Source organism: Flavobacterium sp. ZT3R18, from assembly GCF_007097385.1.
Lineage (GTDB): Bacteria > Bacteroidota > Bacteroidia > Flavobacteriales > Flavobacteriaceae > Flavobacterium.
On sequence record NZ_VJZS01000007.1, the window covers coordinates 1 to 57,671 of the forward strand.

The window sequence follows — 57,671 nt, forward strand, 5'->3', positions numbered from 1 at the left end:
TCCCGAACAGAGTAGTTAAGCCCGCCTGCGCAGATGGTACTGCAGTTATGTGGGAGAGTATGTCGTCGCCTTTCTTTAAAGAATCCTCATCATTTAGTGATGGGGATTTTTTTTGCTTTTATTTTATTAAGTTGTAATGTAAATCGCATATTAATTTCCTCTAAAATGTGTGGAAATAACAAAATGTGTCGTGATTTTCTTTATTTTTGTTGATTATCATCAATCTTAATAATTATGGAATTTATTATTCTTGAAAAACTTTGGCAGCGAACATTAAATCCAAATAGTAACAAGGCACATGACGAAAATTGTAGCTGGAATAAGGAAATAGAAATCTTATATCGAATGGGTATTGGAATGGAAGATACGCTTCGTTATCTTTATTTTGAAAAACCAAGTTTGGTCTTGTTTAAAGAATGGATTTTAGAAAATAAAAAAACTATTTCTATAAATGAACCAGATCTAGACGAGAATGTACTTTCGGAAGAAGATTTAATGTTTTGGAAAGAAAATGGATATGTTGTAGTGAAAAATGCTATTTCTAGATCGGAATGCGAAGCTACTCAAGAAGCAATTTGGGAATTTTTAGGGATAAATCCTGACAAAGAAGAGTCATGGTATCAAAGTAATGCAGAGCAGAGAGGTTTAATGCTTACTTTTTCTGATCATCCAACGCTTAATAAGAACAGGCAATCTAAACGTATTCAAAAAGCATATGAGCAACTTTATGGCACTACGCAAATTTACAAAACCATTGATAAAGTTAGTTTTAACCCTCCCGAAAACGATAATTTTCAATTTTTAGGAAGTACTTTGCATTGGGATGTAAGTCTACATTTACCCATACCATTTGCTTTTCAAGGACTCCTTTATTTAACAGATTGCGGTATTGATGATGGTGCATTTCATTGTGTTGCTGGATTTCATCACAAAATAGAAGACTGGATTCATGATTTATCTCCTAATGAAAATGCAAGAGAAGTCGCTTTGAAAACACTAAAATCTATTCCTGTAGTTGGAAATGCTGGGGATTTTATTATTTGGCATCAGGCACTACCTCATTGTGCCACACCAAATCGTAATAAAACGCCCAGAATGGTGCAATACCTTACTTATTTACCGGATAATTATAAAGTATCTAGTGTTTGGATTTAAAATACTAGGCACGCATAGTATATTTTGTTATATTTGTATCTCCTTAAATTTTATATGATGATAAAACCAACATTAATTTCCCTTTTAAAAATCAAACGCCCATTAATTATGGCACCCATGTTTTTGGTTTCGAATACTAAAATGGTTATTGAAGGTATGAAATCAGGGGTAGCGGGTTGTATTCCAGCATTAAATTACCGAACATTAGAGGAGTTACGTGCTTCAATTATTGAACTAAGAGAAGCCAAAGTTGAAGGTGGGAGTTTTGGGTATAATTTGATTGTCAATAAATCAAATATCAAATATAAAGATCAATTGGCGGTATTGTGTGAAGAAAAAGTGGATTTTATAATCACTTCTTTGGGTTCGCCAGAGGAAACTATAAATGCAGCCCACAAGGTTGGAATTAAAGTATTTTGCGATGTTACAGACTTGGCTTTTGCTAAAAAAGTGGAGAGTTTGGGAGCAGATGCATTAATTGCTGTAAATAATCAAGCAGGAGGTCATAGAGGTTTGCTAACTGCCAAGAAATTGATTGAAGAATTAAATTTAAATACATCATTGCCTGTTATTTCAGCAGGAGGTGTTGGTACGAAACAGGAACTGGAAGAAATGTTAGGTTATGGAGCTATTGGTGTTTCTGTCGGAAGCCCGTTTATAGCTTCTTATGAATCAGGAGTTTCACAGGAATACAAACAAGCCTGTGTTGATTATGGAGCAAAAGACATTGTATTGACCGAAAAAATATCGGGAACACCTTGTACGGTTATCAATACGCCTTATGTTAAGAAAGTGGGGACCCAACAAACTTGGCTGGAAAACACTTTAAATAAAAACAAAACTTTAAAAAAGTGGGTAAAAATGATTCGGTACATGATGGGATCAAATGCTGTTACTAAAGCCGCGACCCAAGTTACTTATAAAACCGTTTGGGTTGCAGGGCCAACGATTGAGAACACTACAGAAATAAGCCCTATTTCTAAAATAGTTGATAAATTGTGTTTGTAGTTTTTTACCAACCTAATTTATAGAATTAGCAACTATTATCGTTCTATTTATAAAACACCTCCAAATTGTATTCAACTTTTTGAAGGTGTTTTTGCTATTTAAAAAGAATTGACAATTTTAATCCATAATTCCTGGTTTCAGAAAATTTTCAAGAAAATATCTCAATTAACAATCATTTTAAAGGTTTTACTATTAGAATCTATGGCTACTTTTACAAAATAGATTCCTTTTGCTAATCCGTTAGTAGAAACTGTGATTTGATTTGAATTAAAACTTTCTTTGAGTACTATTTGTCCCAAACTGTTTAAAATTTCAATTCCTACTTTTGAAGAATTTAAATCCGAAATTGTAATGTGAAATTCATCATTTGTTGGATTTGGATACACAACCAAATCTTTGATTATTAAATTATCAACTACCGATAATGTTAGATTACAAGAACTAGAAATTGTATTTGAATTTTCGATAATACTTCCTGATGTTAATGTATGTCCAGAAAACCCACTATAATTATTGGGGTAGAAAAGACATCTAAAAGACAAATTTTGAGAAGGAGTCGAATTTTGACTAATAATACCAGAAGTATTGGCTGGATTTACATATTTCCAAAGTGTTGTTCCAGCTGAATTTACTTCGGTAAATATGCCACTTGGACCATTGCATAATAATACATTGCCATTGGAGAGTTGTTGTGAACCTGATATATTTTGCGCATAAAAACTATTTGGATTGCCACTATTGTACATCCAAGAAGTTGTGGTTGGCAAGTAAGGTAAAGTTGCTGTATAGTTATATCCACTTATTGGTGGATCAATAATATCTACTGTCGAATAATTTCCTCCAGTTCTACCATTTCCATTGTTAAAAATCATAATCTGATTTTGGTATGGAAGTCCGTTTTCGATCCATTGAGCATTGTGTTGTCCAAATAATTTCTGATCGCTAGTGCTACCATTATTGTACGCTTGAGGATTTCCCCAACGGTATATAACATCTCCTCCTTTTCCTGAGTTTCCTCCCGCATGACTTGCTGCTTGGGCAGTTGTAGTGCTGTGATCTATTATCCAAACTTCATCAAAAGAGTGAGAACTTAATAATATCTGATTTAAATTGGAATTGTAATCGATAGCATTTAAATGAATCCAATCTACCCCTAAAGTTGCATTTGCACTAGCTGCATAATTTAGATTCAGCAATTGTGGATTAGATGCTATTGTACCATAATTTGGTTTGGTATTATCATAATCTTGAATTAGGTGATCCCATAAATACCATTCCCAAACTATAGTTCCTCCAGTAGTCCCAACAGGTTGAATTTCAATGATTTTTTCGCTCCATACTGTTGTAGTTGTCAATGACGGATTCCTGCCTTGTGCAATGGCTTCTGTACTGGTTTTAGATTCCCAAACAATTGCTAAAACATTTCCATTTGGCAACACTTTGATATCGTGATGTTGACATTCTGATGTATTTGAAATGGTATAACTCCATATTACATTTCCATTCCAGTCCATTTTTTCGATTATACCACCTTTGCCACCTGCATTAAAAGTAGTGTTGTTTGTATTTCCCGGTCGCAATAAATTTCCGTCCTCTAAAAGGTAAACTGATTGACCAGGTTTGTAGGTGCTTGGCCAGGTTTTAACTTGTTTGCCGCATTTGTCAATAAGATAGGTAGTGGTGCTATTTATGGGAGCAAATAGTACATAGCCATTATCAAGTGTGCCGGAATCATGTTGTATCAAACCAACTGTTTGAGAATAGGATTGAAAGATTCCAAGGGCAAATAGAATATAGAAGTAATAATTTTTCATTTATTAATTGAATTTAAGTATTAATTAGGAAATGCTTTAGTGTTCATTTTTTAAAACTGCTACATCTTTTATAAGCTGTTCAATCTCTAATTGAAGCGTTGCGTTATAAATCCCTCTTATTTTTTTGTTTTTGTCTACCAAAAGAAGGTGTTCTGTATGCATAAATTGAGAAGTGTCTTTTGCAAATCCTATATTTTCTTCCGCAAAATAACTTTGTCGGGCTAATTTATAAATAGCTGACTTTTCTCCAGTGAGCAAATGCCAATTGGGAGCTGTAATTTTATATTTTTTTGAAAAGTTTTTTAAAACTGCTACGCTATCTTGCCAAGGGGTAACGCTATAGGAAAGTAGCACAATGTCTTTATCGTCCTTGAATTTATTTTGAAATGCAATTAAATTATTTGTCATTTTAGGGCAAATGGAACCACAGCTTGCAAAAAAGAAATTGGCAACATGAATTTTCCTTTCAATATCTTTTTGAGTGATGGTTTTATTATGCTGATCAGTCATGCTGAAATCAGCTATGGTATGATTTATTTGTTTTTCTGCGTCAAGTTTATTCAAAAAAATGGGATAAAAATCAGCAGTGTTATAATACGGTAAGTTAATAGTTTTACTAGTGTTCGTACAGCTTATCTGAAACAAAATAAAACTAATGAGTAGCATTTTCTTTGACATTTTTACAATTTTTAGTTCCTAATAATCCATACCTTCTTCCAGAGATAATTACATAATTGGATCGAATAGAACCGTTGTCATAATATAATTTCTGACTGCCATCTTCTTGTCCTTTTTTGTAATGAAAAAACTTTATCAATTGACCATCCCTGTTCCATTCTTTGAATTCCCCAGTATATTCATCGTTTGATATTTGGTACTCCATTTGCTTTTTTCCGTTTTCCCACCAGTAGTGATGTGTTCCTACTTTTTTGCCCAAATGATAAAAACGTTTTTCGGCTAATTGTCTATTGGAATACCAACTTTTATGAACGCCTTCATCAATTCCATTCGAATAGGATTTTGTAAAAGCTGTATCCTTTGGATTGTACATTTCATAAACGCAGCCATCAAATTTTTTTCCATTTAGAAAAATGATGTCCTGTGTTTTTTTCAAACCTAGAGTATTGACCTCAATGTAAATATTAGGAATTTCTTTAACTATTAAGCTATCTTTCTTTTTAACATTATTACAGGAAAAAAGAAAGAAAATTAAAAAATATATACCTAAAATACCTTTCATAATTATTGCGTTACAGTACCTGGAGTCCCATAAAATCCACTTCCATTTATATAAGGATCGGTGTTGTTTATATGATAATGATAAATTCCATTTGGATAATCTGGGGTTACTGACGTATGTCCATGATACCCATCAAGCATAGCATTGGTTACTTCAATTCCATTTTCTTCAGGTCCATAAACAGGAAATCCATCCAGTAAAAATCCAAGTAAAGAGGATTTGGTAACTTTAACAGTAGTCAAGTACAAAGGCTCTACGTGGTAATGGTAACTTCCTGTACCTGATGGATGTCCTCTATATTGATCGAATGAAATAACTTCACTTGTAAGTGGAGTATTTGGTGCTGCATATTGATTGTATAGCGGAATTCCATTAACAGCTACTCCGATAGCTCCAAGTGGTGTTGCTGCGTGAGTTGAGCTTACTTTTGGGTCTAATGGAATCTTAAAAGTATATGTTTTTGCAACAATAGAATTTGGATTTTTCTTGAAGGTATTCCCTCCAAATGTTGAGCCACTAAAAGCTTCGTATAATGGATTTGTAGTTTCATAATAAACGCTTTTATGATCTGGAAGACCAGTTGATTTTATAGTTATATAGGTGCCGTCAGTAGTAATGCTAGTGGCGCCATATATTTTTTTGTAAACCGCAGGCAGGTCTGTGTTATTTAGAGGAGGAGTAGTGCTGTCTGCTGACTCATCTTTACTACAGGATGTAATTGTTAAAACACCAAATAGAAATAGTACTATTTTTTTACAGGAATTCAGCTTCATAATTGTTTAATTAAAGGTTGATGATTTTTTTTGGCTTTAGGTTAAGACCTGCTTTTTTTTAAAAGGTTTAATTGAATTTCATTTTTTTCTATCCGTATTTTATTATTATATTTGACCTTTGTAAATTAATCTAGATTATTCCATCAAACTTTTATTTCAAGAAGGAGTTCAGTAAATCTGAATTTTAGAAGTGGAAATTCTTTGTTTTTTTTCTCACAAAAAAAAACAAAAACAGTGTAAAATTTAATAATTATTCTGATATTCAGTGGATTATATTTAAAACGAATGACTGGATTAATGACTAATTTAAAGAACAGGATATGAAATTGCTAAGATTCTAAATCATAAATAGGAATTAAGAATATCATATTCCTAATAAAAAACAAGAATAACTAAATTATGAAATTACTAGAAGGAAAAGTTGCCATTATTACTGGCGCAAGTCGTGGAATTGGAAAAGGAATTGCAGAAATTTTTGCTAAAAATGGTGCAAATGTTGCCTTTACTTATAGCTCATCTGTAGAATCTGCACAGGCTTTAGAAAATGAATTGAATGCTTTAGGAATAAAAGCCAAAGGATACCAATCTAATGCAGCCGATTTTAATGAAGCTCAAAAATTTGTAGATGCAGTTTTAGCTGATTTTGGTACAGTTGATATCTTGATAAACAACGCCGGAATTACCAAAGATAATTTAATGATGCGTATGTCTGAAGCTGATTTTGATCAAGTTATCGATGTAAACTTAAAATCGGTTTTTAATATGACCAAAGCGATTCAAAAAACATTCTTGAAACAACGTTCGGGTTCTATTATCAATATGAGTTCTGTGGTTGGGGTAAAAGGGAATGCTGGTCAAACGAATTATGCGGCTTCAAAAGCGGGTGTGATTGGTTTTTCAAAATCAGTAGCACTAGAATTAGGTTCTCGTAACATTCGTTGTAATGTTATTGCACCAGGTTTTATTGAAACTGAAATGACAGCAAAATTAAGTGAAGATGTTGTAAAAGGTTGGAGAGAAGGAATTCCTTTGAAACGCGGAGGTTCTACCGAAGACGTTGCCAATGCTTGTTTGTTCTTTGCATCCGATATGAGTGCTTATGTTACAGGTCAAGTGTTGAATGTTTGTGGAGGAATGCTTACTTAAAAAAGAGTATTCAGTGTTCAGTCGCAGTAGGCAGTTTTAGAAATGAGTTTGGGAAACGAATCACTTCTTATTTACAGCAGTCCACTGAAAACTGAAAACTGAAAACTGAAAACTAATATAAATGACAACAAACACGATTCTATTACTACTACTTTCTTTATTAATAGCGGGTGGTTTGTCGTTTTTTCAATATTTATACAAAGTCAAAAACAAATCGAATGTGTATTTGTTTTTGACTTTTTTGCGTTCTCTTACCATTTTTTCCATACTGTTGCTTCTGATAAATCCTATTATCACGACCAATAAACTGGAAATTATAAAAACGTCTTTGCCTATTGTGGTTGATAATTCAAGCTCGATTTCTTTTTTGAATGCCAAAGAAAAAGCGGTTGATTTAGCCCAAAAAATAGCTTCGAATAAAGCGATTCAAGAAAAATTTGAAGTGCAATCCTATCTTTTTGATACTGATTTTCAACAATCGGATAGTTTAACTTTTAAGGGAACTCAAACCAATTTAGATTTAGTTGCCAAGAACTTAAAGAGTATCTACAAAAATGCTTTTTATCCAACGGTACTTATAACCGATGGAAATCAAACTACGGGGAATGATTATGTCTATAGTTTTGATGAAAACAATAAAGTCTATCCTTTGGTTTTGGGAGATACCACCAAAGTGTTGGATTTGAAAATCAACCAGTTGAATGTTAATAAGTATGCATTTCTAAAGAACAAATTTCCTGTTGAAGTGTTTTTACAATATGCTGGGGATAAAAGTGTTATGGCTGATTTTAGTATCACGCAAGGAAATGATGTGTTGCACAAACAAAGTGTTTCTTTTTCTCCATCGAAGAAAACGGCAGTTGTAAATGTACTTTTGCCTGCCAATAAAGTAGGTGTACAGATTTATAAAGCAAAAATAGATTCTAAAGAAAGTGAAAAAAACACCTTCAATAATATCAAGAATTTTGCCGTTGAAGTCATTGACCAAAAAACAACAGTTGCTATTGTTTCGACTCTAAATCATCCTGATATTGGTGTTTTAAAAAGAGCCATTGAGTCTAATTTGCAACATAAAGTTATAGTATTGAAGCCGAATGAGGTAAAATCGCTGCAAGATTATAATGTACTGGTTTTGTATCAGCCGACTACGGCATTCAAATCGGTTTTTGATTATAATAAAAAAGCCAATTTGAATACGTTTATCATAACGGGAACGAGTACTGATTTTTCATTTTTGAACCAACAGCAAAACAATTTTGTTTTTAAAATGAGTGGTCAGGAAGAGGATTATTTGGCAGGTTTTGATTCACAGTTCAATCTTTTTGCGGTAGATAATTTAGGGTTCGAAAATTTACCGCCTTTGCAAAATAATTTTGGGACAATTACTACTAATGGAGAAGTGAATGTGTTACTTTCTGCCAAAATAAGAAACATAGATACCAAAGCGCCTTTATTGTCTTTTACGGAAAATCAAGGTAAAAGAGCGGCCTATTTATTTGGGGAAAACAGTTGGAAATGGAGTTTACAAAGCCACATTGACAATCAATCCTTTGAGAAATATGATGTTTTCATCAATAAGATTATACAATATTTGGCTTCCAATAATGCGAAAAAATCATTGGTTGTCAATCACGAAAGTTTTTACAACTCTGGCGAAGCTATCGAAATTGCCGCCCAATATTTCAACAAGAATTATGATTTTGATGAAAAAGCAAGTTTGACGATTGCTGTAACCAACATCAAAACAAAACAAACCAAAAATTTCGACCTTTTAAAAGGAAATAATACCTACAAAGTAAATCTTGACGGTCTTTTGGCAGGAAGCTATAATTTCTCTGTAAAAGAATTAAATTCAAAAACATCGTATTCAGGTCATTTTGAGATTCTGGATTTTGATATTGAAAAGCAATTTGTAAATCCAGATGTTCAAAAACTGAAACAATTGGCAGCGCAAACCAAAGGGGCAGCTTTTTATCCAAATCAAATTGATGCGCTGATAAAAACACTTTTGGAAAATGAGGAATACAAAGCCGTTCAAAAAGATGTTGTGACCAAATCGCCTTTGATTGATTGGAAATGGCTGTTGGTTTTGATTGCTATTTTTCTTTCTACAGAATGGTTTGTTCGAAAGTATAATGGGATGTTGTAGGTTTTAGAGTGATTAGTGAATAGTCTTTAGTGATTAGTAAGTAGATAGCTTTCAGAAAAATAAACTATCTTAGCTTAATGAAAATGAAAGAGTCAATACAAATGAAATTAACTGAATTTTTGACATTATGCAAAAGCCATAATGTTAAAAATATTTATGCTTTTGGTTCAGCTGTGACTGAGGATTTCAATGATGAATCTAGTGATATTGATTTACTAATTGAAATTGATAACGAAGATCCAATCGAACGTGGAGAAAACTTGATGGATATTTGGGATAAGCTCGAAGAATTTTTTCAAAGAAAAGTTGATTTATTGACTAATTCATCCATTAAAAATCCAATTCTTAGAAAAAATATAGACTCTACAAAAGTTTTACTTTATGACGGAAAAGAGCAAAAAGTATCTTTCTGATGTGGTAATGGCGATAAACTTAATTCGCGAATTTACTATTGACATTACAGATTTTAATATTTATGATAAAGATAGAAAAACTCAAAGTGTTGTCGAAAGGCAATTGGTAATTATTGGGGAGGCTTTAAATAAATTAAGACAGGTTGAATCTGAATCTGAAATTGTAATTGAAAATGACAAGCAAATTATTGGCTTCCGTAATCGTTTAGTTCACGCTTACGACAGTATTGATAATTCCATAGTTTGGGCAATTATAAATCGTCATTTAGAAAATTTAAAAACTGAAATTAAAAAATTAGAAAACTTATAATACTGCCTACGACCAATGGCAGTTACAACTGATTTTTTTTGAAATTGGCTTAATTTAATAAAGGTTTATTTATACGAGCTAAATAATCAAAAAGACCAATATGGATTTTAGACTAAAAGTGTTTTTCACTGTCGCTACACGATTGAGCTTTACCAAAGCCGCTGCTGAATTATTCATTACACAGCCCGCTATTTCCAAGCATATTCAGGAATTGGAAGAAGAATACAAAATCAAACTTTTTGAAAGAAACGGTTCGAAAATTGCTCTGACCAATGCAGGGGAAGTGTTGTTGAAACATACCAAAAATATCTTTGAGATTTACAGGGAAATCGACTTTGATATGAGTACGTTTATCAATGAGCGCAAAGGTGTGCTGCGATTGGGAGCCAGTACCACGATTTCCCAATATATCATTCCACCACTATTGGCTCGCTTTCATCAAAAACTGGAAGCTGTAAAAGTGAGCTTGCTTAACGGAAATACAGAGCAAATTGAAAACGCTTTGTTAAACAAAGAAATTGAAATAGGAATTGTAGAAGGACAATCCAAAAATCAATCCATAAAATACACCCAATTCATTAAAGATGAGTTGGTTTTGGTTTGCAATCCCAATAATCCATTAGTTCGAAAAAAAGAAATTACTCCTTCCGATTTTAAATCTTTGAGATTTGTAATGCGGGAACAAGGCTCTGGAACACTTGAGGTTATTGAATATGCCTTAAAACCTTTCAATATCAAAATAGATCAATTACAGGTTGAAATGCAATTGGGTAGCACCGAAAGTATCAAATCGTATTTGATGAATTCGAATTGTGTTGCTTTTATTTCGATACATGCTATTGATAAGGAGTTGAAAAATAAAGAATTACAAATTATTGATGTAGATGATTTGATAATTGAGCGTTATTTTTACATTATTACTTTACAAGGAAAATCGGATTCTCTTTCGGAATTATTTATAAAAAACATTTCGAGCTATTATAACCTAAAGTTATAGTGGATTATTTTTAACGATTGGTGGCGATAGGGTTTTATAGCGATCTTTGTGGTGTTAAAAAGAACAAAACAAATGAAAACCAATAGTGTTAATACCTTAATTTTTCCTAAAATCAATACTACAGTACAACAAATTATTTTTGTTTTGCTGTTGCTTCTTTGTTTATTCCCTGTCATTTCGTCTCCTATAGCCTTGTTATTGGGTTTGATTGTAGCCAATCTTTCTGGACATCCTTTTTTGCATTTGAACCATAAAGCGACTAACATATTACTACAAGTTTCGGTGGTAGGATTGGGGTTTGGAATGAATGTGCATAGTGCGGTAGCGGCGGGTAAGGAAGGTTTTCTTTTTACAATTGGTTCCATTATAGCAACTATAGCTTTGGGAACTTTATTGGGAAAATGGTTTAACATTCAGAAAAAAACATCTCATCTTATTTCTTGCGGAACGGCTATTTGTGGTGGAAGCGCTATTGCCGCTATTGCTCCCGTAATCCAATCTAATGAGAAGCAAACTTCGGTAGCTTTGGGTGTAATTTTTATACTGAATTCGATTGCATTGTTTGTGTTTCCTGCCGTTGGGCATTGGTTGAATATGTCTCAAAATGATTTTGGTTTGTGGTGTGCCATTGCCATTCACGATACGAGTTCTGTAGTTGGAGCGGCCAATAAGTATGGAGCGGAAGCTTTGCAGGTAGCGACAACGGTAAAATTGGCAAGAGCTTTGTGGATTATCCCTGTGGCTTTGATTACTGCAGTTGCTTTTAAAAATAAAACCAGCAAACTGAAGATTCCATATTTTATTGGATTGTTCATTTTGGCAATGGTTTGCAATACTTATTTTTCTCCTGTTGCGAGTGTAGCTCCGCATTTGGTTTCCATTGCGAAAACAGGGTTAACTGTTACTTTATTTTTGATAGGAGCAGGGTTGAATCGCTCTGTTTTGAAATCGGTGGGATTGTTGCCTTTATTGCAAGGTGTGTTGCTTTGGGGGTTTATTGCAGTAGGAACTTTAATCTCAATTCTTTATTTCAATTAAAATTAATTTTTTTTCGTTTAATCGTAATGAAATTCAATAGAATGTAATCATAATAAAGTGCGATAAAGAGAAAAACAGCTGCAATAAATAGCGTTTTAAGCGCTAGAAAACCGTAGATAAATCCGCCCATAAAACAACCCAGAAAGAAGAATGAAATAATGGATAATCTTAAATAAATACTGGTTTTTAAGGATTTTCGTTCCTCTGGTTTTTTATAGAAAAATAATTGTGATAATTCAATTCCCAAATCGGTAAAGAGTCCTGTTAAGTGTGTAGTTCTGACTGTAGACTGAGAGATTTTGGTTACCAATGAATTTTGAATACCCATGGCAAAAAGAAGGCCAAAGGCTATCCATTTTTTGTCAAATAAATAAAAATCAGTTTGCATGCCAAAAAGACCCAAAGAGACTAAAATAACTATTTCGATTGTTATTGGTGCTACATGGAAAAGGTCTTGATTTTTTTTTGAAACTACTTCAGCCAAAAAATTAGAGGTAAAAGACCCCGCCAAAAAGAACAAAGTATATATTAGAAATACAATGGCAGCTTGATAATTGTGTTTGGTTACTTCTTCGGCAAAAAAGGCAAAATGTCCTGTAACATTTGTAGTCAATGTTTTTACAGACAAAACTCCCGTTATATTTACAATTCCAGCTACAAATGACAATAATGCTGCAAGACGTAAATTGTGTTTTGAAGTCCTATTTTTGCCTTGATGTCTAAACATTTTAATTTAATTTCGTTGAATTAACATAAATTTAAACCTGATTTGCTTGAATTATCTTTAAAAAAAATACTTTTGTAGTTCAATTAAATAAATATAATGAAAAATTTTAAATTAAAACAGTCAGTTCTTACTTTTTCTGTCATTGGTATTGCTTTTATTAGTTTGTCTTGGGGTGTTTTTGGCCACGAACATATTAATAATGCGGCAGTTATGGCATTGCCGAAGCCTTTACAAACTTTTTTTTATAATCATCTTGATTTTATAACCCAAGAATCAACGGTTCCTGATTTGCGTAAATACACCTTGCGTGATAAAGCGGAAAATCCCCGTCATTTTATGGACATGGAGAATTTTGGTGCTGCAGATTCTATTCCGCTTCCATTTGAGGAGGTTAAGAAAAAGTACGATGAGAAATTTTTATCCAATAACGGAATTCTACCTTGGTACATACAGGAAACAATGACCAAGTTGACGAAAGCTTTCAAGGATAAAAGGAAAACTGAAATTTTGTTTCTAGCGGCTGATTTGGCGCATTACATTGGCGATGCGCATATGCCTTTGCATACTTCGGCTAATCACGATGGACAATTGACTAATCAAAAAGGAATTCATTCTTTGTGGGAATCACGTTTACCTGAAATGTTTGGTAAAAATTATAATTTCTATACTGGGGAAGCCAAGTATGTAGATAATGTGGAAAAAGCGACTTGGGATATGATAAAAGATACCCACAGTCTTGTTGAGCCTCTTTTGTTGGTTGATAGAAATCTTCGAGGAACTTTTACTGCAGAGACCATGTATGACAAAGATGAGAAAGGAAATATCGCTAAAAATAAGTTTAATGATTTGATCTATTCCAAAGAATATGCATCGAAATTTCACGAAGCTTTGAATGGCATGGTAGAGAATCAGATGCGTAAAGCAATTGTTGTGACAACCAATTTTTGGTACACGGCTTGGGTAAATGCAGGGAAACCAAATTTGGATGATTTAGACTCAAAAGAATTGACCAATCGCAATAAAAAGAATTTGAAAAATGATTTGAAACTTTGGAAGCAAGGAAAGCTTTTTGGTTTGGAAAGTGAGAATGATTTTAATTAAGGAAATATAATATTGACTCAGATTTCACAAATTATCACAGATTAATTAGAATAAGTTAAGTTCGTTAATTAGCTATTGTTAAGGTTTTGAATCTGGCTAAACATATTTCTAATTGTGAATTTTTAAGATAAAAAAGGCCTGTAAATTTAGTTTTACAGGCCTTTTCCGTTGTTGTAATTTTATAAAGTTTTACTTCAATCGTTGGTATTTCTTCTTCTTCAATATATCCGAAGCTGTTTGGTAATACGATATTGTTTCGTTGACAAGATCAGTTCTTTCTTTACTCAACGGAACTTGGTCGTAATAGATTTGGAATTCAGGTGCTACTTTTTGATCTGGTTTTAAAGTCAATTGAAACTGTTTTACGGCTTGTTTTGGAGAAATAATCGTTAGAACATTATCTTTTATTAATCCCAAATCCTGATAAGTTGCGATTAATGCCCTTGGTTTATAATCGGATTTCAAAACATCTTGTCCGTAAAATTTACTTTGGTAATTGAAATGCAACAAACCAAAGAGCGTTGGCATAATGTCTATTTGCGACATTACATTCGGATATTTTTGAGGCTGAATAAAGCCCGGACTATAAATCATGGCTGGAATTCTATATTTATCTACGGGAAGTTCTGTTTTACCAGCACTCGAAGCACAATGGTCGGCAAGAATTACAAATACGGTATTTTTGTACCAAGGTTGTTTGCTAGCCATTTCAAAGAATTTCTTCAAAGCATAATCAGTATATTTTACACCACCGTCACGAGATTTGGCATCGCCAGGAATATCAATTTTGTTGTTCGGATACGTAAAAGGGCGATGGTTACTCACAGTCATCCAATGATTAAAGAAGGGTTTGCCTGTCTTGGCTTCGGTATTCATAACCTTTATCGCTTTATTGGCCATGTCTTCGTCACAAACGCCCCAAATATTGGCAAACGTAACTTCTTCTGGAGCAAATGATTTTTTATCGACAATACCATAGCCATTCCCTATGAAAAAGTCTTCCATATTATCAAAAAAGGCATCTCCACCATAAAGAAACTTCACATTGTACCCTTTTTGTTTAAAAATTGATCCTGTAGAAAATTTGTCTTTATTGTCTTTTCGTTTTACTACACTTTCTCCAGCAGTAGGAGGAAAACAAAGGGTTACAGCTTCGAGACCACGAACGGTTCTATTGCCAACAGCATACAAATTGGTAAACAACAAACTTTTTTGAGCAAGATCGTCAAGGAAAGGAGTGATGTTTTGATCGTTGCCATACGCTTTCATAAAATCGGCACTGTAACTTTCAATGGTAATTAAAACCACATTTTTAGGAGTTTCAGCAGTGTCACTTTTGATTTGTCTTAAAGTTGATACGCCAGAAATAGAAGGGATTTGTTTCCCTAATAATGCAAAAGCTTCTTTTTCGGGTAGCGTTTTATAAAATTTGAAATAATCTAATTCACTGTTCATAAAGGCCAGATAGAAACGATATATTCCGTTGGCTTGCAATTCATTGGCAAAAACATTTTGTGAGTTTTCTTTTTTGGCTAAAAAAGGAATTGCCAATACCGAAATACCAAATAAAGTCAAATAAATACCCGATAGTTTTAATTTATTGGTAAAGGTTGGAATCGCATCAATATAGTTTCTGGTTCTTTTGACAATAAAATAAGTGACAATCCCAGCGATTAGAAACAATCCCGAAAACAAAGGAATTACGGGGTAGGATTCCATAATATTTCCGATTACTTCATTGGTGTAAACCAAATAATTCACCGCTATGAAATTGTATTTAACGCCAAATTCATTCCAGAAGAAATATTCGCTAATTCCGTTTTGAAGGATCAATACAACATATAGAAACATCACAAAAGTGAACAACCAAAATCTGATTTGGCTTCTGTATTTTGGCAAAAATAACAATAAACCAAAAAGCAAAGTTTTGATACCAACGAAAATCATTCCTATTTTTGGTAAGGCTCCACCGTATTCATTTAGAATGGTTTTGCCAGATGCTATATAAAGTAATAGTGCCACTAACAGCCCAAAAATGATGTAGCCATAGGGTTTGTAGTATTTTGAGTTGGATATAAAAATAAGGTACAGCCATAAGAATCCAGTGGCTATCACAAATACAAATGCGTCCGAAACTAATCCCATTAGAAAAATTTTCATTGTATCAATAAAAACAAAAGAAGTCTGTGTTATGGGATGAAATACCAAAACTATTCGCAAAACGAAACTTACAATGATGTAGAACAGAGCTAGGTTATAAAAAGGAGAAAACTTTTTTAGAAGATTCATAAAGTGTTGTTTTTTTGCAAAAATACATAAAATGAATCTAGAATGGTGTTTAAGTAACAACGATTTGATTCTTAAATTTGACTTAAGAAGTTTTTGTTATCGTACTATGAGCTATTATTTTGATTTAAGTTTGTAAAGTATTTATGCTGACATTTGAAATTTGTAAAGGAATACAATCATTACGTTTAGGAGTAAAGGCTTAGAATCTGATTTAATATTTTTTAGTTTTAATTTACATTCCAATAAGTTGGGTTTCTAGTTTAAATAGTATCTATTGTTACTATTCAGCCTACACCAAATTAACGTAGGATTAAAAAAAAAACAGACACGAATTACACAAATTTGCACAAATTGCATTGTGTTTTTTTTTGTGAAATTAGATTCAATTTTGATCCTGAATTCTTGTTAATTCGTGAATCCCGATAACCATCGGGACGTGTAAATTTTTTGTTAGGCCGAATAGTTACCATCTATTTAATGTTCAAATAATTATCTAATATTATGTTGCAAAAAAGTATAAAAAAAACAAAAACTATATTTTTCTTTTTAATAATTCCACTTATACTATTTGGTCATGAAAACAATATAAATGATAGTATAAAAAAAAGTAATAGTAATTTAAAATATAGTCCAAAACAATTAATAATTCCTGCTGCATTAATTACGTATAGTATTATTGCGATTGAAAGTGATTATCTGAAATATATAAACTCCGAAATTAAAGACGAAATAAATGAAAGCATTGATGAAAAGTTTACAGTAGATGATTTTTCACAATATGCACCAGCATTGGCAGTTTATGGGTTAAATAATATTGGGATAAAAGGTAAAAATGATTTAAAAGATAGAACTATAATTCTAGGAACTTCATTTCTAATAATGTCTGGTTTAGTACTTAGTTTAAAATCAATAACCAAAATAGAGAGACCTGACGGAAGCTCAAATAACTCTTTTCCATCAGGACATACAGCAACTGCATTTGCAGGAGCAGAATTTTTGTGGCAAGAATATAAGGATGTTAGTATTTGGTATGGAATTTCGGGTTATGTAGTAGCAACTGGAACAGGTTTTTTTAGAATTTATAATGATCGACATTGGTTTACTGATGTGGTTATGGGAGCTGGAATTGGGATTTTAAGTACTAAAATAGCCTATTGGATTTTTCCTTCTGTTGAGAGTAAAATTTTTAAATCAAAGAAAAATTCGACTATGGTAACCCCTTTTTATAATGGAAAACAAATGGGATTAGGTTTAATTTTAAACCTAAAATAAGTATACTAAATGAAAAAATCACCCGAAATAAATGTTTTTTATTGGGCTTTAATTATAAGTGCAAATACAATGGGGGAAACGGCTGGCGACCTAATTTCCCAAACATTTAATTTAGGCTACGGAGGTGGAACTATTGCTTTAATTTCAATATTCATGCTAGCTTTAATTTTTGCACTATTTTCAAAAAATCAACCTGTTTTTTTGTACTGGATAGTTATAACTTTGGCAAGTACAACGGGAACAACAATTTCGGACTATATTACAAGAACTTTAAGTTTAGGATATATACATGGAACAATCGTTCTTGTTTTTTTACTCGCATTAACTTTTGTAATTTGGCGTTTATTTTCTAAATCAAGTTTAATACAGAATGGTTTCAGTAAAGCAACCGAATTTCTATATTGGATTGCATTTCTAACTTCAAGTATATTAGGAACTGCATTTGGGGATTTATTAGCTCATGAAACTTCGCTTGGTTTTGGTGGAGGAACAGTATTATTATTTATTTTATTATTAATTACAGTACTGATAGCGTTTTTCACTAAAATATCAAGAGAAATTTGTTATTGGTCAGCCATTATTTTAACACATCCAATTGGTGCGACAATTGGAGATTATTTAACAAAACATGAAGGATTAAATTTAGGAAATAGTAATGCAAGTTTAGTTTTGGTTCTTGTTTTTTTAATTGTGATAATAACAGGTAAATTAATGATAATTAAAAAAAAGCACTTACTAACAAGTAAAAGACTATCATCATTTTTAACACAATAAATCAAAATGAAAATTCTAATTGTTGAAGACGAAATAGGAATTACCAATTTTCTAAAACAAGGCTTAGAAGAGGAAGGGCATGAAGTAGTGGTTGCCTATGACGGAAAATCGGGACTTGAAATAGCATTAAAACAACAAGTGGATATTATCCTTTTGGATTGGATTATGCCTCAAATGCTAGGGATTGATGTTTGTAAAGAAATCAGAAAAGTAGATTCGAAAACGCCTATTTTATTTTTGACGGCCAAAGACACTATTCAGGAAACTATTGAAGGTTTGAAGGCTGGTGCCAATGATTACATCAAGAAACCCTTCAGTTTTGATGAATTGGTAGAGCGTATTAAAATCCATTTTCGCAACGAAAACAGAGATGATATTCTAACTCTCGGGAATATTAAAATTATTCCGTCCAAACATCAAGTTTTATCCATGAATCAAGAAGTTTCGCTTACACAAAGAGAGTATGAGCTGCTTCTTTATTTGATGAAAAATAAAGGAAAAGTGTGTACTCGCAACCAGATTATCAATGATGTTTGGGATATTCATTTTGAATATGACACAGGTGTAATTGATGTTTTTATGAATGCCATTCGGAAGAAACTTAACCTTAACAAGGAGGAGGATCTCATAAAAACCATTCGAGGTGTTGGATATATTGCAAATGATATAAATTAATTATATGTTTTTATTTTCCTATAAAAATAGAATTGCTTTCAACTATATTCTCAGTACAGCACTATTGATATCAGCAGTGTTTTGTGCTATTTATAAAATTACTTCATATAGCATCAATAACCATATCAATGAGGATATTTTAGAAGAGTCAAGAGAATATCAAGAGGAGATTGAAATTGACAGTAATAATACTTATTTGATTCAAGTCAATGAATGGAGTAAAAGAGATAATAATAGCGTAAATGTAAATCCTGTTTTTGTTCAGTTTTTAGATAATAACAATAAATTAATTGATAAGTCTCCCAATCTTAAAGGATTTCAACTTCAATTGTTCAAAGAGAATAAAGACAATCAATTTGTAGATACCTTTTTCAATAAAAAACCTATTAGACAAATTCAAATTCCGCTTTTTGATAAAGATAATAAAGTAGGCTATCTTCTTATAGCAATGTCACTAGATGAGGCTACTCTAATATTGACAAATCTTAGAAATACACTTTTAGTTGCTTTTCCATTAATACTCATACTCTTGTTTTTTATTGCCAGACTCATAGCAGGACGTAGTATAAAACCAGTAACACTAATTACGGAGACTTCAAGTAGAATAACTAAAGATAATCTTAAAGACAGAATAATTTTACCTCAAAATAAAGACGAATTATTTGTGCTTTCAAAAACAATTAATGATTTGTTGGATCGGATCGAAAATGCAGTTGAGAGAGAAAAACAATTTACCTCCGATGCCTCCCATGAATTAAGAACTCCTTTGACAGTATTGAAAGGAACTCTTGAGGTTTTAATTAGGAAACCAAGAAATCAAGCCGAATACGAAGAGAAAATTAATTTCAGTATTTCCGAAGTAAATCGTTTGAATAATTTAGTCGATCAGTTGCTGTTATTAGCACGATTTGAAAATCAGAAACAAAGTTTACGAATAGAAAAGGTCTATTTAAATGCCATAATTCTGGATGTCTTGACATTATATTCGAATAAAATTAACGATAAAAAAATAGAGATTTCATATGATTTTTCTAAAGATTATTTTATTAAATCGGATAATTATTTGGTTTCTATAATTATTAGTAATGTGATTTCAAATGCTATAAAATATTCCAATCAAAACGGGAAAATTTCAATTAATCTTTCTAAAAAAGATTCAAAAACCATTTGTTCGATATCGGATAATGGTATTGGCATTGCCAAAGAAAATTTAGATAAGGTTCTCAATCCTTTTTACAGATCAAATCCAACACTTCATCCAGAAATTAAAGGATCAGGCTTAGGGCTTTCTATTGTAGAGCGAATCACACAATTACTCAATATTGAATTTAAAATTGAAAGCGAAGTAAATAAAGGAACACAAATCTTTTTTAAATTTTAAAAGTCTATTTTTAATTTGTCACCATCTCTCAGGCTGTTATGAAATTAAGCAGTCTCTAATAATTAAGCCGATATTATTGATTTATAATCGTTAATATCAATCAATTGTAATACATTTAGAATACGTAAAAATCATTAATCATTAAATCAAATTAAGTTATGAACGACGCACATTTACACATGGTAGTAAACCATTTTCCAATTATTGGAACCATTTTTGGATTTGGTATTTTAATCGTTGGACTGGTTTTAAAAAACAAAACGCTGCTGAACACCTCTTATGTACTCTTTATAGTTGCGGCTATTTTTGGAGCAATTAGCATGGGGACGGGAGAAGGAGCAGAGGAACTGGTTGAAGATATGCCAAATATAGGGAAACAAATTATCCATGAACATGAAGAATTAGCCGAAAAATTAGCTGTATTGCTTTATGTTTTGGGCGGTTTATCTCTTGCAGGATTGTATTTTAACTTTAAAAATAATTCAAAAGCTAAACTATTTTCCTTTTTGATACTTGGTATTACAACCGCTGGATTATTTTTAGTGCAAAAAGTAGGAACCTCTGGCGGAGAAATTCGTCATACCGAGATTAGAGCCAATGCCAATACATTGATTAGTGGGTCTGAAAAACAATCGGAAGAACATGAAGATTAGGTTTCGGTTTTAGTCATTCTAGGTAACTTAATGTGATAAAATATTGCTTTATCAGCATTTTGCCATAGCCCACGGTTTTAACCGTGGGTAACGTATCGCTGAACATATTTTAGAGATTGTATATTCTCCAAGATATTGTCTCCAACGGTTGAAACCGTGGGCTATGATTTTATGAAATTTCACATCTTAAGGGAAATGAATAGCTGTGGTGCTCAATGGTTGGATTAAAAAAAAGAAATCATCTGTTGCTCAACTTCGCCTTTTCCTTTATAATGTCACTTATTTTTCTATTCTCTATTTTGCTTTCTAGCCAAGAAATAATATCAAGATATAGGAAAGCTCTTTTCTCGTAGGTGTTTTTCTCTAATTCAATAAAACGTTCTCTCATTTTTATGAATTCTTTTTTGATGTCACTTGGATACAAAGTACTAAGGTTTTTAAGAAAACGAATGATCTCTTTTTGAACCTCATGCAAATCATTCATTTTGAGCAAAAATTTATAGGTGTTTTTGAGTTGGTTCTCTAAGTAATAATCCTTCCCCAATTCATAATGTACAATTAAACATAAAAGCCTTGCAAAACACATCAAATCTTCCCGCATAGAAAGATTTTTATTGTTGATGATTTTTTCTAAATAAAAGATGGATTCATTATATTTTTCATTGCCAAAGTAAATACAGGCAATTTTGTAATAAAACATCATTTCGTGATGTTCATCCAAGTGCTCATTGTGAATTTTTATTTTATTTAAAATTTCGGGAATTAGGTATTCGCTTTCCGCAAAAGTCCCTTCTAGTATATGATAGTTTAATTTGTTATTGTACAAATAAAGAAAAGACAACGAAGCAATGTTATCATTTACGGGGAAACGAGGATCATTGATGGTTTCTTCCAACAATTCCAAATACTTTTTGAAATTCGACTTGTATCTAAGCATGAATAAAGACTCTAATAAATAGTGATTCCCTTTTAAGAAGAAAACAGGATTTAGAAAAATCATATTTTTATTGTCATAAAACAGTGTTACCCATTTATAGGAATATTTATAACAGGAAAGAAAGTCTTGAACTAGGAAGCTTCTCCAAAGATTGGCATTGTAAAACCAATATTTCTCTCTAAACTCGAATTTGGATTGGTCTAAACGCGCGATATGCTTATTGAAATAATCATCAATATATTTGTACTCTTCATCGCTTTTTACATATCCTGTTTTTAGCATAATACCATACAATTGCAGGGATAAATTCGATAATTTACTCGAAATCGTATTGCGATAGTTTAATTCTTTGGCTTGAATAACCAATTCATCTGCCCGTCCTTGGATACTTCTGGTGATGTATTGTGATTCTATTAATTTTTCAAATTCAACAATTTCAAAAGCCATGTATTTTTCATCATTCTCTAAGGCTTGTTGTTTTGTTTTATCCAATATCTTTAAACTTTGTCTGTACAACCCTTTGTTGTATAAAATAGTTGCAAAGTCAATCTGTTCCCTTAGCTGATAGCGAATGTTCTGACTTGGTATATTCAACCGAATGCTTACCAGAATTTGTTTGTACAAATACGATTTCAGATTGGATAATTGTACTTTTTTTATGAGTCCGTTTTTTAAAATAAGTTTCTCGTCATAGTTTTCAGATTTATCCAAAATATTAAATAACTCGATAAACTTTGTATTCGAACTGGTTTCCAATCGACTTGCAAATATCTTAAATTGTCTTTTTTCTGATTTGGACAACGATTTAATTAAAACAAATAAAAAATCTTTTTGTGGGTTAGCCATTGTATTATATACAGGTTTAAAATACTGGTAATCAGTAGTTTACGTTGTTATTTTTTGCTTTATAAGTAGTATATTCCATCAAAACAGGTTTAGTTTTGGTGAAATGAAATCTATTTTTGTTTATGAGATGTGAAATTACATTAAATAAATTAAAATGAATAGAGAGAAAGTCCAAATTTTTGACACCACTTTAAGAGACGGAGAACAAGTCCCAGGATGTAAATTAGATACCAACCAAAAACTTGTTATAGCCAATCGTCTAGACGAAATGGGTGTAGATATTATTGAAGCTGGTTTCCCTGTTTCGAGTCCAGGTGATTTTTTGTCTGTTACTGAAATAGCAAAAATCGTAAAAAACGCAACTGTTTGTGGACTTACCAGAGCAGTTAAGAATGATATAGATGTTGCGGCTGCGGCTTTAAAAAATGCTGTTAGACCTCGTATACACACAGGAATTGGAACATCCGACTCCCATATAATACACAAACTGCAAACCACTCGTGAAGATGTAATTGCTAGAGCAAAATACGCTGTTTCCCATGCAAAATCGTATGTTGAAGATGTAGAGTTTTATGCGGAAGATGCTGGTAGAACCGACAATGCATTTTTGGCAAAAGTATGTGAAGAAGTGATTAAATCGGGTGCTACAGTTCTTAATATACCGGATACTACTGGATATTGTTTGCCAGAAGAATATGGTGCCAAAATTAAATATTTAAAGGAAAACGTAAAAGGAATTGAAAACGTAATTCTTTCTTGTCATTGTCATAATGATTTGGGAATGGCAACTGCTAATTCAATTGCTGGAGCCGTAAACGGAGCGAGACAAATAGAATGTACCATTAATGGAATAGGAGAGAGAGCCGGTAATACTGCTCTTGAAGAAGTAGTGATGATTTTTAAACAACATCCATACTTGAATTTATATACCGATATCGATAGCAAGCAATTGAACGAAATGAGTCGATTGGTTTCGGATAGTATGGGAATGATTGTGCAACCTAATAAAGCAATTGTTGGTGCCAATGCATTTGCACACAGTTCAGGAATTCATCAAGATGGGGTGATTAAAAATAGAGCTACTTATGAAATCATGGATCCTTTGGATGTTGGCGTCAATGAGTCTTCTATAATTTTAACAGCCAGAAGTGGTAGAGCAGCTTTGGCATACAGAGCCAAAAAAGTGGGATATGAATTGACAAAAGTACAGTTGGATATTGTATATATAGAATTTTTAAAATTTGCCGATATCAAAAAAGAAGTGCTAGATCATGATATTCATCAAATTATTGAAGCTTCTAAAATTGAAACCCTCATCTAAAAACAGTTTTCTTCCGATGAAATTAAAAAGAGTCCCGATAATTATCGGGATGACAACCAAAATTTAAATACTTTTTCGGAAGAGATGAACTAATTTATTTAGAGACGATTTTTAGTTAATCAGAAAATGTCATTGTGTTAAGTATAACAAATAAAAGTAGAAAATATGAACTTAAAAATAGCAGTACTTTCAGGAGATGGGATAGGTCCAGAGGTAACCTTACAGGCAAAGAAAGCTTTATATGCTATAAGTGTTGCGTATGACCATGAGTTTATTTTTGAAGATGCTTTAATTGGCGCTACAGCCATTGACAAAACTAGAAATCCTTTGCCAGAGCAAACTTTAAATCTTTGTTTGAATACCGATGCCGTTTTGTTTGGTGCCATTGGTAATCCAAAATACGATAATAATCCGGATGCGAAAGTACGTCCAGAACAAGGATTATTGAAACTTAGAAAAGAATTGGGGCTTTACGCTAATATCAGACCTATAAAACCTTTTAAAAATCTTCTGGATGCTTCTCCTATAAAAAGAGAAGTTATCGAAAATGTAGATTTTGTAATTTATAGAGAACTCACGGGAGGATCGTACTATGGTGAAAAAATAATAAACGAAGAAGGAACTTTCGCTTCGGATATATGTGAATATTCTGAAAACGAAATTAACCGTATCACGCACCAAGCATTCAAAGCAGCACAAATCAGAAGAAAAAAAGTAACATTAGTGGATAAAGCAAATGTTCTTGAGACTTCTAGATTGTGGAGAAAAGTAGTCAAAAAAATTGCACTGCAATACCCGGATGTTACATTAGAATGTCAGTATATTGATAATGTTGCCATGCAAATTATTACAGATCCTAAACAATATGATGTCATCTTGACCGAGAATTTATTTGGAGACATTCTTTCAGACGAAGCTTGTGCCATTATGGGATCTATTGGTTTAATGGCTTCTGCTTCAATAGGAAACAATAATGCACTTTTTGAGCCTATCCACGGATCGTATCCTCGAGCAAAAGGTAAAGATATTGCCAATCCTATTGCTTCAATCTTGTCTGCCGCAATGTTATTAGAGCATTTTGGACTAGAAAAAGAAGCTAAGAAAGTATATGAAGCTGTCGAAAAAGCGATTGAATATAAAGTAGTTACTATTGATTTAAATCCAGGTTCAAGATTTGGAACCAATGATGTTGGAGATTTTATTTCAAACGTGATATTAAGCAAAGATGATTTGTATTTTAAGAATGATAATGTCCAAATAGGGCAATCAACTATCGTTTAATAGGTAAAAATCATAAAACGTTGAATTATATCACTAAAAACGCTAAAATTGTTGAAGAAATGTTTTTTTATTGAATTTATTTTTATACTTTTGCAGAGTTAAAAAAAACAAGGAAATGAAATTCATTATCAATCTAACTTTAGTTTTAAGTGTCATTGTGATTATCACATATGAAAAGGGATTGGTATAAATATAAGTGAAAATATATTTAAAACCTCCCATAATTTTGGGAGGTTTTTTTTTAGATAAAAATTTAAATACACAAATTAACATAGAATGGAATTAAATAAATACAGCAAGACGATTACGCAAGATGAAACACAACCAGCAGCTCAAGCTATGTTGTACGGAATTGGTTTAACAGAAGAAGATCTGAAAAAAGCTCAAGTTGGAATTGTAAGTATGGGGTATGAAGGAAATACTTGTAATATGCACTTGAATGATCTTGCCAAAGATGTTAAAAAAGGAGTCTGGAATGCAGATCTTGTTGGGTTGATATTTAATACTATTGGTGTTAGTGACGGAATCTCAAACGGTACCGATGGGATGCGTTATTCATTAGTTTCCCGTGATGTTATTGCCGATTCCATTGAAACGGTTATGGGAGCGCAATGGTATGACGGATTAATTGCAATTCCAGGTTGTGATAAAAATATGCCAGGTTCTATAATTGCAATGGGAAGATTAAATCGTCCTGCAATAATGGTTTATGGAGGTTCAATCCATTCAGGACGTTGGAAAGATGAAAAATTAAATATTGTTTCGGCTTTTGAAGCATTAGGCAAAAAGTTTAGCAATACCATTACTCCTGATGATTTCAAGGGGGTTATAAAAAATGCTTGTCCGGGTGCGGGTGCTTGTGGTGGAATGTACACTGCAAACACGATGTCATCTGCTATTGAAGCTTTAGGGATGAGCTTGCCTTACAGCTCTTCTAATCCTGCTTTGAGTGACGAGAAAAAACAAGAATGTAGTGATGCAGGAAGCGCCATCAGAATATTATTAGAAAAAGATATTAAGCCAAGAGATATCATGACTCGTAAAGCATTTGAAAATGCTATTACAATGGTGGCAGTTCTTGGAGGTTCTACAAATGCGGTGATGCACTTAATTGCTATGGCTCATTCTGTTGATGTTGAAATTACTTTAGCCGATTTTCAAGCTATAAGTGACAAAACACCATTACTGGCCGATTTGAAACCAAGCGGAAAATACTTAATGGAAGATTTACATGAAGTTGGTGGAGTTCCAGCAGTAATGAAATATTTATTGAAAGTTGGATTGCTTCATGGAGATTGTTTGACTGTTACAGGAAAAACAATAGCCGAAAACTTAGCTGCTTTACCCGATTTAAATGATGGTCAAGATGTGATTCATGAAATTCATAAAGCCTTAAAATCAACTGGAAATATTCAAATTCTATATGGAAATATTGCTTCAGAAGGATGTGTAGCCAAAATCAGTGGAAACGAAGGCGAGTTTTTTGAAGGAACTGCCATTGTTTACGAAAACGAACACGATGTTATAACAGGCGTTAGAGGCGGAGAGGTAAAACCAGGAAACGTTGTCGTCATTAGATATTGTGGTCCTAAAGGCGGACCAGGAATGCCAGAAATGCTTAAACCAACATCGGCTATTATGGGAGCTGGTCTAGGAAAATCGGTTGCTTTGATTACTGACGGTAGATTTTCGGGAGGATCTCATGGTTTTGTAGTAGGACATGTTACTCCAGAAGCTTTTGATGGTGGCGGAATTGCGCTAGTTCAAAACGGAGATACAATAACAATTGATGCGGTTAAAAACACTATTGATTTAAAAATATCCGATACTGAATTTGCAGCAAGAAAAGCTAATTGGGTTCAACCTGAATTAAAAGCCAATAAAGGTGTTTTACTTAAATATATTAGATCTGTATCAAGCGCATCAACAGGATGTGTTACCGATAAGTAAGAATCAATAGCAATTTCAAAATTCAATGACAATTGCAATGACAATAAGAACCTAAATGATTTTTAATATTGCCATTGACATTGAAATTGCCATTGAAATTGACATAGAATTTTTAAAAAGGCAATTGCCAAAAAGATAAAAAATGAAAAATAATAAAATATCAGGAGCAGAAGCAGTTATCAGATGCTTATTGGCCGAAGGAGTTGACCTAGTTTATGGGTATCCCGGAGGAGCAATAATGCCTGTTTACGACGAATTATATAAATTTCAAGATCAATTGCATCACGTTTTGGTGCGCCACGAACAAGGAGCAACACACGCTGCACAAGGATACGCTAGAGCTACCGGAAAAGTTGGGGTTGCAATAGCTACTTCGGGACCTGGAGCAACCAATTTAGTCACTGGAATTGCCGATGCCCAAATTGATTCTACTCCAATGGTATGCATAACTGGACAAGTAGGAAAACATTTATTGGGATCGGATGCTTTTCAAGAAACAGATATTATTGGGATTTCGACTCCAGTAACCAAATGGAACTACCAAGTTACGGAGGCTCATGAAATTCCTGAAATTATAGCCAAAGCTTTTTTTATAGCAAGATCAGGACGTCCGGGACCGGTTTTGATTGATATTACTAAAAATGCTCAGTTTGACGAGTTGGATTTTAGTTATGAGAAATGCACTAGCATTAGAAGCTACACTCCAAGACCAACTTTAAATCTAGAAAAGGTAAAAGAAGCGGCGGATTTAATAAACAATGCCAAAAAGCCATATATTGTTTTCGGACAAGGAATTATTCTTGGTCAAGCCGAAGAGCAATTGAAAGCATTGGTAGAAAAATCTGGAATTCCTGCCGCTTGGACAATTTTAGGTCTTTCGGCATTGCCAACAGATCATCCTTTGAACGTTGGAATGTTAGGCATGCACGGAAATTATGGGCCAAATGTTTTGACCAATGAATGCGATATTTTAATTGCACTTGGAATGCGTTTTGATGACCGTGTAACTGGAAATCTGGCCACTTATGCGAAACAAGCGAAAGTCATACACTTTGAAATTGATCCAGCCGAAATAGATAAAAATGTCAAAACTACAGTAGCTGTTTTGGCAGATGTAAAAGAAGCATTAACGGCTTTGCTTCCTCTTATCGAAAGTAAAACACATGATTCTTGGCATAACGAATTCAAAGAGAAATATAAAATTGAATTAGAAGCGGTCATCAACGAGGAGTTGGCTCCAACCAACAATCGTGGAATTTCTATGGGAGAAACGATTGAAATGATCAATAAACATTCTAATGGAGATGCCATTATGGTTTCGGATGTGGGACAACACCAAATGTTTACGTGTCGCTATTCTAAATTCAATACAACCAAAAGTAACATTACTTCTGGCGGTTTAGGAACGATGGGGTTTGCTTTACCTGCTGCTATTGGTGCCAAAATGGGTATGCCAGATCGTGAAGTGGTTGCCATTATTGGCGATGGTGGTTTTCAAATGACAATTCAAGAATTGGGTACTATTTTCCAAACTAAAGTTCCAGTTAAAATTGTTGTGTTAAACAATGAATTCCTTGGAATGGTACGTCAATGGCAACAATTATTTTTTGATAAAAGATACGCTTCGACTGAAATGATTAATCCCAATTTTATAGCTATCGCTGAGGGATATTATATCAAATCAAAAAAAGTTACCAAACGCGAAGAGCTGGATGCTGCAGTAGCCGAGATGATGGCTTCCAAAGATTCTTATTTCCTAGAAGTAATGGTAGAGAAAGAAAATAATGTATTCCCAATGATTCCAACTGGAGCGTCAGTTTCAGATATAAGGTTGAATTAAAATAGTTTAAAGTTTAAGGTTTAAAGTTGTTTAATAAATGCAACAGGAGTAATTCAATGACGATTCTCAACTTTAAACGTTAAACAAAAGAAACTTTAAACAAAAAAAAATGGAAAATAAAATGTTCACTATTTCTGTTTATTCAGAAAATAACGTTGGCTTGCTAAACAGAATATCGGGTATATTCTTGAAACGCCACATCAATATTTTGAGTCTAAATGTTTCAGAATCTGAAATTGAAAATGTTTCGAAATTTATCATTGTTGTTAATACCACCGAAAAATGGGTGCATAACATTGTAGGTCAAATAGAAAAACAAATAGAAGTCATCAAAGCGTTTTATCATGTTGATGATGAGACTATCTTTTTAGAAAGTGCTTTATTCAAAATTGAATCCAGTCTACTTTTTGACGATAAACAAATTCAGAATATTATAAAAGAAAGTAAAGCTGAAATCGTTACGGTATCAAGAGAATTTTTTGTGATTTCAAAATCAGGAAAACGTTCAGAAATCGAAGAATTATACGCAAAATTAAAACCCTTTGGAATCATGCAATTTGTCCGTTCCGGAAGAATATCGGTTTCCAAAGAAAAAATGGAAATTTCAAGTATGTTGGAAGGGTTAAGATAACCGTCAATCGGCAAAATCTTAATTGACAGTTGAGAACAAATAAATAAAACAATAAATTACATATTCATTAAACATAAAAAAAATGGCAAATTATTTCAATACATTACCACTTAGATTACAATTAGAACAATTAGGCGTTTGCGAATTCATGGATCAAGCTGAATTTTCAAATGGAATTACTGCTTTGGCAGGAAAAAAAGTAGTCATTGTAGGTTGTGGAGCCCAAGGTTTGAATCAAGGTTTGAACATGAGAGATTCTGGATTAGATATTTCTTATGCTTTGCGTGCAGATGCAATTTCAGAAAAAAGAGCTTCTTTTAAAAATGCTACAGATAATGGTTTCAAAGTGGGAACTTATGAAGAATTAATTCCAACAGCTGATTTGGTTTGTAACCTTACGCCAGACAAACAACATACTGCTGTAGTTACCGCAATCATGCCATTGATGAAACAAGGAGCTACTTTGGCTTATTCTCATGGGTTTAATATTGTTGAAGAAGGAATGCAAATCCGTAAAGACTTAACGGTTATTATGTGTGCACCTAAATGCCCAGGATCTGAAGTGCGTGAGGAATACAAAAGAGGTTTTGGTGTGCCAACTCTTATTGCCGTTCATCCAGAAAATGATCCAAACGGAGCTGGATTAGAACAAGCAAAAGCGTACGCAGTTGCAACAGGAGGTCACAAAGCGGGAGTTTTAAAATCTTCATTTGTTGCCGAAGTAAAATCAGATTTAATGGGGGAGCAAACTATTCTTTGTGGAATGTTGCAAACGGGATCTATTTTATGTTTCGATAAAATGGTCGAAAAAGGTATCGAGCCAGGATATGCTTCAAAATTAATTCAATACGGATGGGAAACCATTACCGAAGCTTTGAAACATGGTGGTATCACTAATATGATGGATCGTCTTTCTAATCCTGCAAAAATTGAGGCTTATGAATTGGCAGATGAATTAAAAGACATCATGCGTCCGTTGTTTCAAAAGCACATGGATGATATTATCTCTGGGGAATTTTCAAAAAACATGATGATTGACTGGGCAAATGACGACATCAATCTTTTGACATGGAGAGCAGCAACAGCTGAAACTAATTTTGAAAAAACGGCTCCGACAACAGCTGAAATTTCAGAACAAGAATACTTTGACAATGGAGTATTAATGATTGCTATGGTAAAAGCTGGTGTAGAATTGGCTTTTGAAACCATGACAGAATCAGGAATTATTGAGGAATCAGCATACTACGAATCATTACATGAATTGCCTTTGATTGCCAATACGGTAGCAAGAAAAAAATTATATGAAATGAACAGAATCATTTCGGATACTGCGGAGTACGGTTGTTATTTGTTTGATCATGCTTGTAAACCATTATTGACTGAGTTCATGAAAACGGTTGAAACGAATATAATCGGAAAACCTTTTTCAACGTCAAATGGTGTAGATAATGCAGTATTAATTGCAGTAAACAGCACTATTCGTCAACATCCTATAGAAGAAGTGGGAGGTTGGTTGAGAGCATCAATGACCGCAATGAAAAAAATAGGATAATTAAAAAAGGAATTACCACACATGAGGGTGTGCTGGGATTTGCATGATATCATTAAGTTTAAAATTTTGAATTAGTAAGCATTTATTTATGATTGAAAAGGTATTAATGCATTTTACTTTCGCTTAACTTCCAACGAATTTGTAAGTTAAGTGAAGTAATCCCTAACTGTTAGAATAATAGAATTGTTGTTAATTATTGTTATTAAAAGGATATGGTATATTTCTATTGTATCCTTTTATTGTTTTTTATGCTTAAAAGAACTTGAATTTTTAAAGAAAAATCATAAAACGTGATGATAAATTACTTTTTGTGATTTTTTTTTAATATTTTAAAGTAATAGTTTTTAAAACGAGGGAGATTTAATACTTTTATAAAAAAAACGAAAAAAATGAGTTATTTTAAGATTGATAGTTTAGAGCAGTATTTTAAGCATTATAATAAATCAATACGTGAACCTCGAAAATTTTGGGGGAAAATTGCGGAGGAAAATTTCACTTGGTACCAATATTGGGATAAAGTTGTTGATTTTAATATGGCTGAAGCTGAAATAAAATGGTTTACTGAAGCAAAAGTAAATATTGTAAAAAACTGTATTGACAGGCATCTAGCTAAAAAAGGAGATAAAACTGCCATTATTTTCGAACCAAACGATCCATCTGAAGAAGCTTTACATATTAGTTACAATGAATTGTACGAACGTGTTTCAAAAATGGCGAATGTTTTGCGAGAGCAAGGGATAACCAAAGGAGACCGTGTTTGTATTTACTTACCAATGATTCCTGAATTGGCCGTTTCTGTTTTAGCATGTGCTCGAATTGGTGCGATACATTCTGTTGTTTTTGCAGGTTTTTCTGCTTCGGCAGTTGCTTCAAGGATCAATGATAGTGAATGTAAAATGGTTATTACTTCTGATGGAGGATACCGTGGAAATAAAACTATCGATTTAAAAGGAATTATTGATGACGCATTAGAAAGCTGTCCTTGCGTTACTTCTGTTTTGGTAACCAAAAGAACGAATGCTGAAATAAACATGAAAGCAGGTCGTGATCAATGGTTGCAACCTCTATTAGATAATGCAACCAGCAATTGCGTTGCTGAAATTATGGACGCCGAAGACCCTTTGTTTATATTGTACACTTCAGGATCTACAGGTAAACCAAAAGGAATGGTTCATACTACAGCGGGTTATATGGTGTACACAGCCTATACTTTTAAAAATGTCTTCAATTATGAAGAGAACGATATTTTTTGGTGTACTGCAGATATTGGTTGGATTACAGGACACTCTTATATTCTTTACGGACCATTATTGAATGGTGCAACAACAGTTATTTTTGAAGGAGTTCCATCTTACCCTGATTTTAGTCGTTTTTGGGAAACTATCGAGAAACATAAAGTAACTCAATTCTACACGGCTCCAACAGCAATACGTGCTTTGGCAAAAGAGAATTTATCGTATGTTCAAAAATTCCCATTAAAATCATTGAAAGTAATTGGATCTGTGGGAGAACCAATAAACGAAGAAGCTTGGCACTGGTACAATGACCACGTAGGAGGGAAGCGTTGCCCAGTAGTTGATACTTGGTGGCAAACCGAAACCGGCGGTATCATGATTGCTCCATTGGCATTTATCACACCAACAAAACCTACGTATGCTACATTACCTTTACCGGGAATTCAACCCGTTTTGATGGATGATAAACGCAATGAAATTGAAGGCAATCAAGTTGATGGTAGTTTATGTATCAAATTTCCTTGGCCTGGTATCGCCAGAACCATTTGGGGAGATCATCAAAGATATAAGGATACCTATTTCTCTGCTTTTCCGGGTAAATATTTTACTGGAGACGGAGCTTTACGCGACGAGGTTGGGTATTATAGGATTACCGGTCGAGTTGATGATGTAGTTATTGTTTCTGGTCACAATTTAGGTACAGCACCTATTGAAGATGCAATTAATGAGCATCCGGCTGTTGCAGAGTCTGCAATTGTTGGTTTTCCACATGATATTAAAGGAAATGCATTATACGGTTTTGTGATTTTGAAAGAATCTGGAGAATATAGAGATAGAGAAAATCTAAGTAATGAAATCAATCAACATGTGTCCGATCATATTGGACCGATTGCTAAACTAGATAAGATTCAGTTTGTTACTGGATTACCAAAAACAAGATCCGGAAAAATTATGCGTCGTATTTTACGCAAAATTGCCGAAGGAGATTATTCTAATTTTGGAGATATTACAACATTATTAAATCCAGAAATCGTGGAAGAAATCGTGAAAAGTAAAATAGAGTAAAAATGATTTAATTTTTTTTTTGAACTGCTTCAATTTTTTGAAGCAGTTTTTTTTGCTTTGATAAGTAAGTTTTGTTTTAAATAAATTGTCTAAATTAGCATTACTATGAAAAACAATTCGGCTATAACGATTATTGGTGGTGGTTTAGCAGGATTGACCGCCGCAATTCATTTGTCTAAAATGGGGTTGAAAGTTGTTTTGATAGAAAAAAATGAATATCCTAAACATAAAGTTTGCGGAGAATACATTTCAAATGAAGTCGTTCCTTATTTTAATTGGCTTGCTCTTAGTATTTCAGAACTAAATCCGACCACAATTACAAAATTGCATTTTTCAACAGTAAACGGAAAAAGTATTTATTGTGATCTGCCGCTTGGTGGTTTTGGAATAAGTCGGTTTGCTTTGGATGCCTTTTTATGTAAAAAAGCAATAGAAAACGGATGTGAAGTGATTCAGGAAAATGTCGAAAATGTCATTTTTGAGAACGATAATTTCACCATTACAACGTCGAATAATAGGATTTTAAATTCGGAGATTGTTATAGGAGCCTTTGGGAAAAGATCGACTATTGATTTAAAGTTAAATCGAAATTTTATTCTAAAAAAATCGCATTGGCTGGCGGTTAAAGCGCATTATTCAGGTGATTTTCCTAATGATTTAGTGGGTTTACATAATTTTGAAGGAGGGTATTGCGGGGTTTCAAAAGTAGAAAATAATGCCATAAATATTTGTTATCTTGCCAGTTATGAGACTTTTAAAAATTATAAAAATATAGACGAGTATCAAAATCAAGTAGTTCTCAAAAATCCGAATTTAGAATTAATTTTAAAAAATTCCAAACTGCTTTTCGATAAACCTTTAACAATTAGCCAAATATCTTTTGATAAAAAAGAAATGGTTGAAAATCATATCTTAATGATTGGAGATACGGCTGGCCTAATTCATCCTTTGTGTGGTAATGGAATGGCAATGGCAATTCACAGTGCTCAAATTGTCTCTCAATTAATCATCAAATACCATAATGGAGAAATAAAATCTCGTAACGAGTTGGAAAAAAAATATAGTAAAGAGTGGGATTCAAATTTTAAAGAAAGACTTAGAATGGGACGTTTTTTGGCTTTTTTGCTACAAAAAAAAGGACTATCTGCTGTTTTGATGAAAATATTGATTAAATTTCCTTCGTTAATGTCAATCATTATAAAACACACGCATGGAAAACCGATTCTGACGGAATGATTTCAATATCAATAGCAATATCAATAGCAATATCAATTTCAAAAAGCATTCATGTTTATAAATACCAAATATAGAACCGATAAGTCTGAAATTATGGACGATTTCGATTTGGAAGGAGATGTTTTGAGAGAAGCATTAAATAAAATTGCCAAAATAAATCAGTTTCTGGGAGGTAACCAACTCACTTTGCAAGGAGTGAAAAAATTGATTTCGAAATCATCACAATCAGATGAAATTACCATTGTAGATGTAGGGTGCGGAAATGGAGATATGTTGCGAAAGCTAGCAGATTATGGTGCTGAAAATAAATTAAATTTTCAATTAATAGGAGTAGATGCCAATAGATACACTATAGATTATGCACGAGAATTATCTATAAAGTATTCGAATATCAGGTATTGTTGTGAAGATATTTTAAGTAATTCTTTTAAAGAAATAAGATGCGATATAATGTTGTGTACCTTAACATTACATCATTTTAAAAATAAGGAAATACTAGATTTATTAACCGTTTTTAATCTAAATTCCAGATTGGGTATAGTTATAAATGATTTAGAACGAAGCGCAATTGCATATCGATTATTTCAAATCTTATGCTTGGTTTTTAAATTGGAAAGCATGCCTTGCAAAGATGGATTGACGTCTATTTTGAGAGGTTTTAAAAAACGAGAATTAGTTCAGTTTTCAGAAATGTTAAATTTTAGCAACTATAAGATTCAATGGAAATGGGCTTTTCGCTATCAGTGGATTATTGAAAAGGGTACAGTTTAAGAAAAGTTGTTTTTATTGAAACCGCCATGAAGAAATTTTCTTCCTACTAAAATGAAAAGCGGTTCCTGACAACCAAATTTTAAATATTTTTTAGGAAGAAATAAAATCAGAAATCAACACAAGAAATCAATGAGTGTAAAAATAAAATGTGTTGCAAAACAGTTGCCAAAATACTCCAGAACGACTCAAGAGATCATCCCTTTTCTGGATTCTTGGCTAGTTGGACAAGAAGACCGCTTTATCAAAAAAGTAAAGAAAATATTCGAAGGGGCTGCTGTAGATAAAAGATATTCCATAATGGATCCTCTTGAAGTTTTTACGAATGCTTCTTTTGAAGGAAGAAATGATATTTATGTTCGGGAAATAATAGATTTGGGTGAGAAAGTATTGGATAAAGCGTTAAAAAAAGCGGATTGGGCACCCCAAGATTTAGATTATATCATTACGGTAAGTTGTACGGGAATTATGATTCCTTCATTAGACGCGTATTTGATCAATAGTTTAAAACTGCGTCAGGATATTGTACGATTGCCTGTGACAGAGATGGGATGTGCGGCTGGAATATCGGGAATTATATATGCAAAGAACTTTCTTCAAGCGAATCCAGGGAAAAGAGCAGCAGTAATTGCCGTGGAGAGTCCAACAGCAACGTTTCAATTGGATGATTTTTCAATGGCGAATATTGTGAGCGCAGCAATTTTCGGAGATGGTGCGGCTTGTGTTTTGCTGTCTTCCTGTGAAGAAGAAACTGGACCGGAAATTATTGCAGAAGAAATGTATCATTTTTACGACAACATTCACATGATGGGTTTTAAACTGACCAACTCTGGCTTGCAAATGGTATTGGATATTGATGTTCCAGATACTATTGCGTCACATTTTCCGGATATTATTCATCCTTTTTTGGAAAAGAACAATTTAAAAATGGAAGATATTGATCATTTGATTTTTCATCCCGGTGGAAAGAAGATCGTGCAAACTGTCGAAGATTTGTTTTCTGATTTAGGAAAAAACATAAATGACACAAAAGAAGTCTTGCGATTGTACGGAAATATGTCAAGCGCAACCGTATTGTATGTTTTGGAGCGATTTATGGATAATTATCCCGAAAAAGGCTCAAAGGGGTTGATGTTGAGTTTTGGTCCGGGTTTTTCGGCTCAAAGGGTTTTGTTGCAGTTTTAAGATAAAAATGAATAGCGCGCTTGATTTTTAAATTTTCTCCCAAAGACGCAAAGTCTAAGGTTAGGCGCCATTGTATTGTGACACCCTGCGTTCAGACATTTGGAATAAGAAACAACAATTTTTAAAAAATATATAAAGTATGGCACTTATCAATCCTCACATTAATTTCAACGGAAATGCCGAAGAAGCATTCAATTTTTACAAATCAGTATTTGGTGGAGAGTTCACAAAGATTATACGCTTCAAAGATATATCAAGCCCTGAATATCCAGTAGCAGAAAATGAAGCAAGTAAGATAATGCACATTGCTTTGCCAATTGGCAAAAACATTTTAATGGCCAATGACGTTCCAGAAAGTATGGGAAGAGTAAATGAAAATGAAAACAGGTCTAAGATATCTATTAGTACGGAAAGTCGTGAAGAAGCCGACAAATTATTTAGCGGACTTTCAGCAGGCGGAAATATTGAAGTACCTATTGACGACAGTTCTTGGGGTTCCTGTTTTGGGATGTTTAGAGACAAATTCGGTATTGAATGGATGGTGGATTTTGATCCAAAAATATAACGGAATACTGTAAAGCAATGGGAGAAAAAGAAATACTATCAAAATTACCGTATTCCAAACCGTTTCTGTTTGTAGATAAGATTCTTAGAATTGATGAAGATGGGGTAGAAGGGGAGTATACTTTTGATGAAGATTTAGATTTTTACAAAGGGCATTTCAAAGACAATCCAATCACACCTGGAGTGATTCTAACCGAAGTTATGGCTCAAATCGGGTTGGTTTGTCTCGGTATTTTTTTGTTGAAGAATCAATTTAATAATAAAACTTCAATAGCTTTAACATCAACGAATATTGAATTTTTAAAACCTGTTTTTCCTAATGAGAAAGTAACTGTCATTTCTCAAAAAACATATTTTAGATTTGGAAAGTTAAAATGCAAAGTTAGTATGAAAAACGAGAGAGATGAAGTGGTTTGCAATGGAACAATTGCAGGAATGATGGTTTGAAAAATATAAAGAATCTAAAAGATTGAAAAAATCTAAAGAAGCAAAAAAAAGCTAAAGAATCGAATAAAAGCTGACTAATCTGTTGCAATTGATATTGTCATTGCTATTGCCATTTAAATTTAAATTGATATTGAAAAATCGTGTTGTAATAACGGGACTGGGTATAGTTGCTCCAAATGGAGTTGGACTTGATGCGTTTACACATGCCATAAAAAATGGAATTTCGGGAATTAAGTTTGATTCAGAATTGGAGCGTTTAAAATTCTCTTGTCAAATTGCCGGAAAACCAGAAGTGTCGACAGAGCTGGCTTTAAACTATTTTACGGAATTAGAGTTGCGGAATTTCAATGCATCTGGTATTTTATACGGTATCATTGCAGGAATTGATGCCTGGAAAGATGCTGGTTTATCGATGAATATTGATTCAGAACCAGATTGGGATAGCGGAACCATTTTTGGGGCGGGAACTTCGGGTATTGATAAATTTCGGGAAAGTATATATAAAATTGATGCGTTGCAGACACGAAGTTTAGGGAGTACAAGTGTATCTCAAACAATGAATAGTGGTGTAAGTGCTTATCTAGGCGGAAAACTAGGTTTAGGAAATCAAGTGACGACCAATTCTTCAGCTTGTACAACGGGTGTCGAAAGCATTTTAATGGGGTATGAACGCATTAAATCAGGACAAGCCAAACGAATGCTAACAGGTAGTACTAGTGATTCGGGGCCTTATATTTGGGGTGGTTTTGACGCGATGCGAGTATGTACTTTTAAACACAACAATTCTCCCGAAACGGGTTCCAGACCCATGTCTGCAAGTGCTTCGGGCTTTGTGCCAGCAAGTGGATCGGGCGCATTAGTGTTAGAAGATTTGGAAACAGCATTAGCGCGTGGTGCAACCATTTATGCAGAAGTTTTGGGCGGAAATATTAATTCGGGAGGGCAAAGAGGAGTAGGGTCAATGACGGCCCCAAATCCGGTAGCAGTTCAAAAATGTATAAAAAATGCTATGGCAAATGCTGGAATTATAGCTTCGAATATTGACGCTATAAATGGTCATCTAACCGCCACTTCAAAAGATAGTTTGGAGATTATGAACTGGAGCGAAGCTTTAGATAGAAAAGGAGTTGATTTTCCGTATATCAATTCGCTGAAATCAATGGTTGGGCATTGTTTGTCGGCTTCCGGGAGTGTAGAAAGTGTGGCAACGGTATTGCAATTGCAGCAAGGATTTATTTTCCCTAATACTAATTGCGAAGATTTACATCCCGAAATCATAGCTTGCATTGATGCGTCAAGAATTTCACAACAGTTGATTAAAAAAGATGTAAATATTATTGCGAAAGCCAGTTTTGGTTTTGGAGATATAAATGGATGTGTTATTTTTAAGAAATATAATCCTAATACTTAGGAAAGAGTAGCAATTTAAAAACTAATTTTAATAAAATATGGATAGAGAAGCAACAATAGAACAGCTAAAGGGTATAGTAAAACCGTATATTCAAAACGAAGAAGCTTTTGAAACTCTTACAGAAGACACTGATTTTATAAATGATTTAAAAATAAATTCAGCAAATTTGGTTGACGTTATTTTAGATATTGAAGAAAGATTTGATGTCATAATCGATAATGAATCGATGGAAAGGATGGTTAATGTAAAAGCAGCAATTGGTATTATTGAAACTGAATTATCAAAAAAATGATTGGAAATGACATTGTAGATTTAGATTTAGCCCTAAAGGAAAGCAATTGGAAAAGAAACCGTTTTTTGGATAAGATTTTTTCTTCTAAAGAGCAGCAATTAATTCTGAATTCAGAAAATCAAGACCTTATGGTTTGGAATTTATGGAGTAGGAAGGAGGCTAGCTATAAAATATATAATCGTCAAACAGGAATCAGAGGTTTTTTTCCTCTGCGATTGGAGTGTGATTATAAAGATAAAAACATAGGAACTGTTTCTATTGATGGTTTTGTTTTTTATACCCAAACAGAGATTACAACAAATTTTATTTATTCGGTTGCTGTTTTTGAAAAGAGGTATTTTAAAAAAATAAAGACTTTAGATACTACAACAATTATAAAAAAAGAGAATGGTGTTCCTTATCTTTTAGATCCGATTTCAAATAGTAAGATTCCAGTATCTATAACCCATCACGGACGTTTTCAAAGGATTATTTCAGTATAAGGTTTACCAAATAAGAAATATAAGAACAGATAAGATATTGCTTTTTCATCCAGCTTAGATGGCCTTATATTTCTTACACCTGCACTGAGCGAAGTTGAAGTGTGGTTAAATTTAAATGCTGTTTGTTTTAGAATACAGCCCCAATTATTTAATCCCCAATCTTGATTTCAATTTTAAAAACAACAAGGCAATGGTATAAGCATTTTCCGAAGGGGTACTTCTATAGGTTTTTGGCAATTTAAAAATATCCGATAATTCATCTAGAGAAAACTGTTTGTCGTTAATGTCCTTTAGTTTTCTATACATTACATCAATATCTAAGGCTTCGTTTTTTAACCTGCCACAACCCAATCTTTCTAAACTGACATTGATCATTTCTACATCAAAGTCAATATGATGTCCTATTAAAACGGCATTGCCAATATAATCGATGAATACTTGAATGGCTTCTGGTTCGCTTAATTTTTTCATCTTACTTTCCACAATAAACTCATTGGACAGTCCATTGTCATGAAGATAGATATATTGCAAAAGAACCGCTTCAAAACTATCTCCAATAAGAATGCTATTGTTGATGATTGCAAATGAACCAATCGATAGAATCACATCTTTACTTGGATTCAATCCAGAAGTTTCAGTTGAAAAAACAACGAATCGATTCGGCTTTTCTTCAAACTTTGAAAGATAGGTTTTCCAAAAATCAGGGTAGTCTTTGTTTATATTTTTTAGCCAGTCTAACATTACTATGAAAATTGTGTAAGTTTAAAATTACTTTTTATTAATTCTTCTAAATCTTTCATGGGAATAAAAGCATTTTTTAATTTTTCTTTATCCAATTTAGTCAATTCATCTAAATTTATATATTGTCCGGAATTGTCATTTTTCAAACCTTCATTGACTCTAAATCTGGATAAAATTAAAAATGCTTCGGCACAATTCAGATAAACATCCGCATTTTTAGGATCCATAATGGCTAATTGTTTGAATCTTAAATAAGTATTATTGAGTCCTCTAATGTTGAAATGTAATGCAAAAAGTCTGGCGCCATCAATAAGTGGCATCAATGCACGAGTTTTAATATCAAACTTATCTTTATTGGGTTCTTCTTCTTCAATTACAAATTTCTTAAAAAATGTTAGTGGAGAATTTTTTCTCAAAGCGTCATTTCCTAAAAAATCAAAGAATAAAGAATTGTTTTCTATGTTTTTGAATATTACATTTTCTAACGCCTCAAATATTTTTTTCTCTCCAAAAACCAAGTCTAAATCAAAAAATATACTACTCAAATCAGTACTGTTTTCACCAGGAGTATTCATCCAACTGTCGTATTGTTTGATCCAGTCTGTCAATGATTTACACCACAACATATTACTTCCCATGTGTCCGTTTGGACATAATTCGTAACCTGTTTTTTCAAGAGTTAAAGTCGTCTTTTTAGCTAGTTTTAAAAAATAATCTCTAACATCTCTATATTTATCAGGAAGCACATCCTCAAAGACTAAAATGCTATCTTGATCAGTGAGTAATAATTGTTCTTTTCTACCTTGACTACCAATGCTTAACCAAGCAAAACGGGCAGGAGGTGAGCCTAATTCTAAAATGGATAATTCTACGGCACGTTTTAAAATGGCCGAATTTATCTCACTGGCTATATTATTAATGTGGGAAAGCGGAATATTTTTATTGATAGAATTTTGTATTAATTCGGATAAACGTTCGCGAATTTGTCTTAATTCTTTTGGGTTTTGAGACCTTTTGATTTCTTTTATTAAAACTCCTGGGTTGCTCGCTTGGGCTACAATTAAGTCATGCTCTGATATGATTCCTTTAATAGCCGATTTATCAGTACCGTCTTGGGTTACACACAAATGGCTGACATTATTTTTCAACATTAATAATTGAGCTTCCGCTAAAGAAACATTTTCGACGACTGTCACTACTGGCGCAGACATGATAGCATCGACAGGAATATTTATCGGAAACAGACCTGTAGCTATTTTTGAAGACATATCTGTAGTTGTTACAATTCCAATAGGCAGGTGATTCTCGCAAATAACAGCGCTTGTAGAGAGATTCTCGGTCATGCGCAAAGCTACTTCTTTAGCAACATCAGTAACTTTTACTATTAGTGGAGATCTATTGTAAGTAAGCGATTGAAAATATTGCATTTCATTTTTTTGCTCTCCATAGAAAAAATTATCAGAAGCTAATTTTCCTCTAAAATTCTCTTTATCTTTTGGATTCCAAGTATTAGAAGCAAAACTTTCTAAAAGGAAATTTAACACATTTGGATTATTGGCCACAAAGGGTCTAAAAGTCGCAATAGGAATGCCATAAACGATACTTTCTTCACGAGCTTTTGCAGTCATCATGTAGTTGTTTTTGGCGAAAAAAGGTCGGAGTCCAAAAACATCTCCAACATGACATTTGTTTAACAATGTCTCTTCGGCATCTGAAATTACAGATAAATTGACGGTGCCTGATGCTACAACATAAAAACAATCGTGTAAAACATCATTTATTTGAAACAATGTTTTGTGTTTTTCTAAATTAATAACGCGAATATTTGCGGCTATTTCGGATAATTCTTGAAAAGTCAAGTTATCAAATGGAGCGTGTTCCTTCAAAAAATCAGCAATATGTTCAGCAATTGTATTCATAAGTTTTGTTGTAAAGTAATGCTTGTAAAAATAAGAAAAATTGGCATCAAAACGAAGTATTCAAAACTAATTTTATCAATTTGCAGTATAGTTAAATTTTTCATAAAACATTGTAGAAAAGAATGGTATTAACTATTATTATCTAATTTTAATGCTAATTAAACACGTAAATTATGAAAATTTTAAAAATCTCTCTACTCTTATTCTTATCATTTTTTGCAATTTCATTTGCAAATGCACAGGAGAAACTAAAGAGTCCTCCTGAAAAAGCTACCGGAATTGTTAATGGGGCTAAAATTGAAATTAATTATGGAAGTCCTTCCGTTAGAGCAAGAAAAATTTGGGGAGAATTGGTTCCTTTTGGGGAAGTTTGGCGTGCTGGAGCGAATGAGGCTACGACATTTGAAACCGATAAAGCCATTACAGTAGAAGGTTTAATATTGCCGGCTGGAAAATATTCGTTTTTTATTATTCCGAACAAAGAGGAATGTGTTATTGTTTTTAATAAAGAAGCTAAACAATGGGGAGCTTATAAATATAACGACAAAGTGGATCAGCTTCGTGTTAAGGTCAAACCAGAAAATGCTGATTCATTTACTGAAAAATTAACATACACCATAAATGCAGCTAATGTAGAATTAAGTTGGGAAAATTGGATAATTGGTTTCAAAGTAAAATAGTGTTATTTTAAAATAGTGTTATTTAGAGTTTATTCCTAAAATAAAACGGACATAGATTAACTGTTGTAGTTGATAAAACGTTAAGTTATCAAAAAATATAGTTTAAAAGAATCATTGTAGTAATTCACAATGATTTTTTTTTGTTATATTTTGAATACGAGGGTAAAGCTAAAAATGAATTAAGTTTTTTCTATTTTTATCTAATGAATGAAATAAGTTGGTTAACAATATAAGTGAAGGATCATCTAGGGTTATTGAAAAAGTCTATTTTACATAATATAAATTATAGTTCAAAATAGCTACACTTAAAAACTTATAAAACTATGTATTTCAAAGTTTTATATCTTCTTTGCATCAATGAACCTTCGTTTTATACAAATGTTACAGCGAAAAAATTTTGAACATAAATTTGAACATAAAAAAAAAACATTTTATTGGGGCTTATTTATTTTATCTATTTAGTTATTTCACCAATACTTAACCGATCATCAATAGTCAAACTAAATAATACTTGTCCGTTCATATCAACATTTTTATAATCTCCATCTGCATCAAATTCAACAAATTCTAAATTGTTACCAGTCCAATATACTTGATTTTCAGAATTAGCATGAATATTGATTTCATTAGAAAATTCCCCATTACGGTTAATTATTTGCGGATTCCAATTTGTTCGAACATCAAGTTTTTCTGCGACAAATTTTGAAGCTTCCATTGGACACTCCATAAAATCAATTTTACCGTAAGTATTATGCATGATTGTAATTCTATTTCGCAAAAATCTAAACGTGGCATCGGGATTTCTTTCAAACATTGTTGAAACGCTTATTGAACATTTTCTTCCTTGCCTTCTTAATTGTCCATGCTTAATAGAATCACCTAAGTCATGAATTATTTCATACGCTCTATTTTCTTTAGCTAACTGATTTGGGTCAGCTTGTAAAATATTCTCAGGCATGTGTTTAATAGATATGGTTAGTGCATTTGCAGAAGTTATAAAATCATTTATAGCAGGATTCATTGACACAAGTGTTGAGAATTTTATATTTAATTCTTCCCACGGTTTTATTATTTCAGTAATAAATTTTATTGCTTCTTCTTTCATAGTTTTTTGATTAATTAAGGCTTAAAAGTACTTATTTTATTTAATCCTTTATATGGATTTTTACTAAATATAATATTCAATAACTCTTTTAAAAGGGGAATTTTCTAACCCAATTCAATTGCTTACGGTATTGAGATTTCTATGCATTACCTTTGCAAAAAAATAAAACGCAGTAATGACAAAAACGAATTATATAAAATTGATTTTAATTTTAGGATCAATGTCAGCTCTTGGACCCTTTTCAATTGATATGTATTTACCAGGATTCTCAGGAATTGCCAAAGATTTGAATACTACCGTTGCTAATGTTTCCATGTCATTATCCAGTTATTTCGTTGGGATTTCTGCAGGACAATTACTTTATGGACCATTATTAGACCGTTTTGGTCGAAAAAAGCCTCTATTTATTGGGTTATTGATTTATATTTTGGCTTCTTTGGACTGTATTTTTGTGGCAGATATCAATACGTTTATTGGACTTCGGTTTGTACAGGCAGTTGGCAGTTGTGCCGCTACAGTGGCATCGATTGCGATGGTGCGGGATTTATTTCCCATAAAAGAAATACCCAATGTTTTGTCTAAATTGATGCTGGTTATTGGGCTTTCGCCAATGTTGGCGCCAACTATTGGTGGTTATGTGACTAGTTATTGGGGTTGGCATATTGTGTTTTTAATTCTGATGTGTATGGGCGTTTTTGTACTGATAGCTTCTCAAATGGGCTTGCCTAAAACGCATGAACCAGATGTATCAATTTCGCTGAAACCCAAACCGATCATCAATAATTTCATATCGATTATCAAAGTTCCTCAATTTTATACGTATGCCTTGACGGGTTCTATTGCATTCTCCGGGTTGTTTACTTATGTTGCAGCTTCTCCAATTTTGTTTATGAATATTTTAAAAGTAGATGCTCAAATCTACGGTTGGATTTTTGCTTTTATGTCTTTGAGTTTTATTGGTTCCAGTCAATTGAATTCTCTTTTATTGAGACGATTTTCTAGTGAACAGATGATTTTTGGAGCTTTGATTGCCCAAATCATTATTAGTACTGCCTTTTTGATTTTGGCTATCAACGGTGTTTTAGGGCTGTACGGAACTATTGCTCTGTTGTTCTTGTTTTTGGCTTGTTTGGGTATTTCCAACCCGAATACGGCTGGATTGACCCTTGCTCCTTTTGCAAAAAATACCGGAAGTGCCTCGGCATTGATGGGCGCTACTCAATTGGGAATTGGGGCTTTGGCTTCTTTTGCAGTGGGCGTTTTTGTAAAAAACTCTATGGTACCCATGGTCGCCATTATGACCTGTACCACGATTATCGCTTTTATTATTTTGAATATTGGTAAAAGAAAAATCAAGAAAACTGTTGTGAATTCTGGAGATGATGAAATTATCATGGGGCATTGAGTTTTGACTCAAAAAATTAAATGTTTATTATTTATGATGCAAAAAAACCTATTTAAAAGCACACAAAAACAAGTATTAGATTACATTTTGAAAGAAAATGAAAATAGTAATTACTGAAAATGCTGAAAAATCATATAACGAGATAATCAATAAATATTCAGAAATTAAAGCATCAACATTTGCGGCAGAAACTATTTTAATTTTAGATATTATTGAAAAAAACAATTATATCGGTTCTGAACATAAAAAAACTCCCTATCGGAAGTTTTTAGTATCAGAGCAAGTCTATCTTTTTTACAGAATAGATACAGAAATTATTTATGTTGTTTTGTTTTGGGACAATAAAAGAAATCCTTTAGATTTAGAGATTATACTTTGCTCGTAATTTTTCTTTGAAATCAGAATAATCAACTACCCTTCCAGCTTTTATATCCTCTTCACTTTTTTGAAATCCTTGCATTAATAATTCTTCAGGATACAACAAACCAGTTATCGTTTTCACTTCGCTCGGAGTAAAATTTTTCAATCGCAATTTTCTATAATATGTCGCATGTTTCAATCCTAATTTTTGCATAAAAAATTCTGCTTTATAATAAGAATTGCCTATTAATTCAGGTAAACTGTTTAGGTAGTTTTCGTAATTTTCAACTATTTCTATCATAATATGATATTTTGATTATAAAATAATGACAAATTTAGTGTTATTTTTTGAACAATGCCCATTAGAATTATCTATATTTTAATAAACTCTTTTCCAAATTCATCTACTTTATTCCAATTAGTGTATTCTATAACCGTTTTTGAATTAATTGGTCCTTTGGTTATTAGCATAATTAATTTTATTAAAAGCCTATCTTTAAAACTATAAAGTTTATAATCTAATTTTCCGGGAAAAACAGCAACAAGTGTTGGCTTCCATGCTATGGAATTGAAAAATTTTATCACATAAGGATTGGTGTTTGCTTTGCTTTTCTCAACTTTGCGTGCGACTAAGTTTACAGAAATAAATGCTGTTTTTTTTGAATTTAAAAAATCAGTATTTTCATTTATAAATGTTGCTATTTGTTCGTTGTGTTTCCCATATCTTATACTCGAAGCGATAATTATTTTATCATAGGCTGTGATTTTTTGACTTAAATTATCAATAGGAAATATATCAACCAAATGATTATTTAGTATTAAAATTTCCTCTATATAGTGACAAATTCTTTTCGTAAGACCATCAACAGATGAATATATAATAATTGTCTTTGTTAGCATTGGATTTATTATCAAAGGTTGCAGTGTTTTCATAAGGTTTAGTAAAACAAGGGTTTCATTGTTCGTGTTGTGTATGCAGTTAAATCCTTATTGTTGTGCGACATTATTGTAATTCGAAACTGATTCTTTTATTCATTTGTTCCGGAATGTAGTGATTTAGTAAATTTGTTTTAGAAATAATTACTTTTTTTAATAATAAATCTATTAAATATTGTAGAAAACCAAGCATTATTCTTGAAGGGTCAACAATAATGTAATTGTCGTTAACAAGTATCTTAGGATAATTATGACCTCCTGATTGATAATATAAATCAGTTGATTTTGTTGTTATTTCTCCAATATTCCCATCTTTATCTTGTCCTATAAGACCAAATATTTCAATAATGGGTTTATTATTTTGACTTATTCCGATTATTCCTCGATTTAGAATACATAATAAATTTGGTCTATGTTCTAAAGCTATATCAGCTATTGCTTTATTATAATGGTTTAATAATGTTGTACTACTTTTAAAAGTTGTATCGAATGCGAATATGATACCTATAGGAGAATTGGTATCGCTAACAGTAAAACCGTTACTTATGTTAGATGTAACTTTGTCCTTTATGAATTTTAATTTCTTTAATGACTCAATGTTTTTAACAGCAGTTGAGAGTTCTGTTTCATTTATTGATGTCTTTACTTCAATTCCACAATATATTACATCAACAGGATATATAGATGGTTCTTCATCTATAAATAATTTTGGATTAAAGAATTTATCTATAATTAAAATGTCTTCTTGTTTGCTTTTATCACATTCACTTCCCGAATTATCAATTACGATACCTGAACTGTATTCATACATTTCAGGCAAAAAATCAATTAAAAATTGCCTAATTTCTTTTTCTACTCTTGTGCCTTTAGAAGTTTGATGCTCAATTAATTCTCTTATATCTTCAAATCGCGAAAGTATCTGAGCAACACGTCTTTTATAATGTTTAGAAACTCTATCAGTTGCTTTGAAGATAATTGGTTCCATATTTAATTTATTTAAATTTCGTTATTTTCCTGATTCTGCCGTATAATGTCACACGTCTATCTTATCTGCGAAGGTTTCTCCCCTTTTACACAGCTTCAAATGTAATATTTTTTTCTTACAAACTACTCCCCTTTCGTTCTCTTCTCAGGTCTAATAATCATTCGCAAGGATTGGTCTTTTGAAAAATAAGCAATCATCCAATGGTAAAAAGTATTCAATCGGTTGCGGTAGGTTATCAAGGACATTAGGTGTACAAATAACCAAATCATCCAAGCCAAAAAGCCTTTGAAATGCATTTTAGGTTTTGGTAAATCAACAACGGCTTTGTTTTTTCCAATGATCGCCATTGAACCTTTGTCATTGTATTTAAAAGGTTTCAATGGTTTATTTTGAACCATTAGTTTGAAGTTTTCGGCCAAATTCACTCCTTGCTGAATCGCTACTTGCGCTACTTGCGGATGACCTTCGTGAAAATCTACATCGTTGAGTTGAATGCAGGTATCGCCAATAGCGTAGATGTTTTCGGTAGCGTTTACTTTGTTGAACGCATCAGTAGCCATTCGTTTGCCACGACCGTAACTTTCTGTCGGAATTCCTTCGAATTCTCTGGCTGAAACACCTGCTGCCCAAATTAAATTTTTGGTTTGAATGGTTTTTCCGTCGGCAAAGAAAACGGTGTCGTCTTTATAATCCACCACTCGGGTGTTTAGTTTTACGACTACTCCAAGTTGGGTTACGGCTTCAAGCGTGTCTGCTTGTGATGCCGCGCTCATGGGCGACAATAAGGCGTCGCCACCATCGACTAGATAAATATTACTGGCAGATGTTTCTAATTCGGGATATTCTTTGAGTAATATGCTTTTTCGCATTTCGGCAAACATTCCCGAAACTTCAACACCCGTAGGCCCACCACCAACAACGACAATAGTCAATAATTTTCGACGTTCTCGAATGTCTTTGCAAATGGCTGCTTTTTCCAGATTTTTTAATAAGGTATTGCGCATTTCAATGGCATCGTTGAGTGTTTTCATCGGAATGGCATTTTTCCTGACATTATCCATTCCAAAATAACTGGTTTCGGCTCCGGTTGCAAAAACCAAGTGGTCGTAATGCAATTCGCCATTATTGAGGATGATTTTGTTTTCGGCTGGAATAACTTTGAGTAATTCTCCCAAACGAAATTGTAGATTCTTTTTGCCTGCAAAAAACTTACGAAAAGGATAACTGATACTTGATGGTTCTAAAAAGGCTGTGGCTACCTGATAGATGAGTGGTGGAAAGAAATTGTAATTGTTTTTGTCTACAAGGGTTACTTGAATGTCTTTTTGGTTTGCCAGTTCTTTGGCTAAATTAATTCCGGCAAAACCTCCGCCTATTATTACAATTTCCATATTGTTTTTTATATGATGTTTAAAAAAAATAGCATCCATAAATATACACTATTTATGGATGCTATAGGAATTAGTTTTCAGTTTTTAGTCTCAGTTTTCAGTCTCTGTTTGAGTCTGAGTCTCAATTTTTATTCACAGTTTTGTATTTACAACAACTCTGAAAACTGCGACTAGTATGTAAACAACTAGTCTCTTTTCAACTTTTTAACTGGCTTTTCGGCTATTTCAGTTTTGTTTTGCAATAAATAACTGGCTAACAATTTTTCGATCAATTCGTCTTTGGTCAGATGATGAAAAATGGTTTTTATTTTTGTTTTTAATTCGGTATCGACATCATGATTGGGTTTTGTTTTGAAGATTTGCTTAGCCCATAAAAGCGTGTTGTTTTCTTCAATACTCGCTACAGATGGTTTTTTATATTTGGTAAACTGGATTCCCAATTCTTTTTCGAAATCAGCAATTTCAGCTACTTCCTCAGGTTGTAAAACGGTCAAAGAAAGTCCTTTGGCCCCTGCCCTAGCCGTTCTTCCGCTACGGTGTACGTACACTTCATACACATCTGGCAAGTGATAATTAACAACGTAAGAGATTTCTTTTACGTCAATTCCTCTGGCAGCCAAATCGGTCGCTACCAATATGTTGATGTGTCCTTCACGAAATTGCTCCATGATTCGGTCACGGATTCCTTGTGACAAACTTCCGTGTAAAGCTCCTGAAGAAAATCTGTTGATGGCTAGATTTTTGGCTAATTTATTGACAGCCGCTTTGGTTTTACAAAAGATAATACCGCGTTCTCCTTCTTTCGAATTTAGGAAATGCATTAAAACATCCAGTTTTTCGATAGGATCTACCACAATGTAGTTGTGGTCAATGCCTTGATTACCGACTGTTTCCATGTTGGCACTTACCTGAACTACGTTCTTATTAAGGTAATTTTGAACTAATTGCTTAATGGTTCCCGGCATAGTAGCCGAAAACAAAAAGGTTCTGTAAGTTTTAGGTAATTCAGTTATAATTTCGTCTAAACCTTCTTTAAGGATGGTTACCATTTCATCGGCTTCATCGAGAACTAAAAATTTAGTTTCTTTTAGACTAATAGCTTTGCGTTGCAACAAATCAATCAAACGACCTGGCGTTGCTACAACGATGTGCGTTGGAGCTGTTAATCGTTCGATTTGTGGTTTAATTGGTATTCCACCACAAACGGTTGCTATAGAAACTTCGGGAAGGTATTTTGCATAATCTTCTAGATTACGAAAAATTTGTTGTCCCAATTCTCTGGTTGGCACTAAAATTACGACTTGCACTGCAGGTAATTGTGTGTCTATTAATTGTAATAATGGCAATCCAAAAGCAGCAGTTTTACCGGTTCCTGTTTTGGCAAGTCCCACAATATCAGTAGTGTTTGCTAAAAGTAATGGAATGGTTTTTTTCTGAATTTCTGTTGGTTCAACAATTCCCATTTCGGTAATCGCTTTTAGTATTCCTTTTGAAACTCCTAAATCTGAGAATTGTTTTGACATTTTTTTTGTTTTTAATTTTATGAAATGGTCTTGATTACCACTTTGTTTTTTAGCCCCGATAGAAGTGAAAATCCTTTTATGTCTCGTTTTTTTACGAGACATAAAAGATTGTAACGGATAGCGGGATTAGCTCCTGAAAACTATTATACTATATGAGACAGCTCTATGACTGAACACTTGTAACTGAATACTGACCACTACTTTTTAATCGGCTTCGTTCATGATTTTCTCACGATATTTCTTTCCGATTAACAAGGTCATTTTTAGTTTGTAATCATCCATAAGCCATTCTCTGTAGTTTTTGCTACATTGGCTCAGGCATTTTGAAAATCGTTTTACGCGACATTCGATATCGGCTTCTAATTCTCTTGATAATGCTTTGGCTTCTTGTAATTCTTCGGAATTATCGACACACATGGCAGCGTGTTGATCGATTGATTTCTCTAGAACTACTTTGGATCTTAAATTTTGTGCAATTGCCAGTTTGTGTTCTTCATCTACATCAAAAGTCACATCGGCAGTTTTGCTGAATTTGGCACGCAATTCTGGTGGCATAGCGTATTTGAAATACAACTCAATCTCCGTATCATCCCTTAAATTTTCTAAGTAAAACTCAGGAGATTTAAAGATATGTTGCCAGTTTACAGGCTCACTCCACAACCCAAAACGGGCTGCATTGTTACCCAAATCGATAACATTAAAGATGTCTTTATTTGGTAGTTTTCTAGACCCACGACCAATCATTTGATAATATAAAGTAAGTGATTTTGTGGCTCTATTTAATATAATTGTTTCAACGGTAGGCTCATCAAAACCAGTGGTAAGGATACCAACCGAGGTAAGAATCGCATCTGGAGTATGCTTGAACCAATGTAAAATCTCTTTACGTTCTTCGTTGCTACTGGTGTTGTCCAGATGGCGAATACCATAACCTGCTTCTCTAAAAGTTTCGTACACATAAAGAGATGTGTTGATACCATTATTGAAAATCAAGGTTTTTTTGCCCAAAGATTTCTCGGTATAAGCGTGCAATAATTTCTCCTGCATGGCCATATTGGTATATAAATCATCTGATGATTTAACGGTATAATCACCATTAATACCTACTTTTAATGATGTTAATCCAACATCATAACTATAGGTAACTGCTTTTGCCAAGAAACCATTTTCTATCAATGAGCTAATGGTGTCTCCCACAATTAGTTCATTATAGCTTTGGTGCATTGGTAATTTGATGTTTGAACTCAATGGTGTTGCTGTCACACCTAGTATAAATGCATTCTTGAAAGAGCTCAATAACTTTCGGAATGAATTGTAATGCGCCTCATCAATAATGACTAGGCCGATATTGTCTAAATGTAGTTTTTCGTCATTGATACGGTTTTTCAAAGTCTCGACCATGGCCACAAAACAAGAATAATCGTTTTGGTCTGGAAGTTCTTTTACTTTACTATTGATGATTTTGTTTTTTACGCCAAAACCTTTTAGCATTTTTGAAGTTTGCTTACACAACTCTATACGGTGTGTAAGTACAACTACTTTTTTCTTGTGTTGCGATAAATAACGACGAACGATTTCGGAAAAAATCACTGTTTTTCCACCACCTGTCGGCAATTGGTATAATAAATGGTGTTGCGGAGGTGCATTGTCTATACGTTCAAATATAGCGTCAATGTCCCCTTGTTGGTAAGCGTAAAGTTCTTTTTTGCTTTCAATTTCAATTTCTAACGTGTCTTGATGCATTGTATTTTATTGGATTTTTGCAAAACTACACCTAAAAAACAGTTATTCAGCCAAAATTTATTTAAAAAATATAGGAGGGATTAAATAAAATTAATTTAAAGACCAATAATAACTAATCAAACTGTTCTGTAATTGTTTTAAAATCAGATTCGTTATACCATTTTTGCAAAAAAGCTTGACGATGTGCTTCTCTAATTCTGGTTTTGAATTCGGCTGTAATTCCACTCGAAATAATAAAATTCACAGCTTGTTCGAAAGAATTGAAAATACTTTTATAGAATAATTCTTGTTTTACAGTATTCTCGGCTGAGAAAGTCTGCGCAATTTCAATATTATAAAGCATCACATCGGCAATCACAAAAGGATCGACGCCTAATAACATAAAATGCTTGATGTATTTTTGAGCTACAGAACGTCTCAATTTTGGTTTTTTTCTTTTTCCTGTAGTTTTTATAGGGAAATATTCATTGGAGATTTTGAGTTTGCATTCCTGTAACAGTGTTTCTTCTTTTGGATTAAATACAAAATTATAATACACTTTTACTGGACTGAACTTTTCATACAATTCGAGGATTTGCTCTTCTAATTGCTCTTTATTGAGTTCATTTAAATATTTTTTTAAATCTCGCTTGCTCATTTTCAAAGTTTAAGAATACAAAAGTAATTTACTTTGGCATTCAATACTGCAATAATCAATGTTATTACTTAATTTTGCCTTTAATTTTAAGGATTTTGCATTAGGAATGATTTGTTTTCTCGAATTGTACTTAATTCTTATTTTTAATACTTACTACTCAATAATTAAACACTTAATTCTCTCCTTATGCTCAAGATTTTTAAGATTACCGCCATTTTAGAAGGAATCTCTTATTTGGTTTTATTTTCGAATATGCTTTTTGTTAAACCCACTCATATTGAATTGTACAAAACATTGTTGTACCCAATCGGAATGAGTCATGGCGTATTATTTATAGGTTATGTTTTGTTGGCTTTTTTATTGAAAAGCGCTCAAAACTGGGATTTTAAAAATTTCAGCTTTATATTACTTGCTTCGGTATTGCCTTTTGGAACTTTTATTGTTGAAAAAAAATACTTGTAAAACATGAACAAACTCATTCATCTCATTTTTAGTTTCCTCTACCCTGTTTTCAGACATTGGGGTTTGAGTCGAAGTTTTGCGACTTATTTGAGTTTGTTTTTCAATACAATTGTACTTTGTTTTCTGGCTTATGGTTTATATGTAGTTTTCCGATTTATTTTGGTAACCATAATGGCTATTGTTGCCCAAAGAACCAAAACCAAGTTTGATGATTTGTTGGTTAACAATAAAACAGCCAAATATATAGCCTACTTATTCCCATTATTTTTTGTCTTTAAATCGGTTCCTGTACTATTGGATAAGTTTGAATATTGGGAAGGTATTTTTGGAAAATTAGTGGGAATTTATATCGTTCTGTTGATTTTATGGATTATTCGAACCGTATTTAATTCCTTGCGAGATTATCTAAAACTGATTCCAAGATACAGCGATAAACCCATCGATAGCTTCATTCAGGTTATTATGATTGTGCTGTGGATGTTTGGAATCGCAGTGATTATCTCAAAATTGTTTGATATTGACCAAAAGGAATTGTTGACCATTCTTGGAGCAGTTTCGGCAGTGATTATCTTGGTTTTTAGAGATACTATTTTAGGTTTTGTGGCGAGTGTTCAAGTGGCGATAAATGATATGGTACGCATAGGCGACTGGATTACCATGGATCGTTATGGTGCCGATGGAGATGTGATAGAAATCAATCTGGCTACCGTAAAAGTTCGAAATTTTGATAATACCACGACTACGATTCCAACCTATAGTTTAAGTTCCGATTCGTTTCAAAACTGGAGAGGAATGCTTAACTCTGATGGAAGACGTATCAAGAGACACATTACAATCAAAGCCAGTAGCATTCGGTTTTTACAAGATCAAGAACTCATTAATTTAAAAAGAATAGAACTTTTGAGTGCTTATATTGATCTTCGAAAAGCCGAAGTTGACACCTACAATCGAGGGCATAAAATTGATAAAAGTCTGGCTATAAATGGCCGAAACTTAACTAATTTGGGTTTGTTCCGAAAATACATTACACAATATCTACAGCAATATCCAGGATTAAACAAGGATATGATAATGCTTTGCAGACAATTGCAACCCACTCCTTATGGTATTCCCCTTGAAGTGTATGCTTTTTCTAAAGACAAGCGTTTTGAAAATTACGAATACATCATGTCTGATATATTCGACCATATTATTGCCTCGGTTCCTTACTTTGATTTAGAAATTTTTGTAATGCCTTCTGAGAATATAGTAAAACCTTAAAAGTTTTAAGCAATAAAATTAAAATCTGAATAAATCTGAATGTAAATAACACGGCGATTTATTCAGATTTTTTTATGCTTTTCAAATTACATAATCTTAGCTGCTCAGAATCTTAGCACCTTTTTTAAACTATTCTATTTTTCACAAACTCAATCTCCGTTTTCCCGTGTGCTTTTGGTTTACCATCCTCGCCTAGATTTACCATGGTAGTGTTATCTATAGTAATGATTGTCTCACGGGTCATCATGTTTCGTGCTTCACATTTTAATACTAGTGAAGTGTTTCCAAATTTAACTACGTCAATCCCAATTTCGATAATATCCCCTTGTCTTGCAGAGCTTCTAAAATTAATTTCAGACATGTGTTTGGTAACAATTCTGGTATTTTCTAATTGTATAATAGAATACAAAGCCAACTCTTCATCAATCCAAGCTAATAGTTTACCGCCAAATAATGAACCGTTTGGGTTTAAGTCTTCTGGTTTTACCCATTTTCTAGTATGAAATCGCATATTTGTTTATTTAATAATGCTAAAATAAGACATTGCTATCAGTAATTTTTATATTTTTAAATAAAAAAGAAAGATGAATCAGAGAGATATTTTAATAAAAGAAATTCGAGGAGAATCATTGGGAAATGTCAACAATCAATCGTCCTCAGAGGAGTTATTTCAAAATGAAGTACTCAGACCCATTTTAAAATTACAGAACGATTTGTTCATCGCTTCTTTTTTAAATTATATCAGCAAGTATAAAAGAGATTTTTATTCTAAAACTGTCGAAAACAAATTGGCTGTTATAGAAAACGCCATTCAAAAAGACATCAAGTTCAGAAATGCCTTAAAAGGAATGATTATCGGATTATTTACTACCGATGAATATGCGCTTTACATTCAAAATTCCTCCAGCCTCAACAAAAGAATGATGAATTTATTGATCGAAAGATTGAAAAGTCAAGTGCAATTGTTTGATATTGAGGCTGAACAAAATGAAAATATCCCTAAATAGATTTCAACAATAGATATAATTGAGATCTTCTATGTTTTTATCAAATTAGGGTATTCTTGAGATGTCGATTTATGCTTTATCATTTTGTTTCTCAATTTCATAAATGGTTTTTCAACTGCCGAGTTTAATAAAAATGCTCCAATTGTACAGGTTATAACGCAAATTACAAGCATCAAATTTGCATCTATTTTAAAATCTTCTAAAATCTGATGTGTTATGTGAATTATTCCTTTGTGTGTAAGGTAGATTGCATAAGAAAGTGATGCTATAAAAGTTGTTGCTTTTGAATTCCATTTGAATAAAAAACTTGTTGGACTGATTGCTCCGACAACCATAAAACCATAACCAATAGCAACCATTGGAAATCCAAAAACGGAGGCAGAATAGGATTGTGGATCTTCACACAAAAAATAGGCTCCTTTCAAAACGAGTAAACTGAAAAGCAGAAATTGATTTCCAAATTTTGATATTGTATTCCAAACTTTTGGTAAAAACTGATAAACTCCAGCAATAGAAACCCCTACTAAAAGCCCATCCAGACGGTTGTAAGTTGGATAATAAATGTATTTGTACCAATACATCCAGCCATTCTCATCATTAATCTTCGGGAGATATAAATTGTTAAAACTGTATATCCTAATTGCAAAACCAAATAGGAATAATGCAATAATTAGCCAATAGGATTTATTGAACAGTTTGGAAAATTGCAACAAAATCAAAATAATGGGCAAGAATAAATAAAAATGTTCTTCAACACAAAGCGACCAAGCGTGTGAAAATGTTCCAAAGTCTTTTAAATTAAGTCCCAAGTTCTGTGTAAAAGTCAAAAACTTCCAAATGGGTGGTAACGCTTCTTTTTCACGAAAGATTGGGAAACAAAAATAAAGCCTAACGGTAATCCAAAATGCTGGGATAATTCTAAAAAAACGTTTTAAAAAGAATAGTTTAAATGAAATAGTTTGCCCCTGTTTGATTTGAGCAAAAAGTTGCGAGGAAATCAAAAAACCGCTTAAAACAAAGAACAGATCTACCCCAGTCCATCCAAATTTAGCAAAACTAGGCAGCCACTCAGGTTGTCCTCCGCTAAGAATGAAATAGTGAAATAGAAAAACAAATAAAATTGCTAATGCTCGTAAATGATCTAGTCCATAAAGTTTTTTAGGACTGTTTGTTTTTAATTTTTCTGTCAAAGTTGTTTTTTTATAATGTCTATTCAGATCATTGTAGATTTTAAATTGCCTCCAGCTTTAGCTCAATGTCATTAAGTTAAGGGTTTTTACTAGTATTTTTAGTGCTTGAGAGCTACTAGTGTTCTCATATTGTGTGATTCCTCGTACCTCGGAATGACAAAACGCGATGATTTAGATATGCAATATCACGTAAGTTTGTCATCTCGACGAAGGAGAGATCACACAAGATGCTCGACAATCCTAGTAAAATCAACACTTTTTTCTTAACTTAATGACATTGAGCTTTAGCTGGAGGTAAATGAATGAACATCAAATTGGCTTTAGCCGAAACAGCAAATGTTTTGGCTAAAGCCATGGACAATTATATCA

Annotated in this window: 55 protein-coding genes (1 of these 55 running past the window's edge); 36 read left to right on the forward strand and 19 right to left on the reverse strand. The window is 32.9% G+C overall.

Annotated elements, in window-relative coordinates; genetic code table 11:
• Positions 1-234: 234 nt before the first annotated feature.
• Positions 235-1,155 carry a phytanoyl-CoA dioxygenase family protein gene (locus tag FNW52_RS09400; protein ID WP_143377211.1) on the forward strand — a complete coding sequence of 307 codons (921 nt, stop codon included), beginning with the start codon at positions 235-237 and terminating at the stop codon, positions 1,153-1,155.
• A 57-nt stretch (positions 1,156-1,212) separates the two neighbouring features.
• Complete coding sequence (locus tag FNW52_RS09405) at positions 1,213-2,163, forward strand: nitronate monooxygenase family protein (protein WP_143377393.1); 951 nt, start codon at positions 1,213-1,215, stop codon at positions 2,161-2,163.
• 161 nt (positions 2,164-2,324) lie between these two features.
• Here FNW52_RS09405 and FNW52_RS09410 read toward each other — a convergent pair whose 3' ends face one another.
• From FNW52_RS09410 to FNW52_RS09425, 4 genes are all read right to left on the reverse strand, one after another.
• Entirely contained in the window at positions 2,325-3,977 is a 1,653-nt protein-coding gene (locus FNW52_RS09410) for an aryl-sulfate sulfotransferase (protein WP_143377212.1), read from the reverse strand.
• Positions 3,978-4,013: 36 nt separating this feature from the next.
• Positions 4,014-4,655: an SCO family protein gene (locus tag FNW52_RS09415; protein WP_143377213.1), complete on the reverse strand. Its 642-nt coding sequence runs from the start codon at positions 4,653-4,655 to the stop codon at positions 4,014-4,016.
• Positions 4,630-5,091 carry a toxin-antitoxin system YwqK family antitoxin gene (locus FNW52_RS09420; RefSeq protein ID WP_143377214.1) on the reverse strand — a complete coding sequence of 154 codons (462 nt, stop codon included), beginning with the start codon at positions 5,089-5,091 and terminating at the stop codon, positions 4,630-4,632. Before FNW52_RS09420 ends, FNW52_RS09415 begins: the two co-directional genes overlap by 26 nt.
• 128 nt (positions 5,092-5,219) lie before the next feature.
• A complete protein-coding gene (locus FNW52_RS09425; protein WP_143377215.1) occupies positions 5,220-5,990 on the reverse strand; it encodes a YHYH protein in 771 nt (256 codons plus the stop codon).
• Positions 5,991-6,389: 399 nt separating this feature from the next.
• Between FNW52_RS09425 and fabG the strand changes: the two genes are divergently transcribed.
• From fabG to FNW52_RS09455, 6 genes are all read left to right on the forward strand, one after another.
• Positions 6,390-7,136 (forward strand): 3-oxoacyl-[acyl-carrier-protein] reductase, encoded by a 747-nt coding sequence (fabG, locus tag FNW52_RS09430; protein ID WP_143377216.1) that lies wholly within the window; start codon positions 6,390-6,392, stop codon positions 7,134-7,136.
• Positions 7,137-7,257: 121 nt separating this feature from the next.
• Entirely contained in the window at positions 7,258-9,285 is a 2,028-nt protein-coding gene (locus FNW52_RS09435; protein WP_143377217.1) for a hypothetical protein, read from the forward strand.
• Between the two features lie 77 nt (positions 9,286-9,362).
• Positions 9,363-9,698 carry a nucleotidyltransferase family protein gene (locus tag FNW52_RS09440; protein WP_143377218.1) on the forward strand — a complete coding sequence of 112 codons (336 nt, stop codon included), beginning with the start codon at positions 9,363-9,365 and terminating at the stop codon, positions 9,696-9,698.
• Entirely contained in the window at positions 9,667-10,008 is a 342-nt protein-coding gene (locus FNW52_RS09445; protein ID WP_143377219.1) for a DUF86 domain-containing protein, read from the forward strand. The genes FNW52_RS09440 and FNW52_RS09445 overlap by 32 nt, the downstream gene beginning before the upstream one ends.
• A gap of 100 nt (positions 10,009-10,108) precedes the next feature.
• Complete coding sequence (locus FNW52_RS09450; protein ID WP_143377220.1) at positions 10,109-11,005, forward strand: LysR family transcriptional regulator; 897 nt, start codon at positions 10,109-10,111, stop codon at positions 11,003-11,005.
• A gap of 72 nt (positions 11,006-11,077) precedes the next feature.
• Entirely contained in the window at positions 11,078-12,043 is a 966-nt protein-coding gene (locus FNW52_RS09455; RefSeq protein ID WP_143377221.1) for a YeiH family protein, read from the forward strand.
• Here FNW52_RS09455 and FNW52_RS09460 read toward each other — a convergent pair.
• The gene (locus tag FNW52_RS09460) at positions 12,036-12,770 is read right to left on the reverse strand and encodes a YoaK family protein (RefSeq protein ID WP_143377222.1); all 735 of its coding nucleotides are present in this window, start codon (positions 12,768-12,770) and stop codon (positions 12,036-12,038) included. The genes FNW52_RS09455 and FNW52_RS09460 overlap by 8 nt on opposite strands.
• Before the next feature lie 96 nt (positions 12,771-12,866).
• On the opposite strand from FNW52_RS09460, the gene FNW52_RS09465 reads away from it, so the two are divergent.
• Positions 12,867-13,871 carry a zinc dependent phospholipase C family protein gene (locus FNW52_RS09465; RefSeq protein WP_143377223.1) on the forward strand — a complete coding sequence of 335 codons (1,005 nt, stop codon included), beginning with the start codon at positions 12,867-12,869 and terminating at the stop codon, positions 13,869-13,871.
• 189 nt (positions 13,872-14,060) lie between these two features.
• Here FNW52_RS09465 and FNW52_RS09470 read toward each other — a convergent pair whose 3' ends face one another.
• Positions 14,061-16,160, reverse strand: a complete 2,100-nt coding sequence (locus FNW52_RS09470) for an LTA synthase family protein (RefSeq protein WP_143377224.1) — start codon at positions 16,158-16,160, stop codon at positions 14,061-14,063.
• A gap of 501 nt (positions 16,161-16,661) precedes the next feature.
• Here FNW52_RS09470 and FNW52_RS09475 point away from each other — a divergent pair.
• The 5 genes from FNW52_RS09475 to FNW52_RS09495 all read left to right on the forward strand — a co-directional run bounded on the left by FNW52_RS09475 (position 16,662) and on the right by FNW52_RS09495 (position 20,915).
• Entirely contained in the window at positions 16,662-17,432 is a 771-nt protein-coding gene (locus FNW52_RS09475; protein WP_143377225.1) for a phosphatase PAP2 family protein, read from the forward strand.
• Between the two features lie 9 nt (positions 17,433-17,441).
• On the forward strand, positions 17,442-18,206 hold the full coding sequence (locus FNW52_RS09480; protein ID WP_143377226.1) for a hypothetical protein: 765 nt from the start codon (positions 17,442-17,444) through the stop codon (positions 18,204-18,206).
• Positions 18,207-18,212: 6 nt separating this feature from the next.
• Complete coding sequence (locus FNW52_RS09485; RefSeq protein ID WP_143377227.1) at positions 18,213-18,881, forward strand: response regulator transcription factor; 669 nt, start codon at positions 18,213-18,215, stop codon at positions 18,879-18,881.
• 4 nt (positions 18,882-18,885) lie between these two features.
• Entirely contained in the window at positions 18,886-20,262 is a 1,377-nt protein-coding gene (locus FNW52_RS09490) for a HAMP domain-containing sensor histidine kinase (RefSeq protein ID WP_143377228.1), read from the forward strand.
• 158 nt (positions 20,263-20,420) lie between these two features.
• Positions 20,421-20,915 (forward strand): hypothetical protein, encoded by a 495-nt coding sequence (locus tag FNW52_RS09495; protein WP_143377229.1) that lies wholly within the window; start codon positions 20,421-20,423, stop codon positions 20,913-20,915.
• Between the two features lie 238 nt (positions 20,916-21,153).
• Here FNW52_RS09495 and FNW52_RS09500 read toward each other — a convergent pair whose 3' ends face one another.
• Positions 21,154-22,698 carry a hypothetical protein gene (locus FNW52_RS09500; RefSeq protein ID WP_143377230.1) on the reverse strand — a complete coding sequence of 515 codons (1,545 nt, stop codon included), beginning with the start codon at positions 22,696-22,698 and terminating at the stop codon, positions 21,154-21,156.
• A 154-nt stretch (positions 22,699-22,852) separates the two neighbouring features.
• Here FNW52_RS09500 and FNW52_RS09505 point away from each other — a divergent pair, with 154 nt between their 5' ends.
• From FNW52_RS09505 to FNW52_RS09575, 15 genes are all read left to right on the forward strand, one after another.
• Positions 22,853-24,019: a 2-isopropylmalate synthase gene (locus FNW52_RS09505; RefSeq protein WP_143377231.1), complete on the forward strand. Its 1,167-nt coding sequence runs from the start codon at positions 22,853-22,855 to the stop codon at positions 24,017-24,019.
• A 165-nt stretch (positions 24,020-24,184) separates the two neighbouring features.
• Positions 24,185-25,300 (forward strand): 3-isopropylmalate dehydrogenase, encoded by a 1,116-nt coding sequence (gene leuB, locus FNW52_RS09510; protein WP_143377232.1) that lies wholly within the window; start codon positions 24,185-24,187, stop codon positions 25,298-25,300.
• A 276-nt stretch (positions 25,301-25,576) separates the two neighbouring features.
• Entirely contained in the window at positions 25,577-27,250 is a 1,674-nt protein-coding gene (gene ilvD / locus FNW52_RS09515; protein ID WP_143377233.1) for a dihydroxy-acid dehydratase, read from the forward strand.
• Between the two features lie 142 nt (positions 27,251-27,392).
• Positions 27,393-29,090: a biosynthetic-type acetolactate synthase large subunit gene (gene ilvB / locus FNW52_RS09520; protein ID WP_143377234.1), complete on the forward strand. Its 1,698-nt coding sequence runs from the start codon at positions 27,393-27,395 to the stop codon at positions 29,088-29,090.
• Positions 29,091-29,199: 109 nt separating this feature from the next.
• Positions 29,200-29,721 (forward strand): acetolactate synthase small subunit, encoded by a 522-nt coding sequence (gene ilvN, locus FNW52_RS09525; protein ID WP_143377235.1) that lies wholly within the window; start codon positions 29,200-29,202, stop codon positions 29,719-29,721.
• Positions 29,722-29,803: 82 nt separating this feature from the next.
• Positions 29,804-31,273, forward strand: a complete 1,470-nt coding sequence (gene ilvC / locus FNW52_RS09530) for a ketol-acid reductoisomerase (RefSeq protein ID WP_143377236.1) — start codon at positions 29,804-29,806, stop codon at positions 31,271-31,273.
• A gap of 389 nt (positions 31,274-31,662) precedes the next feature.
• Entirely contained in the window at positions 31,663-33,573 is a 1,911-nt protein-coding gene (gene acs / locus FNW52_RS09535) for an acetate--CoA ligase (protein ID WP_143377237.1), read from the forward strand.
• Positions 33,574-33,678: 105 nt separating this feature from the next.
• On the forward strand, positions 33,679-34,809 hold the full coding sequence (locus tag FNW52_RS09540) for an NAD(P)/FAD-dependent oxidoreductase (protein WP_143377238.1): 1,131 nt from the start codon (positions 33,679-33,681) through the stop codon (positions 34,807-34,809).
• Between the two features lie 51 nt (positions 34,810-34,860).
• Entirely contained in the window at positions 34,861-35,580 is a 720-nt protein-coding gene (locus FNW52_RS09545; protein WP_143377239.1) for a methyltransferase domain-containing protein, read from the forward strand.
• A gap of 129 nt (positions 35,581-35,709) precedes the next feature.
• Entirely contained in the window at positions 35,710-36,762 is a 1,053-nt protein-coding gene (locus FNW52_RS09550) for a type III polyketide synthase (protein WP_143377240.1), read from the forward strand.
• Positions 36,763-36,901: 139 nt separating this feature from the next.
• Entirely contained in the window at positions 36,902-37,327 is a 426-nt protein-coding gene (locus FNW52_RS09555) for a VOC family protein (RefSeq protein WP_143377241.1), read from the forward strand.
• Between the two features lie 17 nt (positions 37,328-37,344).
• On the forward strand, positions 37,345-37,773 hold the full coding sequence (locus FNW52_RS09560) for a 3-hydroxyacyl-ACP dehydratase FabZ family protein (RefSeq protein ID WP_143377242.1): 429 nt from the start codon (positions 37,345-37,347) through the stop codon (positions 37,771-37,773).
• A gap of 130 nt (positions 37,774-37,903) precedes the next feature.
• Complete coding sequence (locus FNW52_RS09565; RefSeq protein ID WP_143377243.1) at positions 37,904-39,184, forward strand: beta-ketoacyl synthase; 1,281 nt, start codon at positions 37,904-37,906, stop codon at positions 39,182-39,184.
• 37 nt (positions 39,185-39,221) lie between these two features.
• Positions 39,222-39,476 (forward strand): acyl carrier protein, encoded by a 255-nt coding sequence (locus tag FNW52_RS09570; RefSeq protein ID WP_143377244.1) that lies wholly within the window; start codon positions 39,222-39,224, stop codon positions 39,474-39,476.
• A complete protein-coding gene (locus tag FNW52_RS09575) occupies positions 39,473-39,958 on the forward strand; it encodes a 4'-phosphopantetheinyl transferase superfamily protein (protein WP_143377245.1) in 486 nt (161 codons plus the stop codon). The genes FNW52_RS09570 and FNW52_RS09575 overlap by 4 nt, the downstream gene beginning before the upstream one ends.
• Positions 39,959-40,102: 144 nt before the next feature.
• Here FNW52_RS09575 and FNW52_RS09580 read toward each other — a convergent pair whose 3' ends face one another.
• Positions 40,103-40,699 (reverse strand): PolC-type DNA polymerase III, encoded by a 597-nt coding sequence (locus FNW52_RS09580; protein ID WP_143377246.1) that lies wholly within the window; start codon positions 40,697-40,699, stop codon positions 40,103-40,105.
• A gap of 2 nt (positions 40,700-40,701) precedes the next feature.
• Entirely contained in the window at positions 40,702-42,618 is a 1,917-nt protein-coding gene (locus tag FNW52_RS09585) for a DUF294 nucleotidyltransferase-like domain-containing protein (RefSeq protein WP_143377247.1), read from the reverse strand.
• 173 nt (positions 42,619-42,791) lie between these two features.
• Here FNW52_RS09585 and FNW52_RS09590 point away from each other — a divergent pair, with 173 nt between their 5' ends.
• Positions 42,792-43,298, forward strand: a complete 507-nt coding sequence (locus FNW52_RS09590; protein WP_143377248.1) for a DUF2911 domain-containing protein — start codon at positions 42,792-42,794, stop codon at positions 43,296-43,298.
• A 454-nt stretch (positions 43,299-43,752) separates the two neighbouring features.
• On the opposite strand, the gene FNW52_RS09595 is transcribed toward FNW52_RS09590, so the two are convergent.
• Positions 43,753-44,403: a hypothetical protein gene (locus FNW52_RS09595; RefSeq protein ID WP_143377249.1), complete on the reverse strand. Its 651-nt coding sequence runs from the start codon at positions 44,401-44,403 to the stop codon at positions 43,753-43,755.
• 175 nt (positions 44,404-44,578) lie between these two features.
• On the opposite strand from FNW52_RS09595, the gene FNW52_RS09600 reads away from it, so the two are divergent.
• Both FNW52_RS09600 and FNW52_RS09605 read left to right on the forward strand, forming a co-directional pair.
• Positions 44,579-45,808, forward strand: a complete 1,230-nt coding sequence (locus FNW52_RS09600) for a multidrug effflux MFS transporter (protein ID WP_143377250.1) — start codon at positions 44,579-44,581, stop codon at positions 45,806-45,808.
• Between the two features lie 97 nt (positions 45,809-45,905).
• Positions 45,906-46,193, forward strand: coding sequence for a type II toxin-antitoxin system RelE/ParE family toxin (locus FNW52_RS09605; protein ID WP_143377251.1), 288 nt, complete (start codon positions 45,906-45,908; stop codon positions 46,191-46,193).
• Here FNW52_RS09605 and FNW52_RS09610 read toward each other — a convergent pair.
• The 7 genes from FNW52_RS09610 to FNW52_RS09640 form a co-directional block, all read right to left on the reverse strand.
• Positions 46,170-46,469 carry a hypothetical protein gene (locus FNW52_RS09610; protein WP_143377252.1) on the reverse strand — a complete coding sequence of 100 codons (300 nt, stop codon included), beginning with the start codon at positions 46,467-46,469 and terminating at the stop codon, positions 46,170-46,172. The genes FNW52_RS09605 and FNW52_RS09610 overlap by 24 nt on opposite strands.
• Before the next feature lie 71 nt (positions 46,470-46,540).
• Entirely contained in the window at positions 46,541-47,101 is a 561-nt protein-coding gene (gene hemG, locus FNW52_RS09615) for a menaquinone-dependent protoporphyrinogen IX dehydrogenase (protein WP_255515550.1), read from the reverse strand.
• 70 nt (positions 47,102-47,171) lie between these two features.
• A complete protein-coding gene (locus tag FNW52_RS09620; protein ID WP_143377253.1) occupies positions 47,172-48,089 on the reverse strand; it encodes a DUF6602 domain-containing protein in 918 nt (305 codons plus the stop codon).
• A gap of 122 nt (positions 48,090-48,211) precedes the next feature.
• Positions 48,212-49,480, reverse strand: coding sequence for an NAD(P)/FAD-dependent oxidoreductase (locus tag FNW52_RS09625; protein ID WP_143377254.1), 1,269 nt, complete (start codon positions 49,478-49,480; stop codon positions 48,212-48,214).
• A gap of 185 nt (positions 49,481-49,665) precedes the next feature.
• Positions 49,666-51,003: a DEAD/DEAH box helicase gene (locus FNW52_RS09630; protein WP_143377255.1), complete on the reverse strand. Its 1,338-nt coding sequence runs from the start codon at positions 51,001-51,003 to the stop codon at positions 49,666-49,668.
• A gap of 204 nt (positions 51,004-51,207) precedes the next feature.
• Positions 51,208-52,746, reverse strand: coding sequence for a DEAD/DEAH box helicase (locus FNW52_RS09635; protein WP_143377256.1), 1,539 nt, complete (start codon positions 52,744-52,746; stop codon positions 51,208-51,210).
• A gap of 112 nt (positions 52,747-52,858) precedes the next feature.
• Positions 52,859-53,383: a DUF6155 family protein gene (locus FNW52_RS09640; protein WP_143377257.1), complete on the reverse strand. Its 525-nt coding sequence runs from the start codon at positions 53,381-53,383 to the stop codon at positions 52,859-52,861.
• A gap of 186 nt (positions 53,384-53,569) precedes the next feature.
• Between FNW52_RS09640 and FNW52_RS09645 the strand changes: the two genes are divergently transcribed.
• The gene (locus tag FNW52_RS09645) at positions 53,570-53,845 is read left to right on the forward strand and encodes a DUF3817 domain-containing protein (RefSeq protein ID WP_143377258.1); all 276 of its coding nucleotides are present in this window, start codon (positions 53,570-53,572) and stop codon (positions 53,843-53,845) included.
• A gap of 3 nt (positions 53,846-53,848) precedes the next feature.
• Complete coding sequence (locus FNW52_RS09650; RefSeq protein ID WP_143377259.1) at positions 53,849-55,105, forward strand: mechanosensitive ion channel family protein; 1,257 nt, start codon at positions 53,849-53,851, stop codon at positions 55,103-55,105.
• A gap of 124 nt (positions 55,106-55,229) precedes the next feature.
• Here FNW52_RS09650 and FNW52_RS09655 read toward each other — a convergent pair whose 3' ends face one another.
• Positions 55,230-55,616 (reverse strand): acyl-CoA thioesterase, encoded by a 387-nt coding sequence (locus FNW52_RS09655; RefSeq protein ID WP_143377260.1) that lies wholly within the window; start codon positions 55,614-55,616, stop codon positions 55,230-55,232.
• Positions 55,617-55,689: 73 nt separating this feature from the next.
• Here FNW52_RS09655 and FNW52_RS09660 point away from each other — a divergent pair, with 73 nt between their 5' ends.
• Positions 55,690-56,112: a glyoxalase gene (locus FNW52_RS09660; RefSeq protein WP_143377261.1), complete on the forward strand. Its 423-nt coding sequence runs from the start codon at positions 55,690-55,692 to the stop codon at positions 56,110-56,112.
• Positions 56,113-56,141: 29 nt separating this feature from the next.
• Here the strand turns inward: FNW52_RS09660 and FNW52_RS09665 are convergent, their stop codons facing one another.
• Positions 56,142-57,302, reverse strand: a complete 1,161-nt coding sequence (locus FNW52_RS09665; protein ID WP_143377262.1) for an acyltransferase — start codon at positions 57,300-57,302, stop codon at positions 56,142-56,144.
• A 302-nt stretch (positions 57,303-57,604) separates the two neighbouring features.
• Between FNW52_RS09665 and FNW52_RS21100 the strand changes: the two genes are divergently transcribed.
• Positions 57,605-57,671, forward strand: the 5' portion of a protein-coding gene (locus FNW52_RS21100) for a hypothetical protein (RefSeq protein ID WP_255515552.1). 65 nt of this gene lie beyond the right edge of the window; 67 of the gene's 132 nt are visible here — the first part of the coding sequence; the start codon lies at positions 57,605-57,607; the stop codon falls past the right edge of the window.

Coding starts and splice junctions, on each gene's coding strand:
- FNW52_RS09655 (WP_143377260.1), bottom strand. CDS start 55,616: ATGCGATTTCATACTAGAAAATGGGTAAAACCAGAAGACTTAAACCCA.
- FNW52_RS09605 (WP_143377251.1), top strand. CDS start 45,906: ATGAAAATAGTAATTACTGAAAATGCTGAAAAATCATATAACGAGATA.
- FNW52_RS09450 (WP_143377220.1), top strand. CDS start 10,109: ATGGATTTTAGACTAAAAGTGTTTTTCACTGTCGCTACACGATTGAGC.
- FNW52_RS09490 (WP_143377228.1), top strand. CDS start 18,886: ATGTTTTTATTTTCCTATAAAAATAGAATTGCTTTCAACTATATTCTC.
- FNW52_RS09445 (WP_143377219.1), top strand. CDS start 9,667: ATGACGGAAAAGAGCAAAAAGTATCTTTCTGATGTGGTAATGGCGATA.
- FNW52_RS09545 (WP_143377239.1), top strand. CDS start 34,861: ATGTTTATAAATACCAAATATAGAACCGATAAGTCTGAAATTATGGAC.
- FNW52_RS09555 (WP_143377241.1), top strand. CDS start 36,902: ATGGCACTTATCAATCCTCACATTAATTTCAACGGAAATGCCGAAGAA.
- FNW52_RS09465 (WP_143377223.1), top strand. CDS start 12,867: ATGAAAAATTTTAAATTAAAACAGTCAGTTCTTACTTTTTCTGTCATT.
- FNW52_RS09455 (WP_143377221.1), top strand. CDS start 11,078: ATGAAAACCAATAGTGTTAATACCTTAATTTTTCCTAAAATCAATACT.
- FNW52_RS09415 (WP_143377213.1), bottom strand. CDS start 4,655: ATGTCAAAGAAAATGCTACTCATTAGTTTTATTTTGTTTCAGATAAGC.
- FNW52_RS09650 (WP_143377259.1), top strand. CDS start 53,849: ATGAACAAACTCATTCATCTCATTTTTAGTTTCCTCTACCCTGTTTTC.
- ilvB (WP_143377234.1), top strand. CDS start 27,393: ATGAAAAATAATAAAATATCAGGAGCAGAAGCAGTTATCAGATGCTTA.
- hemG (WP_255515550.1), bottom strand. CDS start 47,101: ATGAAAACACTGCAACCTTTGATAATAAATCCAATGCTAACAAAGACA.
- FNW52_RS09485 (WP_143377227.1), top strand. CDS start 18,213: ATGAAAATTCTAATTGTTGAAGACGAAATAGGAATTACCAATTTTCTA.
- FNW52_RS09595 (WP_143377249.1), bottom strand. CDS start 44,403: ATGAAAGAAGAAGCAATAAAATTTATTACTGAAATAATAAAACCGTGG.
- FNW52_RS09470 (WP_143377224.1), bottom strand. CDS start 16,160: ATGAATCTTCTAAAAAAGTTTTCTCCTTTTTATAACCTAGCTCTGTTC.
- FNW52_RS09645 (WP_143377258.1), top strand. CDS start 53,570: ATGCTCAAGATTTTTAAGATTACCGCCATTTTAGAAGGAATCTCTTAT.
- FNW52_RS09440 (WP_143377218.1), top strand. CDS start 9,363: ATGAAAATGAAAGAGTCAATACAAATGAAATTAACTGAATTTTTGACA.
- FNW52_RS09405 (WP_143377393.1), top strand. CDS start 1,213: ATGATAAAACCAACATTAATTTCCCTTTTAAAAATCAAACGCCCATTA.
- FNW52_RS09590 (WP_143377248.1), top strand. CDS start 42,792: ATGAAAATTTTAAAAATCTCTCTACTCTTATTCTTATCATTTTTTGCA.
- FNW52_RS09400 (WP_143377211.1), top strand. CDS start 235: ATGGAATTTATTATTCTTGAAAAACTTTGGCAGCGAACATTAAATCCA.
- FNW52_RS09480 (WP_143377226.1), top strand. CDS start 17,442: ATGAAAAAATCACCCGAAATAAATGTTTTTTATTGGGCTTTAATTATA.
- FNW52_RS09410 (WP_143377212.1), bottom strand. CDS start 3,977: ATGAAAAATTATTACTTCTATATTCTATTTGCCCTTGGAATCTTTCAA.
- FNW52_RS09580 (WP_143377246.1), bottom strand. CDS start 40,699: ATGTTAGACTGGCTAAAAAATATAAACAAAGACTACCCTGATTTTTGG.
- FNW52_RS09610 (WP_143377252.1), bottom strand. CDS start 46,469: ATGATAGAAATAGTTGAAAATTACGAAAACTACCTAAACAGTTTACCT.
- ilvC (WP_143377236.1), top strand. CDS start 29,804: ATGGCAAATTATTTCAATACATTACCACTTAGATTACAATTAGAACAA.
- FNW52_RS09435 (WP_143377217.1), top strand. CDS start 7,258: ATGACAACAAACACGATTCTATTACTACTACTTTCTTTATTAATAGCG.
- FNW52_RS09475 (WP_143377225.1), top strand. CDS start 16,662: ATGTTGCAAAAAAGTATAAAAAAAACAAAAACTATATTTTTCTTTTTA.
- FNW52_RS09640 (WP_143377257.1), bottom strand. CDS start 53,383: ATGAGCAAGCGAGATTTAAAAAAATATTTAAATGAACTCAATAAAGAG.
- leuB (WP_143377232.1), top strand. CDS start 24,185: ATGAACTTAAAAATAGCAGTACTTTCAGGAGATGGGATAGGTCCAGAG.
- FNW52_RS09560 (WP_143377242.1), top strand. CDS start 37,345: ATGGGAGAAAAAGAAATACTATCAAAATTACCGTATTCCAAACCGTTT.
- FNW52_RS09630 (WP_143377255.1), bottom strand. CDS start 51,003: ATGTCAAAACAATTCTCAGATTTAGGAGTTTCAAAAGGAATACTAAAA.
- FNW52_RS09495 (WP_143377229.1), top strand. CDS start 20,421: ATGAACGACGCACATTTACACATGGTAGTAAACCATTTTCCAATTATT.
- FNW52_RS09570 (WP_143377244.1), top strand. CDS start 39,222: ATGGATAGAGAAGCAACAATAGAACAGCTAAAGGGTATAGTAAAACCG.
- FNW52_RS09600 (WP_143377250.1), top strand. CDS start 44,579: ATGACAAAAACGAATTATATAAAATTGATTTTAATTTTAGGATCAATG.
- FNW52_RS09540 (WP_143377238.1), top strand. CDS start 33,679: ATGAAAAACAATTCGGCTATAACGATTATTGGTGGTGGTTTAGCAGGA.
- FNW52_RS09635 (WP_143377256.1), bottom strand. CDS start 52,746: ATGCATCAAGACACGTTAGAAATTGAAATTGAAAGCAAAAAAGAACTT.
- acs (WP_143377237.1), top strand. CDS start 31,663: ATGAGTTATTTTAAGATTGATAGTTTAGAGCAGTATTTTAAGCATTAT.
- FNW52_RS09625 (WP_143377254.1), bottom strand. CDS start 49,480: ATGGAAATTGTAATAATAGGCGGAGGTTTTGCCGGAATTAATTTAGCC.
- FNW52_RS09660 (WP_143377261.1), top strand. CDS start 55,690: ATGAATCAGAGAGATATTTTAATAAAAGAAATTCGAGGAGAATCATTG.
- FNW52_RS09585 (WP_143377247.1), bottom strand. CDS start 42,618: ATGAATACAATTGCTGAACATATTGCTGATTTTTTGAAGGAACACGCT.
- fabG (WP_143377216.1), top strand. CDS start 6,390: ATGAAATTACTAGAAGGAAAAGTTGCCATTATTACTGGCGCAAGTCGT.
- FNW52_RS09505 (WP_143377231.1), top strand. CDS start 22,853: ATGAATAGAGAGAAAGTCCAAATTTTTGACACCACTTTAAGAGACGGA.
- FNW52_RS09575 (WP_143377245.1), top strand. CDS start 39,473: ATGATTGGAAATGACATTGTAGATTTAGATTTAGCCCTAAAGGAAAGC.
- ilvN (WP_143377235.1), top strand. CDS start 29,200: ATGGAAAATAAAATGTTCACTATTTCTGTTTATTCAGAAAATAACGTT.
- FNW52_RS09550 (WP_143377240.1), top strand. CDS start 35,710: ATGAGTGTAAAAATAAAATGTGTTGCAAAACAGTTGCCAAAATACTCC.
- FNW52_RS09460 (WP_143377222.1), bottom strand. CDS start 12,770: ATGTTTAGACATCAAGGCAAAAATAGGACTTCAAAACACAATTTACGT.
- FNW52_RS09620 (WP_143377253.1), bottom strand. CDS start 48,089: ATGGAACCAATTATCTTCAAAGCAACTGATAGAGTTTCTAAACATTAT.
- FNW52_RS09500 (WP_143377230.1), bottom strand. CDS start 22,698: ATGGCTAACCCACAAAAAGATTTTTTATTTGTTTTAATTAAATCGTTG.
- ilvD (WP_143377233.1), top strand. CDS start 25,577: ATGGAATTAAATAAATACAGCAAGACGATTACGCAAGATGAAACACAA.
- FNW52_RS09425 (WP_143377215.1), bottom strand. CDS start 5,990: ATGAAGCTGAATTCCTGTAAAAAAATAGTACTATTTCTATTTGGTGTT.